Source organism: Streptomyces doebereineriae, from assembly GCF_031845645.1.
GTDB classification, from domain to species: domain Bacteria; phylum Actinomycetota; class Actinomycetes; order Streptomycetales; family Streptomycetaceae; genus Streptomyces; species Streptomyces canus.
Genome location: NZ_JAVREZ010000014.1, coordinates 220528 through 272506 on the forward strand (window position 1 = coordinate 220528; position 51979 = coordinate 272506).

The window sequence follows — 51979 nt, forward strand, 5'->3', positions numbered from 1 at the left end:
GGAGGCGGGCGGCGAGCCGCGGCTCGTGCACACGGTTCGCGGCGTGGGATATGTGCTGCGCCAGGGTGGCGCGGAGTGAAGAGGGTCGTACGGCGTTACCGGTCCCTTCCGATCCGCTCACGGCTGGCGCTGCTCGTGGCGGCGGCGGTGGCGTTCGCGGTGGCGGCGGTGTCGGTGACCTGCTGGTTCATCGTGCAGGGGAAGCTGTACGACCAGCTCGACGAGGATCTGCAAAATGCGGCGCGGCCGCAGCAGGCGCAGGCGGTCGTGGCCACCCTCAGCGAGTGCCCCCAGACACCGGTGGAGACCTTCGGCGATTTCCGCATCAGGGACGAGGTCTACCTCCAGCTGGTGCAGGCGGACGGCAAGGCCTGCGTCTCGTCGAACTCACTGGGCAGGGTCAAGACCACCGACGCCGACGAGAACGTGGTCAAGGACGCGACCAGCAAGAAGGGGATCCTTCGCAACGGCACCGACTCGGACGGCGACGCCGTACGAGTGCTGACGACACCCCTGTACGTCAGCCAGGGCCCGGGCTCACAGCCCCAGCTGTACACCGAGGCCGCGCTCACCGTGGCCGTACCTCTGAAGACCACCCAGTCCACCCTCAACGAACTCGCCCTCATCCTCCTCCTCGTCTCCGGCATCGGAGTCCTCGGCGCCGGTGCCGCAGGCCTCTTCGTGGCCCGCGCCGGCCTCCGCCCCGTCGACGAACTCACCGAGGCCGTCGAGCGGGTGGCACGCACCGAGGACCTGAACATCCGCATCCCCGTCGAGGAGGACGCCGAGGACGAGGTCGCCCGCCTGTCCCGCTCCTTCAACTCGATGACGAGCTCCCTCGCCAGCTCCCGCGAGCTCCAGCAGCAGCTCATCGCGGACGCGGGGCATGAACTCCGCACCCCCCTCACCTCCCTGCGCACCAACATCGAGCTCCTCACCCGCAGCGAGGAGACCGGCCGCCCCCTCCCCGAGGCCGACCGCAAGGCGCTGCTCGCGTCCGTGAAGGCGCAGATGACCGAACTGGCCTCGCTGATCGGCGACTTGCAGGAACTGTCCCGCTCGGAGGGCCAGCGCGGCGAGCGCGTCCAGGTCGTCTCGCTGGAGGACACCGTCGAGTCGGCCCTGCGCAGGGCACGGCTGCGCGGCCCGGAGCTGACCATCGACGCCTCGCTGGAGCCCTGGTACACCCGGGCCGAACCCGCCGCGCTGGAACGCGCCGTGGTCAACATCCTCGACAACGCCGTGAAGTTCAGCCCCGAGGGCGGCACGGTCGAGGTCCGGCTGAACGAGGGAGTCCTCACCGTCCGCGACCACGGCCCCGGCATCCCCGCCGAGGAACTCCCGCACGTCTTCGACCGGTTCTGGCGCTCCCCGTCGGCCCGCGCGCTGCCCGGCTCCGGTCTCGGCCTGTCCATCGTGGCCCGCACGGTCCAGCAGGCCGGCGGCGAGGTCACCCTCGGCCACGCCGGAGGCGGCGGCACCATCGCGACCGTACGACTGCCGGGGGCGCCGACTCCGCCACCGGAGGCTCCGGCCGCCGTACTGTGAACGCCAAGCTGTCGATGTCCTGTCAACCCTCACGCGTTCTCGACCCTACTCACGGGTTCTCTGCCAGCTTCCTGAGTTGTCGAACAGGTGCCCCACGCATCTGTCCCCAGCACTCAGGAGTGAAGAACCCCCCATGCGTTTGTTTCGTACATCGACTCTGAAGAAGAGCGCCCTCGCCGCCGCGTCCGCGGCCCTCGCCGTCACCGGGCTGCTGGCCGGTTCGGGGACCGCTCAGGCGGCCGGTCCCGGCGGGGCCCAGAACGTCCGGGGCGTGGACCCCGGGAACACCGACGTCATGCTGGACCGGCTGTGCGGCCAGGAGACCAGCCTGACCGGGGTCTACGGCGCGCTCAACGTCGACACCGGCGAGTTCAAGACGCAGGACGAGTACCTGCGGGACGTGTTCGGGCTGTGGGTGCCCGCCGGGCCGTGGGAGCTGTTCCGCGGCTGGTGCGGGTACGCGCAGTCCTCGACCTGGTCCGTGAAGGGGGAGCCCGTCCGCACCTCCGAGTGGACCGGCAACCACGGCACGACCGAGGACAAGGTGACCTTCGTCAGCGGCTACAGCACCAAGACGTTCGCCAAGAAGAGCGTCGGCGCCAGCATCAGCCTCTCCCTGGCCAAGAGCATCTTCTCCGGCACCGTGGGCGGCACCGCCGGCTACGAGTGGGGCTGGGAGAAGACCTCGTCCTTCGAGCGGCGCAGCGAGAAGTCCATACCGCCGTGCACCCAGGTGGCGACCACCTGGACGCCGTACCAGCGGGTGGTCCGCGTGAACCCGGTGTTCTACGTCGAGGACTACCAGTGGAACAAGGGCGACGGCGAGGTCACCACGCACACCTGGCGTGGCCGGGACGCGAATTGGAAGACGATCTACTCGTACGGCTACTACATCGACGGCATCTCCGACAAGCTCCTGCCCAACGGCCAGCCCGACGGCCGTGAGGACAAGTGGCAGGAGAACCTCGACCCGAAGTCCTGCGCCCAGTAGGCGCATTCGAGCGGCAACCTTCCGTGCGGGGGCGGCGACTGCACTGCGGTCCATCCCCCGCATGGAACGGAACCGCAGATGAGTGAGACACGCAGCAAGGCCCGCCACCGCAGAAGGAAGACGGCCCTGGCGGTCGGTCTCCCGCTGGCGCTGAGCGCCGCCGGAGTCATCGGCTACGGCGCCCTGCCCGGCGCCCAGACCCAAGCGTCCGCCGCCACCACCGCCGCTCCCGCCTGGGCCACCGCCACCGCGGACGGCTTCGCTTCCGTCAACGCGCTCGGCCAGAACGGCACTTACGGCGGCCGGGACGGCCAGATCGTCACCGTGAAGACGCTCGCCGACCTGGAGAAGTACGCGACGGCGAGCGAGCCGTACGTCATCGTCGTCGCCGCGACCATCACCATGGATCCGGTCGGGAAAGAGATCAAGGTCCAGAGCAACAAGACCATCGTCGGGTCCGGGACCTCCGGGCAGATCGTCGGCGGCGGCTTCTTCCTCGGCTCCGGCGTGCACAACGTGATCATCCGCAACCTCACCATCCGGGACGCCTACCAGGGTGTGTGGAACGACAAGGAACACGACTTCGACGCCATCCAGATGGACGGCGCCCACCACGTGTGGATCGACCACAACGACCTGCGGCACATGGCCGACGGGCTCATCGACGTCCGCAAGGACAGCACCTATGTGACGGTCTCCTGGAACAAACTCAGCCAGGACAACAAGGCGTTCGGCATCGGCTGGACGGAGAACGTCGTCACCGACATCACCATCCACCACAACTGGATCCGCGAGACCGAGCAGCGGAACCCGTCCACGGACAACGCGGCCCACGCGCACCTCTACAACAACTTCCTGGAGGACGTGGCCGGGACGGACATCAACTCCTCCTACGGCAACTACTCGCGCGGCGCGACCAGGATGGTCCTGGAGAACTCCTACTTCCAGGGCTTCAAGAACCCCGTCATCAAGGACAGCACCGCGAGCATCGTCCAGAAGGGCAACACCTTCGTGGGGACGAGCGGGCGCAACGAGAGCGGGGGCACGGCCTTCGACCCGAAGACGTACTACGCCTACACGCTCGACAAGACGGCCGACGTACCGGCGCTTCTCAAGTCCGGCGTGGGACCACGCAGTTCGATCGGTACGACGGCGACCGCCTCGACGAAGGCCGCCGCCGCGACCACGCTCACCGTCGCCAAGGACGGCAGCGGGCAGTACTCGACCGTGCAGGCCGCGGTGAACGCCGTACCGGCGAACAACCCCTCCCGCGTGGTGATCTCGGTGAAGCCGGGGACCTACCGCGAGCTGGTCAAGGTGCCGTCCAACAAGCCGCACGTCACCATCCAGGGGTCGGGCGGCAGCCGTAACGACACGGTGATCGTCTACAACAACGCGTCCGGCACGCCCAAGCCCGACGGCTCGGGCACCTACGGCACCGGCGGCAGCGCCACCGTCGCCGTCGAGGCCGACGACTTCCAGGCCCGCAACCTGACGATCTCCAACGACTTCGACGAGGCCAGTCACCAGGACATCGCGGGCCAGGCGGTCGCCCTGCGCACCGCCGCCGACAAGGTGTTCCTGGACGGGGTCATCGTCAGCGGCGACCAGGACACGCTCCTCGTGGACACCGCGGCCAAGGAGAAGCTGGGCCGGGTCTACATGACCAACTCCTACGTCATCGGCAACGTCGACTTCATCTTCGGGCGGGCCACCGCGGTGATCGACAAGTCCGTCATCACCCTGAAGAAGCGCTGGAACGGCACCTCGGCCGGTTACGTCACCGCGCCCAGCACCGCCGCGGGCCGCAAGGGCATCCTCATCGCCAACTCGACCGTGAACGGGGACGTCTCCTCCGCGAGCTTCTACCTGGGCCGCCCCTGGCACGCCGGCGGTGACGCGAGCCTCGACCCGCAGACCACGGTCCGGAACACGTCGTTGAGCGCCGCGATCAAGTCCACGCCGTGGACCGACATGAGCGGCTTCTCCTGGAAGGACGACCGGTTCGCGGAGTACAAGAACACCGGCGCGGGCTCGGGTGCGGCGAGCAGCAACCGGCCGCAGCTGACCGACGCGCAGGCCGCCGGCCAGGAGGTCGCGGACTGGCTGGGCGACTGGACGCCGAGCAGCTCCTGACCTGGCGTTTCACCGCTTTCCGCTCCAGTGTCAGACCCTCGATCTAGGCTGGTTTCCGTAGATCGAGATGTCGGACGGGGGAGCGGAAAGTGGTACGTATCGAAAGGCATCGGGTCGGCGAGGCGGCCGTTACGGCGGTGCGGAAGGACTTCGCGAACAGGATCGGTTCGCAGGTCCACTCCATGTCCAAGGCCGGCCCGGTGACGGCATGGGAGTGGTGGCTGATCGCCCAGGAGTTCGTCGAGTATCTCGGCGCGCTCTCGGTGGAGGCCCCCGATCTGCACTCCCCCGAGGCGAAGGCGGTCCTGGAGGACGCCGCCGAGGCGGCGGCCGGCGCGGTGGCGTACGCGGCGTACTTCCCCCGCGACCACTTCGAGGTCTTCCTCACCTACCCGAACTGGGGCCTGGTCTACGACCGCGAGCCCGGCGGCACCCCGGAGCCGGTCACGGCCGCCAAGTGGCTGGACGCCTTCTGCCTGGCGGTCCTCGCCGAGAAGACCCAATGGCACGGCGAGGCCTTCCACTTCGCGCGCGAGGCCCCCCAGCGGGACCGCTCCGGCCATCCCGACGCCGAACTGATCAACGGCTTCATGGCGTACGTCATCGGCGACACCGGCGACGACGACGTCACCGGACCGCCCTCCCGCGAGCAGAAGCTCACCGCGCTCGACGCGGCGCTCGACCGGGTCCGGGCCCGGGAGGCGGAGACCGGCGAGCACCTCGCCGACCAGCCGTACGGCATCGGGCTGCGGGCGCTGCGCGCGCTGACCGCGGGTGACCGGGAGGGGTTCGACGAGGCGGTCGTACGACTGCTGCGGCCGCTGACCGGCACTTCCGGGCCCGGAGCGCGTCCGGGCAGTCTTCTCCCTCTCCTGCCGATCGCCCTGACGGCACTGGCGTACCGCGAGGAGGGCTGGCCGCCGGCCGTCGACAGCGACTATCTGCCCGACGCGCTGGTCACCGGTTTCAAGGCCACTCCGCCGCGGGTGGGGCCCTACGGCCGGGACCGCCGCCCGGACGCGGTGGCCGAACTCGCCGCGGGGGTGGTGGAGTTCGGGCGCGCCCTGGAGCCGCGTCCCCTGGACCCGGACAGCGAGGAGCAGTTCGAGCGGTACACCCGGGACGCCATCACCCCGATGCCCGGCAAGTCGCTCACCACCTTCGGTCTGGCCTACGCCGTCACCTACCAGGAGCTCCTCTTCCGGACCCGTGCCTCGCACTCGCCCGACGCGAGCGACGCCCAGCTGGAGAACCTGCGGCTGGCCGCGGAGCTGGGGGCCGCGTTGTTCCGTACGACGCTGGCGGAGCCCGGTACCGACGTGCCGGTGACGATCGACGGCAGGACCGTGACCTACCCCGCCTGCCGGGATGAGGACGCCGGGCCGGGGGCCTGGCACCGGGCGGTGCACCTCGCGCTGGTCACGGGCCGGCGGGAGCATCTGGCGCCGCTGGTCCTTGCGGGGCCGGAGCGCGTCGGCCCCGACCGTTCGGTGCCGGCCTCCTACCGGCGGGCCCTGCACGCCTATCTGCGCGGTGAGGACCCCGGGCCCGCCACGGACGTGGCCCTGCGGGACGCCGGGAAGGCCCGCGACCAGGGTGACCTGCCGCCGCCCGCGGTGCTCTTCTCCCAGCTCGTCGAGGGCGACGAGGAGAGCTTCAACCTGGCCCTCCTGGACGCTCTCACGGCCCACCGCGACCACTACGCCGTCGCCGACCGCCCCACCGACCCCGCCGCCGCGCTGAGCCTCGACATCCTGGCCCTCGTCTGCCACGCCCGGCGGCGGGGCTGGGAGATCGGAGTGCGGTCGCCATATCTGCCGGCCCGGATCGTGGGGGCGGCAAAGCCGTTCTGATGTGTACGGCCTGCGCGTCAGCGCCTGAGGGTCACCGTGTCGTCCGGGAGCTTCCTGAGGATCATCGTGTCCTCCGGGAGCGGGCCCAGCAGGCGGGCGTAGGAGCCTCGGCGGGCCACCAGTTCGGCGTGTGTGCCGGTCTCGACCAGGCGTCCGCCGTCCACCACCAGGATCCGGTCCGCGTCGGGGGCCAGGCTCAGATCGTGGGTGATCATGATGGTGGTACGGCCGGAGATCAGCCGCCGCAGGGGGTGCACGACCTGGCGCGCGGCGACCGAGTCGAGGCCGGCGGTGGGCTCGTCGAGGATCAGGACGGGCGCGGCCCGGAGCATCGCGCGGGCGATGGTGATCCGCTTGAGCTGGCCGCCGGACAGTGCCGCCGTGCCGGGGGCGATCTCGGTGTCGTAGCCCTCGGGGAGCGAGGAGATGAAGTCGTGGGCCGCCGCCGACCGGGCCGCCTGCTCGATCTCCTCGTCGCTGGCGCCCGGCCGGCCCGTCCCGATGTTCTCCCGGATCGTTCCGTTGAGGATCAGGGTCTCCTGCGGGAGCAGTGCGACCTGCTCCCGCAGGAACTCCAGGCCCATGTGGGTGAGGGGGACGCCGTCCAGGGTGATCACGCCCGCGGAGGGGTCGTAGAAACGGGTGAGGAGCTTGGCCAGGGTGGACTTGCCGGCGCCGCTCGGTCCCGTGATGATCACCAGTTCGCCGGGCGCGGCCGCAAAGGACACGTCGGTGAGGGAGTCGCGGCGGGCGGTGGGGTAGCGGAAGTGCACACCGTGGAAGCCGACCCAGCCGCGGACCGGCCAGACGGGGACGGGTTCGGCCGGGTCGGCGACCGACGGTTTCGCGTCCAGGATCTCGTTCAGGCGCTGGGCGCCCGCGGTGGCGGCGGTGAGGGTCAGACCCAACTGGCCGAGGTTGCGGACCGGCGGGTACAGGTAGCCGATGAAGGCGGCGAAGGCGAGGAGCTGACCGAGGGTCATACGGTCGGCCGAGATCTCCCAGACGCCCAGACCGATCACGGCCAGCACACACAGCGTCTCGACGACCTCGACGAACTGCTCGTACATCTCGCTGAGCCGGGCCCCGCGCACGGAGGCCTTCATCCAGGCGCGGGCCTCGCGGTCGAGGCGCCGCTCCTCGTCGCGGCGACGGTTGTAGGCCTGCGTGAGGACCACGTTGCCGAGCGACTCCTCCACCACGGAGGTGATCGCGCCGTCCGCGACCCGTTCGTCCTGCGAGGCCTCCTTGATGCGGCCGGAGAAGCGGCGGGCGGCGAACAGGAACAGGGGCGTGAGGACGAAAGTGGCGAGGGCGAGGTCCCAGCGCAGGTACAGGGCGGCGACCGAATAGAAGACGGCCGAGAAGGCGGCGGCGACGGTGCCGACGACGCCGGACACGACCATCTGCTCGATGGCCTCGACGTCACCGGTGAGGCGTTCGACCAAATCGCCCTGACGGTGCTTCTGGAAGAAGTGCGGGGGCAGGTCCTGGATGTGCCGGAAGACCTTCGCGCGCAGGCGCAGCACGAATCTCTCCGCGGTCCAGGTCGCGAGCGAGTTGCCGAAGTAGCCGACGAGCGCGCCGAGCGCGGCGACACCGAGCCAGGCGCCGGCCGGGCCCCAGAAGGCGGAGAGTGAACCGGCCTTCAGGGCGGTGTCGGTGAGTTCGGCGAACAGCAGGATCGCGGCGGTCTCGGCGAGCGCGGACACCACCACGCACGCGATGATCGCCGCCAGCCATTTGCGGTCGCCGCGGGTCAGCGGCCAGAAACGGCGGAAGGCCTCGCGGACTTCCCTCATGACGACTCCCTTTCGTGTGCGGCGGTCGCGGGTGGCAAAGACGGCCGAGGCGGGGCCCCCGGCGAGACACGCTCGCTGCCGGTGGCCCCGCCTCGCGGCGCGCTCCCTCAGCCCTTGTGGGCGATGGGGCGGCGCTTCGGCGCGTGCTTCTTCGGCGCCTTCTTCTTCGGGGCCGGAACGGGCTTGGCGGTCTTCTTGACGGGGGCGATCTTGTGGAAGCTCATGTCTGCATCCCTCTGCCTATGAATGAATTTGATTTACTTCAGGAATTGCGTTTGTGTCGTTCGCTTTCGACATGGAAAACACTACGGCATTCCTGCCGCCGAAAAAGCCATTCCGCCTTAGACCTCAATAAGATTGAATGTGCGTCACCTTAGAATTGAAAGGCTGACACAGAATTTAAGGGGGGACATCTACGGACCGACCGCCAGTCCGGAGCCCTCGACGCGCACCCTGATGCCGTCCTTCGCCACGCGTACGTCCCGCAGGCGCAGTTCACCGCTCGGCGGCTCGGGCAGCCGGAAGGCGAGGGAGAGGCGGTCGGCGAGGACCGGGCGGGTCAGCTGGGAGAGGGCGTCGAGCAGCGCCGGGTCCAGGCCCAGGCGGTCCAGGAGCTCGGGGTGGGCCAGGGCCAGGTCGAGGAGGTTCAGGCGCATGGCCTGCCGTACGAACTCCGGACGGCCGGTCAGACGGGACAGCGCGGTGTCGGAGCGCTGCGCCTCCCGCACGGTGGCGTCGGGCACGCCCAGCGCACGCACCACGGACGGGACCGCCAGCACGGCACGGGCCTTGCGCGTCTCCCGGGCCAGGGCCGCCGCGGACGCACGGGTCAGATGCAGGCCCTGCGAGGCGCGCGTGCCCGGCCGGTAGGTCGCCAGCTCCCCGATGTCCAGGCGCATCCCGCCGATCCGGGTGTCGACGCCCCGCTCCCCGTCGCGCGCTACACGCACGTCGGCCCGCAGCCGCAGGTCGTGTCCGGCGACCGGAAGAGTGCCGCGCACGGCGACCCGGTCCCGGCCCGCCCCCGTGAACGTCACCTGGGACGCGCCGAGTTCACGGTTCATGTCGGCGAAGGAGAGCAGCACGTCGCCGTCGAGCCTGGGAACTCGCGCCCCGCGCACGGAGGTCGGCCCGTCGCCGTCGAGCCGTACGTTATGGGCCGTCGCCGACACCGCGGCCAGCGTGACCCGGTCGGCCGCCACGTCCGGGACGGTGACCTTGACCGAATCCAGGCGCTTGCCCACGAGTTGCGGCAGGAAGGGGAAGCCGTCGATCTCCACCTCGGGCGCCGCGGTCAGCCGCAGCCGGTCCTTGAGGGTGTCCGCGGCCCTGTGCTCGGCGTACAGGACGGCCCAGCGGTCGGCGAGGGTGAGGAAGGCGGCCAGCACCAGCAGCGAGGCCACCGTCTTCAGCGCGAACGGCAGGCCTGAGAAGAAGTGGCCCCGTCGACGCCTCCGCCCGGTGCGGCGGTGGGTGGTCGGCGGGGCCGGGGTTTCGTCGTACGGGACGTCATACGGGTGGGGATGTGTGGGTATGGGGTGGGGGGAACGCATCGATCCATCCGATCATGCGAACGCCCCCCACCCGCAACCCACTCCGGGCCGGTGCGACTCAGCTCACGATCTACTGAGCGACCGTGATCCGGTTCGCGGCCGGCGGTGCGATCGGGCTGCTCGCCGACGAGTTGGCCGTCAGGTACTCCACGAGAGCGGCGAGGTCGTCGCCGCCGACGAGGTCGTTCGTGCCCTGGCCCAGCGTGGTGAAGCCGTCGCCGCCGCCCGCGAGGAAGCTGTTGGTCGCGACGCGGTAGGTGGCCGTCGGGTCGACGGCCGTGCCGTTCAGCTTCACGGAGCCGAGGACGATCCGGTCCGCGCCGGTCTTCGTCAGGTCGAGCGTGTAGGTGAAGCCGGTGGACGGCAGCAGAATCTTCGGCGAGGCCGCGTTCGACCCGCTCACCTGCTCCTGGAGCACCTTGATCAGCTGGGCCCCGGTGAAGTCCTGGAGGTTCACGGTGTTGGAGAAGGGCTGCACGGTGAAGCCCTCGGCGTACGTCACCACGCCGTCGCCCTCGGTCCCCTTGGCCGCGTAGGTCAGGCCCGCCCGGACACCGCCCGGGTTCATCAGCGCGAGGTCGGTTTCGGGGTCGAGCCCCTTGCCGTAAGCGAGTTGCGCGTCGGCGATCAGGTCACCCATCGGCGACTCGGTGCCGGTGTTCGGGACGTCGGCGGAGATGTAGCCGACCGCGCGGTTGCCGATGGGCGCCGCGAGGGTGTTCCACTTGCTGATCAGCTGGGTCATGTCGGGCGCCTTGGCGACGGTCCGGGTGACCACGTGGTTCGCCGACTTCACGGCCGTACGGGCGATGTCGCCGGTGAACCGGTCGTACGTCAGCGTCGTGTCCGTGTAGAGGCGGCCGAAAGAGGCGGCCGAGGTGACCATGCGGGGCTTGCCCGACGGGTCGGGGATCGTGCAGACGTACGCGGCGTGGGTGTGGCCGGTGACCAGGGCGTCCACGGACGGCGAGATGTTCTTGGCGATGTCGACGATCGGGCCTGAGATGCCGTCACCGGCGCCCGGGGAGTCGCAGTTGTAGTTGTACGAGCCCGAAGCCGGCAGCCCGCCCTCGTGGATGAGGGCCACGATCGACTTGACGCCCTGCTTCTGCAGCACCTTGGCGTACTTGTTGATCGTCTCGACCTCGTCCTTGAACTTCAGGCCCTTGACGCCCTCGGCGGAGACGACACCCGGGGTGTCCTCCAGGGTGACACCGATGAAGCCGACCTTGACGTCCTTCTTCTTCCACACCCAGTACGGCTTGAGGATCGGCCTGCCGGTCTTCTCGTCCAGGACGTTCGCCGCGAGGTAGGGGAAGTCGGCGCCCTCGAACTCCTCGTCGTTGTAGCAGCCGGCGGTGGGGTGACAGCCGCCGTTCTGGAGACGGGCCAGTTCCTTGGCACCCTCGTCGAACTCGTGGTTGCCGACGGACGTGACGTCCAGGTCGAGCTTGTTCAGCGCCTCGATGGTGGGCTCGTCGTGGAAGAGACCCGAGATCAGCGGAGACGCGCCGACCATGTCACCACCGGCGGCGGTGATGGAGTACCCGTTCGCCTTGCGCGCCTCGCGCAGATGGGTGGCGAGGTACTCGACACCACCGGCGTCGATCGTCTTGGTGGTCCCGTCCGCCTGGAGCTCGGTGACCCGGCCGGAGGAGCCGGACGGCGGCTCCAGGTTGCCGTGCAGGTCGTTGAAGGACAGCAGCTGGACGTCCTGGTAGCGGCTCGGCAGCGGCTTGCCGTGCTTGTTGTCGTGCGCGCCCGCGGGCAGTGCGGCGGCGAGGGCGCCGACGGTGGCGAGACCGGCGGCTGCGGCGACCAGACGGTACGTACGACGTCTGCGACGACCGACGTCCGACTGGTGCGGCTGGGATATGGCTGGCATACGCCCCCCTGAGCTTCTGCTGAATCCGGTGAACCCGGTGAATCCGGATGAGGAAGTGCCCCCGTCCCGGCGCAGCCTAGGGTCAACGCGCGTAGCGCGACAGAGGTTTCGTGGTTACATCCTGGTTGCTTCTTTGCCGCCGCTTTGCCCGGACCTCCCCTTACCCTCGTAGCCATGACCAGCGACGACATCGGACGCCCCGGCATCTCCCGCTCCATCGAGACCCTTTCGGCGCTCTCTCCGGAACAGACCGAGGCGGTCCTCGGGCTCCTCGCCGAGGCCGCGCACGACGACGGCCAGCAAGCGGTGTCCGAACAGGGCAGGTTGCAGCTGCGGGGCGGTGCCCGCGAGGGCGTGTCCCATCTGCTGCTGCAGGTCGGTGACGAACTGGTCGGCTACGCCCAGCTGGAGGACACCGACCCGGTGGAGGCCCCGGCGGCGGAGCTGGTCGTCCACCCGGCCCACCGCGGCCACGGCCACGGCCGCGCCCTGGGCTCGGCCCTGCTCGCCGCCTCCGGCAAGCGGCTCCGGGTGTGGGCGCACGGCGGCCACAGCGCCGCCCGCCATCTCGCCCAGGTCCTGGGCCTGACCCTGTTCCGTGAGCTACGGCAGATGCGGCGCCCCCTGACCGGCCTGGAACTGCCCGACCCGGTGCTCCCGGCGGACGTGACGGTCCGTGCCTTCGTCCCCGGCGAGGACGACGCCGCCTGGCTCGCGGTGAACGCCGCCGCCTTCGCCCACCACCCCGAACAGGGCTCCCTCACCCAGCGCGACCTCGACGACCGCAAGGCCCAGCCCTGGTTCGACCCCGAGGGCTTCTTCCTGGCCTTCCGCGACGGCGAACTGGTCGGCTTCCACTGGACCAAGGTGCACGCGGCCGAACAGCTCGGCGAGGTCTACGTCCTGGGCGTCCGCCCCGGCACCCAGGGCGGCGGCCTCGGCAAGGCCCTCACCACGATCGGCCTGCGCCACCTCGCCGCCCAGGGCCTGTCGACGGCGATGCTGTACGTCGACGCCGACAACAAGGCGGCGGTGTCGGTCTACGAACGGCTCGGTTTCACGACGTACGAGACCGACCTGATGTACCGCACGGAGACGTAAGGGCCTGCCGGTCGTGCCCGGCACCCGGGCGGAGTGGTGGCCGTACGGTCAGGGCACCCGGCGTGATCTGAGACCGCGCAGCGGCTCCACCGCGCAGGCCGCTCCCAGCAGGACCGCGCCCACCAGCACCACGGCCCACCGCACATGCGCCGCATCCCAGCCGGGGTCCCCCACCAGGACGAACAGGTCCCAGCGGGTCGGGAGCAGGTGGGGGGCGAGGAGGGCGAGGGTCAGCAGGCCCGCCGCCACCGAGGGGCCGGGCCGGGGTTCGTCGGTGAAGCGGACGGCGACCGCCGCGGCGGCCAGGGCGAGGGCGGCCGTCGCCGCGGCCTCCAGGGTGACCGCGCCGACCGGGGGGCGGGCAGATGCCGGCAGGAGGATCAGTGCGACCGTCCACCACAGCGCGGCGACCGGCACCACCAGCGCGACCCGCAGTCCCGTCCGGACCCAACGCCGGGTGGGGACGGGGGTGGTGAGCTCCCGGGCCGGATCGTCCAGGAGGAAGGTCAGACCCAGGGCGAAGACGAGCGCGGCCGCCCGGATGAGGGCGAGACCGAGCCACGCCTCGAGCGTCCCGGACAGCAGCCGCGGCAGACCGGCCACCAGCAGCCCCACGACCGCCCCGGCACCGACCGCCCGCCACGGCACGGTCCGTGCCACGGCCACCACCAGTGCCGAGCTCACACCTCGCGGGGTCCCCGGCCGGGCACCTCCGTCACTCCTCCGCACAGTCCTTCGCCCCCTTCGGCACCTCGGCACCCAGCACCCGCGCCACCTGGGCCGTCGAGACCCCGGACGCCGTCAGCTCGGTCCAGTGCCGCTTCACGGAAGCCGTCACCTCACCGCGCGGGCGTTCCAGCAACTCCCGCAGGACATCGGTCTGTCCGGCCGTCATGGACAGCCCGCTGGTCGGGGCGAGGACGTACGCCGACCCGGTGACACTGTCGTCGAGGCGGACGTTCGCGAGGTCGGTCATCGGGTGGGAGGCTCCGCCCAGCGCCAACCACATCGTCGTGACCACCCTCCCGTCGCACAGCTCGCCGCCCTTCGACTCGTCACCGGCGACCAGCACGGACGCGACGGCGACCGCGAACTCGGGGACCCGGTTGCCGCCCCAGCGCGTGCCGACGGTCACCTGGCCCGGCGCGGTCAGCGGATCGATCGCCCCGTCGCCGGTCAGTCCGTAACGGGCGTCGACCCGCTGCCGTACGACAAGGGGCTGCCGGGCGGCCGTACCGCCGGCCAGCGACTGGACGCGGTCCACGGCCCCCGCCCAGGTGCCCGCGCGGCCGGTCCACTCGGGGAAGGCGCAGTACGTCGAGCCTCCTCGCTTCACGCAGGTCTGGTCCCGCTGCGGGGACACCGTGGCCTGCTCGCGGGCGGCGGCCAACCCCGGTGACACGCCCCCGGACTGGCCCACCGCGCCGGCCAGCGTCAGCGCGAGCGCACCCGCCGCGCCGGCCTTCAGATACACCGTGCGCCCGCCGCTCGCCAGGACCGCGCAGACGGCCAGGAGCAGGACCAGCCCGGTCAGATACAGGGCGTGCCAGGCCGCGGGACGGCCGATGAGGTCCGACGGGAGGACCGTGTTGCCGCTGTTCTCGCCCACGATCGGGAACAGCCAGCGCGACCACTCCGCGCCGTCGGTGCCCGCGGAGATGAACACGCCGAAGACGAAGAGTCCGACCACGACGACCGGCGCCGCGAACGTGGAGGGGACCAGCCGGGCGAGCAGTACTCCGAACGCGCCGCACAGCAGCACGTACAGGGGGCCGACGGCCAGTTCGGCGAGTGAGCCGTGGCCCACCGCGCCGGACCGCAGGGCCTGCCGGGTGAACTCGCCGAGCACGACCAGCGCGGTGACGGCGGCGAAGGGCATCACCGACAGCACATGCGCGACCGTCCGCCGCCACGGTTCCATGACCAGCACGTCGAACTGCCGGTCGGTACCGCGCCTGCGGGAGCGCAGCGTGCACCGGTTGACGCACACGAACAGGGCGATCCCGAGCAGCAGGGGTCCGCTCTGGGTGTCGCGGTCGGTGTCCTGGAGGGCCGGGAAGGCGTCCATGCCCTCCTTCTCGTGGAACAGCGTCCAGGCGGTGTAGCCGACGTACAGCAGGAGCGTCGCCACGACCGGGATGTACCGCAGCAGGTCGCGTGCCTCGAAGCGGGCGAGGGCGAACACGGCCGCCCAGGAGCGCCGCGAGTCGTCTTGGGGTATGGCGGTGGACTCGGCCACCGTCTCCGTCGTCAGGCTCATGCGGCCGCCACCTGCGCGCCCGCGTCGTCCAGGGTGAGCAGGTAGCCGTCCTCCAGGGTGGGTTCGAGGAGGTCGGCGCCGGCGGGCGGATCACCGACGTTGCGGAAGGAGCCGGTGCCGGTGCGCCAGCCCGCCTTCGCGTCCGGGGCACGTTCCGTGCTGCTCCACACCCGGCCGGCGGCGCGGGCGGTCAGGTCGGCGGGGGTGCCCTCGAAGAGGATGCGGCCGCGGGCCATGACGAGGACGCGGTGGCAGAGCATCGCCACGTCCTCGGTCTGGTGGGTGGACAGGAGCACGGTCCGGCCCTCTCCGGCCTGGGCGATCAACTCCCGGAACCGCATGCGCTGTTCGGGGTCGAGGCCGACGGTCGGTTCGTCGAGGACGAGGAAGCCGGGGTCGCCGACGAGGGCGGCAGCCAGCGCGACCCGCTGCCGCATCCCGCCGGACAGCTTCTTGATGCGCTTGGCGCGTACGTCCCCGAGGTCGACCTCCTCCAGCACGCGTCGCACCTCGCGGTGGCGTGCGGTGCGGTCGGTGAGTTCCTTGAGGATCGCGACGTAGTCGACGAACTCGAAGGCGCTGAAGTCCGGGTGGAACCCCGGGGTCTGCGGCAGGTAGCCGAGCGAGCGGCGGACCTCCTGACGGCCGCGCGAGGTGCCGGGGTCGTGGCCGAGGACCGTGAAGGAGCCCCGGTCGGCGGGCACGGCGGTGGCGAGCACCCTCAACAGGGTGGTCTTTCCCGCCCCGTTGGGGCCGAGCAGCCCGGTCACGCCCGGCGTCAGACGCAGTGACACGTCGTCGAGGGCGTGGGTGCCGCCGTAGCGGAGATGGAGCCCGGAGGCGGAGACGGCGGTGGTCATTCGGCGCTCCCGTTGAAGAGGTCGAAGCGGTCACGGAGAAGGAAGAGCAGCCCGGCGGCGAGCGCGGCGACGGTCCCGGCCACGCCCTGCCCGGCCGCGGTGAAGGGCGCGAGTGGGTCGGCGGCCGTCTGCTGCGCGGCCTGCGCGGCGAGGAGTACGACGACCCAGGCACCGCCCACCAGGGACGGCGCGAGTACCGGGCCGAGCCGCGGGGTGAGCGCGAGGCCGGTCGCGGTGAGGGCGAGCGCGGGCAGCAGCCAGGCGAGGGCACGCAGGCCGTAGCCGGGCAGGGCGAGGGTGGCGAGCCCGTTGAGGCCGAGGCCCGCGACCAGCACGGCGAGCGTGCGGATCATCAGCAGCCGGAAGCCGTGGGTGGGCGCGACGACCGTCATCTCGTAGGTCGGGTCGAGCGCCGGGCCGTAGGACAGGGCCACGCCGACCAGCGGCAGCAGCGGGGCGAGGGCGAGGAACAGGGTCGGCGACTCGGTCGTGCGCACCGCGCCGACGGTCGTCAGCAGCAGGAACACGACGGCCGCCAGCCAGGAGCGCCTGAGTACCGGCGTGGCCGCGAGCAGCCGCGCGGTGTGGTCGGCGATCCCGGCCCGGGTCAGCAGCGACTCGAACCATCCCGGCCGGGGCGCGTCCAGCTCGGCGTCCAGCCGCTCCCACCCGGCGTCCAGCGCCACCGGGTCGGAGACGTCGGCGAGCAGCCCCCGGCACTCGGCGCAGGCCGCCAGGTGGGTGTCGGCGGACCAGAGCAGGGGGGCGGTCAACTCGCCCTGGGCATAAGCCCGCAGATCACCTTCGGCCACATGCCAGCTCACGCCGCCACCTCCTTCACTCGCACCGGCACGGGGCCCTGCACTCCGGCTCCGGTCATCGTCCGTACTCACGTCAGTGCCTCCCTCAGCTGCTTGCGGGCCCGCATCGCGCGGGTCTTGACCGTGCCGGGCGGGATGCCCAGCAGGACAGCGGCCTCGCGGGTGGTCAGGCCGTCGATGACCGTCGCCTGCAGGACCGCCCGCAGCTCCGGTGACAGCCGGACGAGGGCACCCGCGAGGTCCCCGTGCTCCACCCCCGCGAGCACGCGTTCCTCAGCGGACGCCTCGTCCCGGTGCCGCAGGCGGGACAGGGCCTGCCTGAGCCGCCCCCGCGCCCCGTCACCGCGCAGCGCGTCGATCAGCCGGCGCGAGCCGATCCGCCACAGCCACCCGGCTACGTCCCCCTCCTCGCGGTAGCGCGCGGTCCCCCGCCACACCGCGAGGAACGTCTCCTGCACGACGTCGTCGACCAGGGCCGCGTCCGCGCACCGCCCCCGCAGCCGCGCGAGCAGCCAGGGCGCGTACCGCCGGTACAGCTCCTCGAAGGCACGCCGGTCCCCGTCCGCCGCGATGGCCCGCAGCAGATCCCCGTCGCTTTTCGTTTCCCTCACGCCCCTTCATCGGACGACCCCCGCCGACCGGTTCACACCACCACGCTTGACTTTCACGACCACCTTCCACCACCCTTTCACTACTCAATTAGTGAAAGGGTGGTTGTCCGCGTGGTCGAGTACCGCATCGACCGGCGCTCCGGCGTCGCCACCTACGTGCAGATCGTCCAGCAGACCAAGCAGGCCCTACGACTGGGCCTCCTCGAACCCGGCGACAAGCTCCCCACCGCCCGCGAGGTCGTGGAGGCCACCGCCATCAATCCGAACACCGTGCTCAAGGCATACCGCGAACTCGAGCGCGAGGGCTTGGTCGAGGCCCGCCGAGGCCTCGGCACCTTCGTACGCAGGACGCTCGGCGCCCACGCCGCCGACACCCCCCTGCGCGCCGAGCTCGACGACTGGGCGAAGCGCGCCCGGTCCGCGGGCCTCGGCCGCGAGGACGTCGACGCGTTCTTCACCGCCGTACTCGATGAGCACTTCCCGAAGGGGGACCAGTGAGTTCCACCAGCTCCACCCCGGCCGTCGCCCTGGAGGCAACCGGCCTGGGCAAGCGGTACGGCAGGCGGGCCGCCGCCCTCGACGGCTGCTCCTTCCGGCTGCCCACGGGCCGCATCAGCGCGCTGGTCGGCCCCAACGGCGCCGGAAAGTCCACCCTCCTCGCAATAGCCGCCGGTCTGCTGCACCACACCGCCGGCACGCTCACCGTCCTCGGCGGGGCGCCCGGCGAGGCCCGCGACCGGGTCGCCTACCTCGCCCAGAACAAGCCGCTCTACCCCCAGCTGACCGTCGCCGAGACCCTGCGCATGGGCGCCGAGCTCAACCCGGCCCGCTGGGACGCCGCCTGCGCCGCCCGGATCGTAGAGCAGGGCGGCCTGGACCCGAAGTCCCGGATCCGCGGGCTCTCCGGCGGCCAGCGCACCCGGGTCGCGCTCGCCCTCGCGCTCGGCAAGCGGCCCGACCTGATGCTCCTCGACGAGCCGATGGCCGACCTCGACCCGCTCGCCCGGCACGAGCTGATGGGCACCCTCATGGCGGACGCCGCCGAGCGCGGCACCACCGTGCTGATGTCCTCGCACATCGTCGCCGAGCTCGCCGACGCCTGCGACCACCTGCTGCTCCTGGGCGGCGGCCGGGTCCGGCTCGGCGGCGGCATCGACGACCTGCTCGCCGCCCACACCCTGGTCACCGGCCGCGGCACACCCGCCGATCTGGCCCCGCACACCGTGATCGAGTCCCGTACCGCCGGCCGCGGTCTGACCGCCCTGATCCGCCGCGACGGCCCGGTCGGCGAGGGCTGGGCGACCGAGGAGCCCTCGCTGGAGGAACTGTTGCTGGCTCACCTCCGCGCCCCCGAGGCTCCGGCCCTGCTCACCCCGGGCACCACGGCACCCGCGGCGGTGACCGCATGAGCGCCGCCGCCGTCCTCGAAGCGCCCTCCGCTTCGGCGCGCACGCCACGCGGTCTGATCCACACCGTCCTGCGCCTGCACCGCGGCGCCCTGTGGATCTGGCTCGCCTTCGTGACCGCCACCGCGGGCTTCCTGCTCTGGCTCCTCGGCCCCGGCGCCGAGGCCGCACAGCACAAGCTGGCCGTCTACGGGTACGCCGGGCTGATCATGTCCGACGGCCCCGCGATCGAGTACAACGACCTCTTCTACTACCCGGACACCCTGCTCACCATGGCCTCCTTCGCCGTCGCCCTGTTCGCCGGCGGCCCGCTGATCGCCCGCGAACTGGAGAGCGGCACCGCACAGCTCGCCTGGACCCAGTCGGTCTCCCCGGCACGCTGGCTCGCCACCGCGCTCGCCGTCCCCGCGGCCTTCATCGTCCTCGGCACCACTCTGCTGACCGTGCTGTACCACCAGCTGTGGTCCACCCACAGCAACCTGCTCGTCGCCGGCATCGGCCCCCGCTCCCTCTACTTCTCCCTCGGCCCGGCCACCGTCGCCGCACCCCTGCTCGGTCTCGCCCTCGGCGCCCTGATCGGCCTCACCGCCCGCCGCACCCTGCCCGCCCTCGCCTTCAGCGGGGTCGCGTACTTCCTGGTCTATGCCTTCCGCGGCAACCACTGGCCCTTCCAGGGCCGCTACCAGCAGCCCGAGCTCAGCTCGCGCAGCCGGGCGTTCACGTCCGCCGGCACCGAGATCCGCGACCCGGGCTGCTACGACGACAAGGCCTGCCTCGCACAGCACGACGTCGTCCGCTTCACCCGCGAGTACCTGCCGTCCTCCGACTACTGGCCCCGCCAGCTCCTGGAGACCGGCGTCCTGCTCGCCCTCACCGCCGTGGCCGTCGCCCTCGCGTTCGGCCTCCTGCGCAGGCGGGCAGCCATCGGATGAGCGCGCCGACCCTCCACCGGCAGGGGCTCACCCGGACCGTGCTGCGGCTGCACCGCACGGCCCTGGTGGTGTGGGGCGTCTTCGTCCTCGCCTCCGTCGGCTACCTGCTCTGGCTGACCGAGGTCACCGCCGACTCGGTCCACGCGACCCTGGCCGCCTGCCGCGACGACGGCCCGGGCCGGTGCGGTATCGGGGCCTGGCGCGACTACTCCGAGCCCATGGGCTGGATCAGTACGTTCATGTACTACAGCTTCTGGGCCGTGGCCGCCTGGACGGGCGGCGCGCTGATCGGCCGTGAACTGGAGTCGGGCACCGCGCGACTGGCATGGACGCAGTCCTGCACGCCCACCCGCTGGCTGACCGTGAAGCTCGCCGTGCCCGCAGGGCTGATCGTCCTCTCCGGTGCCGTGTTCGTTCCCGTCTACCGCTGGGCCTGGTCGGCGCACCGGGACCTGATGGGCGACGACTGGTCCTTCCCCGATGTGTTCGCCGCTCGCGGCCCGGCCGTGGTGGCGTACGGCCTGTGCGCACTGGCGGTCGGCACGCTCGCCGCGCTGCTGCTACGACGCTCCCTGCCCGCCCTCGCGGTCGCGGTCACCGTGATGATCGTGCTCAACCGGTGTGTCGAGCGGTACCGCGAGGACTTCTGGCCGACGGCGGGCAACGGCGAGGCGTCCGCCGGCCTGTGGCAGACCCGCAGCGGCGGCTATCACCCCCCGTCGCATTTCTGGCCCCTGCACCTCGTCGAGACCGGCATCGTCCTCACCGTCACCGCGCTCGCGACCACCGCCGCCTTCTGGGTACTGCGCCGCCGTACCGCCTGAAAGCTCCCCTGAACCGCACGTCCCCCGGCAGCGGGAAGGACGTGCGGTTCAGGTGTGCGGACGCTCGGGAGCCGTCCCCCGATATCCCGAACGCCATGTCGCCGTAACCGTTGGTTCAGACGGGCTTGCGACCCTCACCGAATGAAGCCCGCCGTGCCAGAGCCTTCGCCGCCGCCCGAGGGATCCGCGGGGAACGGGGACGCCCCGGTCGCCGTCGTGCTCCCGCTCGCCGCCTCCGACGCGCCCGTTTCGCTTCCGGCGCGGAAGAATGGGTCCATGAGCCAGTCGAACACCCAGGCAGAGGTCCAGCACGTGCAGCCCTCCGTGGGCTCCATAGCCGCGCACCGCCCGCACACCGTGTCGGCCACCGTCTCCGATCTGGAGCCAGACCTCGACGCCGATCTCGACGCGTACGAGGAGATCCCGGTCGACGGGGCCGCCCAGCTTCCGCAGGGTCGTTTCCTCGACCGGGAGCGCAGCTGGCTCGCGTTCAACGAACGGGTCCTGGAACTCGCCGAGGACCCGAACACCCCCATGCTGGAGCGCGCGAACTTCCTCGCGATCTTCGCCAGCAACCTGGACGAGTTCTTCATGGTCCGGGTGGCCGGACTGAAGCGCCGTATCGCCACCGGCGTCGCCACCCGCTCCGCCTCCGGCCTCCAGCCGCGCGAGGTCCTGGAGATGATCTGGGCCCGCTCCCGCGAGCTCATGGCCCGGCACGCCGCCTGCTACCACGAGGACGTCGCCCCCGCACTCGCGGAGGAGGGCATCCACCTGGTCCGCTGGAGCGAACTCCAGGAGAAGGAGCAGGCCCGCCTCTTCACCCTGTTCCGGCACCAGATCTTCCCGGTCCTGACCCCCCTCGCGGTCGACCCGGCGCACCCCTTCCCGTACATCTCCGGCCTGTCGCTGAACCTGGCCGTGATCGTGCGCAACCCGGTCAACGGCAAGCGCCACTTCGCCCGGGTCAAGGTCCCGCCGCTGCTGTCCCGCTTCCTGGAGTCCTCCCCCGGCCGCTACGTCCCCATCGAGGACGTCATCGCGGCCCACCTGGAGGAGCTGTTCCCGGGCATGGAGGTGCTGGAGCACCACACCTTCCGGGTCACCCGCAACGAGGACCTGGAGGTCGAGGAGGACGACGCCGAGAACCTCCTCAAGGCCCTGGAGAAGGAGCTCATGCGGCGCCGTTTCGGCCCGCCGGTGCGTCTGGAGGTCGAGGAGTCCATCGATCGCGAGGTCCTCGACCTGCTGGTGCGCGAGCTGAAGATCTCCGAGGCGGAGGTCTACCCGCTCCCCGGCCCCCTCGACCTCACCGGCCTCTTCCGCATCGCGGGCCTCGACCGCCCCGAGCTGAAGTACCGCAAGTTCGTCGCCGGCGTCCACCGCGACCTGGCGGAGGTCGAGTCGGCGTCCGCGCCCGACATCTTCGCTTCCCTGCGCGCCCGCGACGTCCTGCTGCACCACCCGTACGACTCGTTCTCGACGTCGGTGCAGGCGTTCCTCCAGCAGGCGGCCGAGGACGACGACGTCCTCGCCATCAAGCAGACCCTGTACCGGACCTCGGGCGACTCCCCCATCGTCGACGCCCTCATCGACGCCGCCGAGGCCGGCAAGCAGGTACTCGTCCTGGTCGAGATCAAGGCCCGCTTCGACGAGCACGCCAACATCAAGTGGGCGCGCAAGCTGGAGGAGGCGGGCTGCCATGTCGTCTACGGCCTGGTCGGCCTGAAGACCCACTGCAAGCTGTCCCTGGTGGTCCGTCAGGAAGGCGACACGCTACGGCGGTACAGCCACGTCGGCACCGGCAACTACCACCCGAAGACCGCGCGCCTCTACGAGGACCTGGGCCTGCTCACCGCCGACCCGCAGGTGGGCGCGGACCTCTCCGACCTCTTCAACCGGCTGTCCGGCTACTCCCGTCGCGAGACCTACCGCCGCCTCCTCGTGGCGCCCAAGTCCCTTCGCGACGGCCTCATTTCCCGCGTGAACAAGGAAGTCCAGCACCACCGCGCAGGGCGTCCCGCCTTCATCCGCATCAAGGTCAACTCCATGGTGGACGAGGCGCTCATCGACTCGCTCTACCGGGCGTCCCAGGCGGGTGTGCCGGTCGACGTCTGGGTGCGCGGCATCTGCGCGATCCGCCCCGGCGTCGCCGGCATGTCCGAGAACATCCGGGTCCGCTCGATCCTCGGCCGGTTCCTCGAACACTCCCGGGTCTTCGGCTTCGGCAACGGCGGCGAGCCCGAGATGTGGATCGGCAGCGCCGACATGATGCACCGCAACCTCGACCGCCGGATAGAGGCCCTGGTCCGGGTCACCGACCCGGCCCATCGAGCGGCCCTCAACCGGCTGCTGGAGACCGGCATGTCCGACACCACCGCGTCCTGGCATCTCGGCCCGGACGGCGAGTGGACCCGGCACGCCACGGATGCGGACGGCCAGCCCCTGCGCAACGTCCAGGAGATGCTCATAGACGCCCGGAGGCGCCGGCGTGGCACAGCAACACCTTGAACCGACGGATCCCCTGGCCGGGCACGCCGGGAGGATCACCGGGGACGCCCTCGCGGCTTACCTGCGGTCCCAGGCCACGGAGTTCCTCCGCGCCCTGCGCCAGCACCGGGAGAACGGCGGTGCCTCGGCGGCGGGCGCGGAGGACCCCGTCGACGCGGCCCGGGCCCTGCGCCGCTCGGTCCGCCGCATCAGCGCCAGCCTCCACACCTTCCGCCCGCTCCTGGACCCCGGCTGGTCGGAGTCCCTCCGCCCCGAACTGGCCTGGCTGTCGGGAACCCTGGGCATGGAGCACGCGTACGAGTCCCGTCTGGAACGCCTGTTGCTGGCTCTGCACAGACTGTCGGGGGCGGTGTTCCCGACGCAGCCGGCGAGTGCGGCGGTGGGCACCGCCGGCTCCCCCACCCACCCGGTGCCCGCCCCGGACCGCGGCAACCTGACCGTGGGCGCCGCAAAAGCAGGCGCCCTCCTCGACCGCCAGCTCACCCTTGCCCGCACCCGAGCCCACAGCACCGCCCTCCAGGCCCTCGGCTCCTCCCGCTTCCACGCGGTCGCCGACAACATCGCCGTACTGGCGAGCGAAGTCCCCTTGACGAAAACGGCCGTCACCACCGACCTCCACCCCATGGCCACCGCGGCCCAGGAACGCCTCGAGGACGCGGTGACCGCCCTCCCCCTGGTCACCGCGGGTCATCCCTACAACGCCGAGGCCCTCATCCACGGCCTCTCCCCGGACCCCTCCCCCCACCCCCAGGACGCTCCCTGGCACCAGGTCCGCCTCCTCCTTCGCCTGCACAGATACGCGAGGGAAGTCGTCTGCGGCACCAACCCCCCGGTGGAGCTACGGCTCCTGACGGCAGGTGAGGCCCTGGACCGCCACCGGGACGCCTCGGAGGCCGCGGCCGCCTCCGCGGCAGCGGCCCGCACCCCCCGCATCGCCCCGGCCACCGCCTACGCCCTCGGCGTTCTGCACGCCGACCAGCGCCACGAGGTGGAGGCGGCCCGGTTCGCGTTCCAGCAGTGCTGGCAGAAACAGGCCGTCAGCACCTGAAGGAGGCAGCGACTCCAGTGACCGACACCCCGCAAACCCCCGTCCAGGCGGCCGGCTGCGTCCTGTGGCGCCGCTCCCCGATCGACGGCGAGCTGGAGGTCTGCCTGGTCCACAGGCCGAAATACGATGACTGGTCGCACCCCAAGGGCAAGCTGAAGCGGGGCGAGGACGCCCTCACCGGCGCGCTGCGCGAGGTGGAGGAGGAGACCGGGTACCGGGCCGCACCGGGCGCCCCGCTCTCCGCCGCGAAGTACTACGCCAACGGCCGCCCCAAGCAGGTCCGTTACTGGGCGGCCGAGGCCACCACCGGCGCCTTCGCCCCGAACGACGAGGTCGACCGCATCCTCTGGCTCTCCCCGACGGCCGCGAGGAACCGGCTGACCCAGCCCCGGGACAGGACACTCGTCGACGAGCTCCTGGTGCGGGTGCTCGAACACACGTAGGGCCTTGGGCGGGGGCGGATCTCAGACCGGTGCGTGCCCCTCCGCGTCCGCCCGCGCCTGGCTGCGGGCTCTGCGCGCCGGTCCGCGCCAGCCGCAGGTGCACCGGGCCAGGCAGAAGCGGCCTTGTTCGACCATCTGCGTGTGGTGGGCCGGTCGGTCGGAGGGAGGTGGGGGGATCCTGTCCTGCTGCGCCACGCCGACAACGTTACCCACCGCGGGTAAAGGCCTGGTATGCGCGTGACGACCCCCTCCTGCCCGTCGTTAGGCGAAACGACAGGGGGTCCTGACGGACGTATCGGCTGGGGGTAGCGGCGATGACGGAGCGGCAGCAGAGGCAGGCCGGCGGGTCGGTCGTCGTCGCGGCGGTGCTCATGGCGTGCGCCTGCGCCACCGGTTGCTCGGGCAGCGGCGCCACGCTCGACGACGCCCGCGCGGCCGACCCGGTCGGAACCCTGCGCCGGGCCGCCGACGCCCTTGAGGACGCGGGCAGTTCGAAGGCGAGCACGTCGATGGAGATGGCCACCGGCGGCACCCGGGTCACCATCCGCGGCGAGGGCGTGTACGACTTCCGCGAGCGGCTCGGCCGGCTGAAGGTGATGCTGCCGCAGGACCCGGCCGGCACCAGCGAGCACCGGCCGATCACCGAACTCCTCGCCCCCGGTGCCCTGTTCATGAAGAACCGGGGCGCGGGTGTGCCCGCCGACAAGTGGGTGCGCGTCGACACAGCGACCCTCTCCGACGGCAACCTCGTCACCGGCGGGGCCACCGATCCGCTCGCCGCCGCCGAGGTGCTGCGCGGGACCAGGAAGGCGACGTACGTCGGCACGACCGAGCTCGCGGGGACCGAGGTGCGGCACTACCGGGGCACGGCGGACCTCGCCGCCGCGGCGAAAGACGCCTCCGGTGCCAACAAGGGTGTCCTGGCAGCGGCGGCGAAAGGGTTCGCCACGGCCGCGGTGCCCTTCGACGTCTACCTCGACGACCAGGGCCGCATCCGCAAGATCCGCCACCGCTTCAGCTTCGTCAACGGACAGCGGCAGGGCACCGTCGCGGTCGCCTCGACGACCCTCCTGTACGACTTCGGGATCGCCACGGACGTACGTCTGCCGGCCGCCCGTGACATCTACGCCGGGGAGATCGCCGAGGGGTGAGCGGTCGTGACGGGCGTCAAGAACTAGCCCGTCCGTGCCATGCGCGGTGTGTGTGCCGCTCCCTACTCTAGGAAGTCGGTAACGGCAGAGAAGAGGTGATGCGCGTGGCTCCGGTCGGCGGTACGGCGGTTCAGGACCACGTGGCCCTCGCCGAGATCGAACTGTGCGGAGAGCTGATCATCGCGGCGTCGGCCGCGGACGACCGGCTCAGCCTGGAGAGCATCGACGAGGTGCTGAAAGTGGCCGAAGAACGCGCGAGCGCCCCCGGCAAGTGAGCCGGGGGCGCCCGTCCCGTCCTGGGACGCCCTGATCAGGTCCGCAGCAGCCGGCCGATGGCCTTCGTCGCCTCCTCGACCTTCGCGTCGATCTCGGCGCCGCCCTTGACGGCAGCGTCCGCGACGCAGTGCCGCAGGTGTTCCTCCAGGAGCTGCAGGGCGAAGGACTGCAGGGCCTTGGTGGAGGCGGAGACCTGCGTGAGTATGTCGATGCAGTAGACGTCCTCGTCGACCATCCGCTGCAGGCCCCGGATCTGGCCCTCGATCCGGCGCAGGCGCTTGAGGTGTTCGTCCTTCTGCTTGTGGTAGCCGTGCGTGACGTTTTCGGCCACAGGCTCGGAGGGCGCCGTGGCGCCGGTGTCGGTGGTCGTCATCGCGTCCTCCACAACAAGGGGCATTCCTATACCCCACCTGGGTATATCGTACCGAAGTTTCCCGGGTATAGGGCCTGCGGACGGCCCCCGTGCCAACCACTGTGCCTCATGGGCGACACTGGGGGACGGCCCATTAGCCGTGGCCGGATGATGCACTTAGCATCAGCCTGACCGAAACCGATGCACCCCGAGGACCCCTTGTGCGCTTTCGTCTGACCCCCAGGGAGACGAGCTTCTACGACATGTTCGCCGCCTCCGCGGACAACATCGTCACGGGCTCGAAGCTCCTGATGGAACTGCTCGGCGCGGACACCGCCGGCCGGGCCGAGATCGCAGAGCGTATGCGGGCCGCTGAACACGCCGGTGACGACGCCACTCACGCGATCTTCCACCAGTTGAACTCCTCCTTCATCACGCCGTTCGACCGCGAGGACATCTACAACCTGGCGTCCTCCCTCGACGACATCATGGACTTCATGGAAGAGGCCGTCGACCTGGTCGTCCTCTACAACGTCGAGGAGCTCCCCAAGGGCGTCGAGCAGCAGATCGAGGTGCTCGCGCGGGCCGCCGAGCTCACGGCCGAGGCCATGCCGAACCTGCGGACCATGGACAACCTCACCGAGTACTGGATCGAGGTCAACCGGCTGGAGAACCAGGCGGACCAGATCCACCGCAAGCTGCTCGCCATGCTCTTCAACGGCAAGTACGAGGCCATCGAGGTCCTCAAGCTCAAGCAGATCGTGGACGTCCTCGAAGAGGCCGCGGACGCGTTCGAGCATGTGGCGAACACGGTGGAGACCATCGCCGTCAAGGAGTCCTGACCTCTTCCATGGACACCTTCGCTCTGGTCGTGACCATCCTGGTCGCGCTCTTCTTCACGTACACCAACGGCTTCCACGACTCTGCGAACGCCATCGCGACCTCGGTGTCGACGCGGGCGCTGACCCCCCGGGCCGCGCTCGCCATGGCGGCGGTCATGAACCTGGCAGGAGCCTTTCTCGGCTCCGGGGTCGCCAAGACCGTCAGTGAGGGCCTGATCGAGACGCCGCAGGGCTCGAAGGGGATGGGGATCCTCTTCGCGGCACTGGTCGGCGCGATCGTGTGGAACCTCGTCACCTGGTACTTCGGGCTGCCCTCCTCGTCCTCGCACGCGCTGTTCGGGGGCATGGTGGGGGCCGCGCTGGCGGGCGGCACCGAGGTGATCTGGAACGGGGTGCTCGACAAGGTCGTCATCCCGATGTTCATCTCGCCGGTCGTCGGTCTGATCGCCGGTTACCTGGTGATGACCGCGATCATGTGGATCTTCCGGCGGGCCAATCCGCACAAGGCGAAGCGCGGTTTCCGGATCGCGCAGACCGTGTCCGCGGCCGGCATGGCCCTCGGTCACGGCCTCCAGGACGCCCAGAAGACCATGGGTGTCGTGGTGATGGCCCTGGTGATCTCCGGCAACGAGACGTACGGTGACCCGATCCCGGTCTGGGTGAAGATCGCCTGCGCGGTGATGCTGTCGCTGGGCACGTACGCGGGCGGCTGGCGCATCATGCGCACCCTGGGCCGGAAGATCATCGAGCTCGATCCGCCGCAGGGTTTCGCCGCGGAGACGACCGGTGCGGCGATCATGTTCACCACCGCCTACCTGTTCAAGGCGCCGGTCTCGACGACCCACGTCATCACCTCGGCGATCATGGGTGTCGGCGCCACCAAGCGCGTCAACGCGGTCCGCTGGGGCGTCGCCAAGAACATCATCCTCGGCTGGTTCATCACCATGCCGGCGGCGGCGATCGTGGCCGCCTGCGCCTTCTGGATCGTGGACCTGGCGTTTCTGTAGGAACCGTGCACGCAAACGGGCCCGCCCCCGGATTCCGGGGGCGGGCCCTCTGTGTCCTCGCGGTGGCACCGCCATGCAGCACCGCGAGGGGTCGGTGTCGGCTCAGCCGAAGCGGCCGGAGATGTAGTCCTCCGTGGCCTGGACCGAGGGGTTGGAGAAGATGCGCTCCGTCTCGTCGATCTCGATCAGCTTGCCGGGCTGGCCGACGGCGGCCAGGTTGAAGAAGGCCGTGCGGTCGGAGACACGCGCCGCCTGCTGCATGTTGTGCGTCACGATGACGATCGTGAAGCGCTCCTTCAGCTCACCGATCAGGTCCTCGATGGCGAGGGTGGAGATCGGGTCCAGGGCCGAGCAGGGCTCGTCCATGAGGAGGACCTTGGGCTCCACCGCGATCGCGCGGGCGATGCACAGGCGCTGCTGCTGACCACCGGAGAGACCCGAACCCGGCTTGTTCAGACGGTCCTTGACCTCGTTCCAGAGGTTCGCGCCCTTCAGGGACTTCTCGACGACCTCCGACAGCTCGCTCTTCTTGTACGAGCCGTTCAGGCGCAGGCCCGCCGCCACGTTGTCGAAGATCGACATCGTGGGGAACGGGTTCGGGCGCTGGAAGACCATTCCCACCTCACGGCGGACGGACACGGGGTCGATGCCCTGGCCGTACAGGTCCTCGTCGTCGAGGAGCACCTTGCCCTCGACCCGGCCGCCCGAGGTGACCTCGTGCATCCGGTTGAGCGTGCGCAGGAAGGTCGACTTGCCGCAGCCGGAGGGGCCGATGAAGGCCGTCACCGAGCGCGGCTCGACCGTCATCGAGATGTCCTCGATCGCCTTGTGGGAGCCGTAGTAGGCGGTGAGCCCGCTTACGTCGATTCGCTTGGCCATGACTACTTCACTTCCAGATCAGTCGCTGGGGGGTCGCGTCAGCGACCGGTCTTCGGGGCCTTCCAGCGGGCGATGCCGCGAGCCACCAGGTTGAGGATCATCACGAAGGCGATCAGCGTCAGGGACGCCGCCCACGCACGGTCGTACGCCGCACCGGACCCCGCGCTGTTCGCGTACTGCTGATAGATGTACAGCGGCAACGACTGCTGCGCACCCTCGAAGGGGTTGGAGTTGATGAGCGAGTTGCCCCAGACCAGCAGCAGCACCGGCGCGGTCTCACCCGCGATACGGGCGATCGCCAGCATGATGCCGGTGGTGATGCCGCCGAGGGAGGTCGGGATGACCACCTTCAGGATGGTGCGCCACTTCGGGATGCCGAGCGCCAGGGACGCCTCGCGCAGCTCGTTCGGGACGAGCTTGAGCATCTCCTCGGTGGAGCGGACCACGACCGGCATCATCAGGATGGCCAGGGCGAGCGAGCCGGCGAACCCGAAGGGCTGCATGTCGAACATCAGCATGATCGACAGGATGAACAGACCCGCGACGATCGACGGGATGCCCGTCATGACATCGACGAAGAACGTGACGGCCTTGGAAAGCTTCCCGCGCCCGTACTCGACCAGATAGATCGCGGTGAGCACACCGATCGGCGCCGCGATCAAGGTGGCGAGACCGACCTGCTCCAGGCTGCCGAGGATGGCGTGGTAGATACCGCCGCCCGGCTCGGAGTCGGCGACCAGACCCATCGAGTGGGTCAGGAAGTAGAAGTCGAGGACCTTGACCCCGCGCGAGACCGTCGACCACACCAGGGAGACCAGCGGGACGACGGCGAGCAGGAAGGCGACCCAGACCAGCGCGGTCGCGACCCGGTCCTTGGCCTGGCGGCGGCCCTCCACGCGGGCCGCGATGACATAGGTGCCGAGGACGAACAGGAGCCCGGCGATCAGCACCCACTGGATGCTGCTGTCCAGGCCGGCGGCCGCGCTGATACCGAGACCGAGGGCGACGGAGCCGGCGGCGATGGCGTACGGGCTCCACTTGGGAAGGCTGGCGCCGCGCAGGGTGCTGGGGCGCTTCCCGGTGATTGCGGTGCTCATGCGTTGGCCCCCGAGTACTCCTTGCGGCGGGCGATGATCATGCGCGCCGCGCCGTTGACCAGCAGGGTGATGACGAACAGCACCAGGCCGGAGGCGATCAGCGCGTCCCGGCCCGTCTCGCTGGCCTCACCGAACTTGCTGGCGATGTTCTGGGCGAAGGTGCCGCCGCCCGGGTCGAGCAGGCTGGCCTGGATGTCGAAGGTCGGCGAGAGCACGGTGGCCACGGCCATCGTCTCGCCGAGCGCGCGGCCGAGGCCGAGCATCGAGGCGGAGATCACGCCGGAGCGGCCGAAGGGGATCACCGCCATGCGGATGACCTCCCAGCGGGTGGCGCCGAGGGCGAGGGCAGCCTCTTCGATCATCTGCGGCGCCTGGCGGAAGACCTCGCGGCTCACGTTGGTGATGATCGGCAGAATCATGATCGCGAGCAGGATGCCGACGGTGAGCATCGAGCGGGGCGCGCCGCCCTGCCACTTGAAGATGCCGGTCCAGCCGAGGTAGTCGTCGAGCCAGCCATAGAGGCCGTTCATGTGCGGGACGAGGATCAGGGCGCCCCAGAGGCCGTAGACGATGGACGGCACGGCGGCGAGCAGGTCGATCACATAGGCGATGGGACCGCTCAGCCTGCGCGGGGCGTAGTGGGTGAGGAACAGGGCGATGGCGACCGCGATCGGGACCGCGATGGCCATGGCGATGATCGAGGAGACGATCGTGCCGAAGACGAGGACGGCGATGCCGAACTTCGGCGGAATGAGCTGGGTGTTCCACTCGAAGGTGGTGAAGAAGTTGGCGTCGTCCTTGCTGATCGCGATCGACGCGCGGTAGGTGAGGAAGCCGGCAATGGCGGCCATGATCACCAGCAGCAGGATGCCCGACCCACGGGAGAGACCGAGGAAGATCCGGTCACCGGGCCGGGTGGCGCCACGGGCCGCGCGCTTCTGCTCGGCCTCGGTCGGCTGGGGAGTGGGGGGCGGTGCGTCTGTTATCTGTGTGGTGTCCATCGGGTTCTCCGGTCTGCTGAGCCGCACATGTCGTACGGCTCCTGGCGGCGGTGCACCGGACGGTGTGGTCGGCTCAGGCCCTCGATGGTGGTGCGGACCTTGGCGATGATGTCCTCGGGGATCGGGGCGTAGTCGTTGTCCGCGAGGATCTTCTGGCCGTCCTCGGAGGCGGTGTAGCGCAGGAACGCCTTGGTGGCGGCCAGGGTGTCGGACTTGTTGCCCTTGTCGCAGACGATCTCGTACGTGACGAGGACCATCGGGTAGGCGCCGTCGGCCTTGGTCGCGTAGTTGAGCTGCAGCGACAGGTCGGAGCCGGTGCCGACGACCTTGGCGTCCGCGATGGCCTTGGTGGCGTTGTCGACGGTGGGCTCGACCGGGGCCGAGGCGCCGGTGTCGATGCTGACCGCCGTGATGCCGTCCTTGGCGTAGGAGAGCTCGAAGTAGCCGATGGCGCCGTTGGTCTGCTTCACCTGCTGGGCCACACCGGAGGACTGCGCGGCGGACTGGCCGCCCTTGGCCTGCCAGGTCTTGCCGCCGTCGTAGGGCCAGTCGCTCTTGGCGGTGGCGATCAGGTACTTGGTGAAGTTGTCCGTGGTGCCGGAGTCGTCCGAGCGGTGGAACGCCTGGATCTTCAGGTTCGGCAGGTTCACGCCCGGGTTCAGCGCCTTGATGGCCGGGTCGTTCCAGCTGGTGATCTTGGCGTTGAAGATCTTGGCGATGGTGGGAGCGTCCAGCGTGAGCTTGTCGACACCGGAGATGTTGATGCCGAGGGCGATCGGGCCGCCGACCATCGGGAGGTCGATGCCCTGGCCGCCGGAGCAGACCTTCTTGGAGGCCGTGACATCTTCGGGCTTCAGCGCGGAGTCCGAACCGGCGAAAGCGACCTGGCCGTTGGTGAACGCGGTCACACCGGCGCCGGAGCCGCCGCCCTTGTAGTTGATCTGCACACCACAGGCCTGCGTGAACTGCTTGACCCAGGCGTCGATCGCGTTCTTCTGCGCGGAGGAGCCGTCGGCGAGCAGCTGACCCTTGGCGTCGTCGCACTTGATGCTGCTGGCGTTGGCGGTCGAGGACGCGCTGCTGCCACCGCCGTCGCTGGTGTCGTCCGAGCCGCACGCCGTGAGGGCCAGGGCGCCGGAGACGGCGAGAGCACCGAAGGCGAGGGCCCGCCGGTTCTTGCGCTGAAGCTTCACTTGAGTTCCTTCCGGGAGCCGCCGTCCTGAATCCGGCGGCGTGCGCGAAGTCTGGGAGATACGGATGCGCGCTCGTGACGCACCACGCATCGCGTAAGGCCGAAATTAGGCAGATCAGGTGAAGGCGTTGATGGCCGGAAGTGAACTGCGGGTGAACCCCTGCAGAAGGTGCGGTGAGGTCACGGAACGCTTACGTCGAGGGCACAGTGTGATTCCGGAACCCTTCAGGGAACCCTCACCCCCTCAGCCCCGTCTCGTACCACGGAAGCCGACGAGGCGGACGAAAGGCGCGGACACATGGAACGGCGTACGTTCATCGGGGGCGGCGCAGCAGCGATCGCGGCGGTGGCCACGGCAGCGTGCGACGGCGGGGGAAGCGCCGGCGCGGCGCACAGCACCATCGGCCAGTCCCTCTCCTCCCGTACGCCCGCCGCGGCCGCCGCGAACTTGTCGGCCCTCGCCCGCGACCTGGACGGCTCCCTGGTCCGCCCCGGCGACGCCGACTGGGCGACGGCCCGGCAGCTCTACAACACCCGCTTCGACTCGCTGAAGCCCGCGGCCGTCGCGTACGTGGCGAACGCGGACGATATCCGCACTATTGTCGCTTATGCACGCGCCCACGGCATCCGCGTGGCGATCCGCAACGGCGGCCACTCCTACGCCGGCTGGTCCTCGGGAAACAACAGGCTGATCGTCGATGTCTCCCGGCTGAACCGCGTGCGCGCCTCGGGCGGCACCGCGGTGGTCGGCGCCGGCGCCAAGCTGATCGACGTCTACCGGGCCCTCACCGCCAAGGGCGTGACCATCCCGGGGGGCTCGTGCCCGACGGTCGGCGTCTCCGGTCTCACCCTGGGCGGCGGTCACGGTGTGGCCTCCCGGGCCTATGGACTGACCTGCGACAACCTCACCGGGGCGACGCTGATCACGGCCGACGGCAAGGAGCTGACCGCCGACGCGTCCACGAACAAGGACCTTTTCTGGGCGTTGCGCGGCGCGGGCAACGGCAACTTCGGCGTGGTGACCGAACTGCACTTCAGGACCCACCCCGCCCCGCAGGGCGTGACCGCGTACGCGACCTGGCCGTGGTCCAGGGCGGCCGCCGTGGTGAAGGCATGGCAGGAGTGGGGTCCCGCCCAGCCCGACGAGATCTGGTCCTCCTGCCACCTGGAGAACGGCGGCTCGCCCTCCGTGGCGGTCGCGGCGTTCTCCCTGGGCACCTACGGCGAGCTCCAGAACGCGCTCGACCGCCTGGCCGACAGGATCGGCTCACCGGCCCGCAGCGTCACCCTCAGGCGGCACTCCTACGAGAGCGCGATGGAGGCGTACGCGGGCTGCTCGTCCTTCTCCACGGACGCCAGGTGCCACCTGCCCGGCTCCACCCCGGGCCGCAACCCGCAGGGCGCACTCGGCCGCGAGACCTACGCGGCGCACTCGGACTTCTTCGACCGTTCGCTCTCGGCGGCCGGCATCCAGACCCTCCTGAGGCAGATCGCCTCGGTCCGGGGCGGCTCGGGCAGCATCGCCCTGATCGCCCTCGGCGGAGCGGTCAACCGCGTCTCCCCCACCGCGACGGCCTTCGTCCACCGCCGCTCCCGCCTGCTGGCCCAGTACATCGCGTCCTGGAAGGCGGGAACGACGGGCACGACGGCCCGGTCCTGGCTGACGGGAGCCCACGACGCGATGAGGCCGTACGCCTCGGGCGCGGCCTACCAGAACTACACGGACCCGACGCTGAAGGACTGGCGGAAGGCGTACTACGGCGACGCGGCGACCAAGCTGACCAAGGTGAAGAAGCAGTACGACCCGCAGGGGTTCTTCACCTACCCGCAGGCGCTGTAGCCGTCATGCGCTACGCGGCAAGATCCCTCTCGGAGGCCGCGGCCTCCTGCCGGGCCCCGGGAATCACCGAGGTCCCCCGCTCGACCCCTCGTGCGCGAACGATCCACGCCCCCTTCGAGGACCCCTCGACCGCCTTCATCACCGGCGTGAGAAGAGCCATCGCGAGCGGCGACAACAACAGAGTCACCGCCGTCCCGAGCGCGAACCCGCCGATGACATCCGTCGGATAGTGCACCCCCATGTACACCCGGCAGAACCCTTCGAGCAGCGCGAGCGCGATGCCGACGAGCCCGAACTTCCGGTTGGCCACGAACAACCCGGCTGCCATCGCCATGGTGATCGTCGCGTGGTCGCTCACAAAGGAGTAGTCGGTCTTCCCGGAAACCAGGACCTCGAGCCCCTCATGGGTCCGGAACGGCCGGGGCCGCTCGACGAACCCCCTTATGGGCACGTTCACCAGCACAGCCAGCGCGGCGGCGAGCGGCGCCCACACCAACGCGGCCACGGAGGAAGCCGCGTCCTCACCACCGCGCCGGCGGCCCGCCCACCAGCACCACAGGATGAGCAGCACCATCCCGAGCAGGATGCCGTACTCCCCGACGTACTCCATGACCCGGTCGAACCAGTGCGGGGCGTCCTTGGCCAGGCCGTTGATGTCGTAGAGCAGGTCGACGTCGGGGTTCGACCCGGATTCGGCGAGAACAGCCATGGTGCTGCGGCCCCTTCGTCGTCTTTCCCGGCGTACCCATGTGCGCTCGGCTACGCCCTCAGGAACGCATGGCTCCCGTTAATACGTTCCACACTCCACTGAATGATCACGCAGACGTTATCGAAGAGAGACACATCGCCGCAGCTCAGGGGGTGGGTTTCACGCTCGGTCACACCGTCGTGGGCAATGCTTTCGCGCCATCTTCGGTGACCCGGGTGGCACCGAAGTACTCAGAAGTGTCGATCGGGTCGAACCGGATCACAGCACCAGTTCTCGGTGCGTCGATCATGTACCCGCCGCCCACATAAATCCCCACATGGTGGATGGCACGCGAGTTGGTGGGGTCCTTGGAGAAGAACACCAGGTCCCCCGGCAACAGTTCACTTCTGGCCGGATGGGGGCCGGCGTTGTACTGATCGTTCGCGACGCGCGGCAGCGTGATGCCCACGCTCTCGTACGAGGCCTGCGTCAGCCCCGAACAGTCGAAGCGCCCTCCCTGCTCGGTGGTACCGGTCCCGCCCCACAGATAGGGCGTCCCGAGCTTCTTCTGCGCGTAGTAGATGGCCCCGGCGGCCTGCTTGGAGGGATCGACCCGGCTCACCGGCGCCGCGAAGCTCTCCTCCAGGGTCGTGATGGTCTTCACGTAGTTCTGGGTTTCCCTGTACGGCGGCACGCCCCCGTACTTGATGACCGCGTAGGCGCCCGCGTTGTAGGAGGCGAGCATGTTCTCGGTGAGGTTCCCCGGGACGTCCTTCACATAGGACGCGAGCGAGCAGTCGTAGGAAGCCGCCGAGGGAATCGCGTCATTGGGATCCCATACGTCCTTGTCGCCGTCGCCGTCCCCGTCGACCCCGTGCGTGGCCCAGGTCCCCGGAATGAACTGCGCTATTCCCTGCGCCGCCGCGGCGCTCTGGGCCCTCGGATTGAAGCCGCTCTCCTGGTAGAGCTGGGCGGCGAGCAGGGCCGGGTTGATGGCGGGGCAGAGGTTGCCCCACTTCTGCACGAGGTTCTGATAGGCGGCCGGAACAGCGCCCTTGGCCAGGGCTCTGGTGGCTCCGCCCACCCCGCCGGCGAGGTTGCCGGCGACGACGTAGACCCCCACGACGAGCAGCATCACGAAGCTGAGCCCCGTCCCGAGAACGGCGCCCGCCACGAGCCACGCCTTACGCACCGTCAACCGCCCCTCGCCCACTGGGAGTCCGCCCGCGTCAGTCTAGGAGCTTCCCCGCGGGAAACCGGGGTACTCGGCGGGGTCGGCGCGAAGATCAGCAGACCACGTCGCGGTAGAGCGCGGCGGCCTCCGCCCCGAGGACCACGCTGTACGACACGTCGGGCGTCGCCCCGCCCTGCTCGTGCCCGCCGAGCACCCCCACGACCTGCCCGTTCCCGTTCACCCAGGGACTGCCACTGGTCCCGCCGGTGAACTCGGGGCAGTCGATGCGCTGTTGCGTACTGCTGTGCGCGGTCGGCTTGTTGGTGCAGCTGATCGGCAGGTCACGGGAGGAGGGATACCCGGTGACGGTGACCGCGGTGGCCCCGGTGGCGGTGCCGGTCACGAACCGGTTCGCGCCGACGGCGTCCTGGATGTCCCCCTCGACCGTGGCGAAGGCGACATCGCTGTCCTCGTCCTGCGCCTCGGACCACCCGTCGGGCAGGTACCGCTTGAGCACCTTCCACTTCCCGTACGGCGCTCTGCCGTCCCGGTAGCCGGGCACGAACACGAGGTCGTCGTCGCTGTCGTCGAGACAGTGCGCGGCGGTGACGAGGAGGTCCCGGTGCGGGCTGCGGACGACGGAGGCGGTACAGAAGTGCTCCTTGCCAGCGAAGAGGGCCCCCACCCGGGCGTTCTGCGCGGTCGCCGCGGCGACCGCCGTCACCCCGAAGGGCCCCGCCCCGTCGTCGGCGACCGCCTCGGAGGCCGAGGTGACGGTGAGCAGGACGGCGGCGGCGTGGAGAGCGAGACGTGGCGTGCGCTTCACGGAGGGCAGCATTCCGCACGAAGGTGAGAAATACGTCAACGGGCGGGCACGGCCGTGGTCACCGTGTGGATCGCGCGCTCCAGGGCAGCCGGACTTCGACGACCGAACCCGGGAGGCCTGTGTGTTCGACGGTTTCGAGCTGACCCGGTGCGAGGGCGACGACGGGGTCCGGCTGCGGGTGCGGCACGGCGGCAGCGGCCCCGCCGTGCTGCTCCTGCACGGACATCCCCGTACGCACGCCACGTGGCACCGCGTCGCCCCGCTGCTGGCCGCGGCCGGTCACACCGTCGTCTGCCCCGATCTGCGCGGCTACGGCCGGTCCGACAAGCCCGCGACCGATCCGGAACACCGTCCGTACTCCAAGCGCGCCATGGCCGGCGACTGCCTCGCTGTCATGCGCCGCCTCGGGCACGAGCGGTTCGCGGTCGTCGGGCACGACCGGGGCGCGTACGTGGCCACCCGGCTCGCCCTCGACCACCCCGGGGCCGTGTCCGCCGTCAGCGTGCTGGACGCCGTCCCCATCGGGGAGGCCCTGCGCCGCTGCGACGCCGGCTTCGCCGCGAGCTGGTGGCACTGGTTCTTCCTCGGCCAGACGGACAAGCCCGCCGAGCGCGTCATCAACGCCGACCCCGACGCCTGGTACACGGCCACCGCCGAGCAGATGGGCGCCGAGGCGTACGAGGACTACCGGCACGCGATCCACGACCCGGCCACCGTGCACGCCATGTGCGAGGACTACCGGGCCGGCCTCGGTGTCGACCGGGAGCACGACGACGCCGACCGCCGGACCGGCCGGCGGATCAACAGCCCGCTCCAGATCCTGTGGGCCACCCGCGACGACATGAGGGACCTCTACGGCGACGTCCTGGACGTGTGGCGCGACTGGGCGGGCGACCGGCTGGAGGGCGGCCCGATCGACTCCGGACACCACATGGCCGAGGAGGCGCCGCAGGAACTCGCCGGCACGCTGCACGCCTTCTGGGCCAACACCGGGCACCTGACCGGGTCACCCTGAGGTCGGCGGGGCCCCGGGGCGAAGGGCTCAGCCCCGCGTCCCCACACCCTGTGGAAGGCGGCCCGATCGACTCCGGACACCACATGGCCGAGGAGGCGCCCCAGGAACTCGCCGGCACGCTGCACGCCTTCTGGGCGAACGCCGGGCACCTGACCGGGTCACCCTGAGGTCGGCGGGGCCCCGGGCGAATCGGCTCAGCCCCGTGTCCCCACACCCTGTGGATAACGCGTCCCCGTCAGCTCCTCCGACGCCGTCCACAGGCGCCGGGCGACGTCGGCGTCGCTCGCGGCCGTGCTCCGGCCCACCAGGGTCGGTGCGCCCCTCATCTCGCCGAGCCCGTCCGGACCGACATAGCTCGCCCCCGGCAGCTCCTGTGTCGCCGCGTACAGCGTGGGCAGCGCGCCCGCGCGGTCGTCCTGCGCCAGGAACCTGTTGCCGAACTTCATGAACACCCGGGCCGCCGAACTCGCCGCGTGGCTCTGCAGGTTGGTGGCCGAGTAGCCGGGGTGGGCCGCCAGGGCGCGGACCCCGGAGCCCGACTCCGTCAGCCGCCGCTGGAGTTCCAGCACGAACAGCAGGTTCGCCAGCTTCGACTGGCCGTAGACGCCCCTCGGGTCGTAGTCCGACGTCCTGTTCAGGTCGTCGAAGTGGATCCGCTGGTCGCCCCAGCGGTGCGCCCCCGAGGACACCGTCACGACCCGGTCGGTAACGTACGGCAACAGCAGGTTCGTCAGCGCGAAGTGGCCCAGATGGTTCGTGCCGAACTGCATCTCGAAGCCGTCCGCCGTCCGCTGCTGCGGGACCATCATCACGCCCGCGTTGTTGATCAGCAGATCCAGCGGACGGTCCCACCCCGCCGCGAACTCCCGCACCGACGACAGGTCCGCCAGATCCAGCCGCCGGACCTCCGTACTGCCGTTCACGGTCCGCGCCGCCGCCTCACCGCGCTCCGGGTCCCGTACGGCGAACACGACATGCGCGCCCGCCCCGGCCAGGGCCTGCGCGGCCCGGAGTCCGATTCCGCTGTTCGCCCCCGTGACCACCGCCGTGCGGCCGGTCTGGTCGGGGAGGCGGGTCGCGTTCCACTTCTGCTGCTTGTCGGTAGCCATACGCCCGAATGTAGACGCCGCCAACAATGCTGTCAATGACAACAATGCTGGCATCGACTACATCCGGATACGATGGCACCCATGCCAGCCGAGAAGCCCGAGACCCGCCCCTACCACCACGGAGACCTGCGCTCCGCCCTCCTCGCCGCCGCCGAACGCACCCTCCGCGACAAGGGCAGCGCCTCCCTCTCCCTGCGTGAACTCGCCCGCGACCTCGGCGTCAGCCACGCCGCCCCCGGCCGGCACTTCAAGGACAAGCAGGCCCTGCTCAACGCCCTCGCCCTGGTCGGATACGACCGCATGGCCGAGGCACTCGAAGCCGCCGACGAACCGGGGCTCCCCCTCCAGGACCGCCTCACCGTCCTGGCCCGGACCTACCTCGGCTTCGCCATCGACAACGCCGAGCTCCTCGAGCTGATGTACGCCCGCAAGCACGAGCCCGACGCCGCCGAGCAGATGGCCGCAGCGATCGACCGCACGGTCGGCGCCCTGGAGCGGGCCGTCGCCGCCGCCCAGCAGCACGGCGAGATCGTCGACGGCGACCCCGAGCAGCTCACCCTCGTCGTGGGCACCGCCCTCCACGGCCTCGCGTCCCTCGCCGTCACCGGCAAGTTCACCACCGAGGCCGCCATGGCCACCGTGTCGGGACTCGTCCATCACCTGATGTACGGCCTCAAGCCCCGCTGACCGGGAGCCTCGGCCCGCCGTCACGCATCCGGGAGTTGTGTGCGACGCGTGTAGATGGTCAAGCCGTGACCATCCCCCGCCCATCCGCCCGCCATTGATCAGCAATCCCCCAACACCCTTGGGTATGGCGGAAGTCAGGATTCCACCGCCTGTCTTGTTGTCACGTACTCAACAAGGCGATGGTCTACGCGGGTCGCCGCCCCCACCGGGAACCTCACCGGTGGTCCCCCACCGCAGGCCTCTGCAACCACTCTCAGGAGGCTGTACGTTGCGTACTTCCCGTTCCCCCCACACGTCCGGCAGATGGCGTCGGGCCGGCTCCACCGCCGTGGCCACCTCCGCCCTCGTCCTCGCCGGACTCGGCACCGCCGTCCACGCGACCGCGGCCACGCCCGACCACGTGAGCGCCAAAGCCGTCGCCACCGCCGTCGCCAAGGCCCATGTGCAGTACGAGAGCGCGTGTGACGCCACCCCCAAGAAGGGCTACGCCGCCTGCAACGCCCTGCGCGTCACCGGCGGCACCACCGCGTTCATGGAGAAGCAGGCCGCGCTGAAGGGCATGACCGCCAAGACGCTCAAGCCGAACGCCTCCTCCGCGAGCCCGACCGGCTACGGCCCGAGCGACCTCCAGTCGGCGTACGGCCTGACCTCCGCGTCCGCCTCCAACGGCTCCGGCGAGACCATCGCCATCGTCGACGCCTACGACGACCCCAACGCCGCCGCCGACCTGGCCACCTACCGCAGCTACTACGGCCTGCCGGCCTGCACCACCGCCAACGGCTGCTTCAAGAAGGTCTCCCAGACCGGCTCCACGACCTCCCTCCCCACTGCCGACAGCGGCTGGGCCGGTGAGATCTCCCTCGACCTCGACATGGTCTCCGCCATCGCCCCGAACGCCAAGATCCTGCTGGTCGAGGCGAGTTCGTCGAGCATGGCCAACCTGGGCAAGGCCGTGAACGAGGCCGTCACCCTGGGTGCCAAGTTCGTCTCCAACTCCTACGGCGGCTCCGAGTCCTCCTCGGACACCTCCTACGACTCCTCGTACTTCAACCACCCCGGTGTGGCGATCACCGTCTCCGCCGGCGACGAGGGCTACGGCGCCGAATACCCGGCCGCCTCCAAGTACGTCACCGCGGTCGGCGGCACCAAGCTGTCCACCTCCTCCACCTCCCGCGGCTGGACCGAGAGCGTCTGGAAGACCAGCTCCACCGAGGGCACGGGTTCGGGCTGCTCCTCGTACGACGCCAAGCCCTCCTGGCAGACCGACACCGGCTGCACCAAGCGCATGATCGCCGACGTCTCCGCCGTCGCCGACCCTGCCACCGGCGTCTCCGTCTACGACTCCTACGGCTCGGACGGCACGGGCTGGAACACCTACGGCGGCACCAGCGCCTCGTCCCCCATCATCGCGTCGGTGTACGCCCTCGCGGGCACCCCGGGCAGCAGCGACTACCCGGCCCAGTACCCCTACGAGGACACCACCGCCCTCAACGACGTGACCTCCGGCAACAACGGCACCTGCTCCACGAGCTACTTCTGCACCGCCAAGTCGGGCTACGACGGCCCGACCGGCCTGGGTACCCCGGCAGGCCTGGGCGCCTTCACCGGCTGATCCGGTCCATGAGTGTCCCCGTCGGGTCACGGGGGCGCCGCCCTCGAGAGGGGGACGTGGGGTCCCCTCGGCGGCACAACGGCAACGGGTCGCGACATCCGGTCGCGGCCCGTTCGCCGTGTCCACACGAGTCAAGTCACCACCGCCCGCAGTCCATCGAGCGGCCATGCACCAGTAAGCCCGGGACAACTTTCGGTATGGCGAAGGTCAGAATTCCAGCCATTCTCTGTTGTCGCGTACGGATCAAGGTGGACCGTGTCACAGGCCGCCGCCCGCCGCCGGGGAAACCGTACCGACGGCACGCACCCGCACCGCCCCTGTTCCCTCACCATCAGGAGGCTGCACCTTGCGTACCAACTTCCCCCACATACGCCTGAGATGGCACCGCGTCGGCTCCGCCACGGCCGTCACCGCCGCCCTCGTCCTCGCCGGCTTCGGCACCGCGGTCCACGCGGACGCGACGACCTCGTCCAAGGTCACCTGGGCCGCGACTCCCTGCGCCACCCCCAAGAAGACCGGCGAACTCGCCTGCAACTCCCTCCGCGTGACGGGCGGCACCACCGCCTTCCAGAAAGCCCGCGGCATCACCCCGAAGGCCGCCGACGCCGCCACCCCCTCCGGCTACGGCCCGAGCGACCTCCAGTCGGCGTACGGCCTGACCTCCGCGTCCGCCGCCAACGGCTCCGGCGAGACCATCGCCATCGTCGACGCCTACAACGACCCGAACGCCGAGGCGGACCTCGCCAAGTACCGCTCGTACTACGGCCTGCCGGCCTGCACCAGCGCGAGCGGCTGCTTCAAGAAGGTCAGTCAGACCGGCTCCACGACCTCCCTGCCCACCAGCGACGCCGGCTGGTCCGAGGAGATCTCCCTCGACCTCGACATGGTCTCCGCCATCGCCCCGAACGCCAAGATCCTCCTCGTCGAGGCCAAGTCCGCCACCATGGCCAACCTGGGCAAGGCCGTGAACGAGGCCGTCACCCTGGGCGCCAAGTTCGTCTCCAACTCCTACGGCGGCTCCGAGTCCTCCTCGGACACCTCCTACGACTCCTCGTACTTCAACCACCCCGGCGTCGCCATCACCGTCTCCGCCGGCGACGAGGGCTACGGCGCCGAATACCCGGCCGCCTCCAAGTACGTGACGTCGGTGGGCGGCACCGCGCTCTCCACCTCCTCCACCACCCGCGGCTGGACCGAGACCGTCTGGAAGACCAGCTCCACCGAGGGCACCGGTTCAGGCTGCTCGTCCTATGACGCCAAGCCGAGCTGGCAGACCGACACCGGCTGCACCAAGCGCATGATTTCGGACGTCTCCGCCGTCGCCGACCCGGCCACCGGCGTCTCCGTCTACGACTCCTACGGCGTCACCGCCGGCTGGTACACGTTCGGCGGCACCAGCGCCTCGTCCCCCATCATCGCGGCCGTCTACGCCCTCGCGGGCACCCCCGGCAGCAGTGACTACCCGGCGCAGTACCCCTACGCGCACACGTCCTCCCTCAACGACGTGACATCGGGCAACAACGGCAGCTGCTCGACGAGCTACTTCTGCACCGCCACCTCGGGCTACGACGGCCCGACCGGCCTGGGTACCCCCAAGGGAGTGAGCGCCTTCACCGGCTGACTCTCCGTCAACGAACGGGCCGCGGGCTCCCCTACCGCGGCCCGTTCGCCATGCCGGTAGCCCTCCGGGTTAGCCTTCACCCGCAGAACATCGGTGCCAGAAGCGCCGCAGGTCGTAGGAGGGGTCAACGACGGAACCACACGACAGGTTCCGCTCAGGCCTCATTGCCCGGCGTTACCTGCCGTGATACACAGAGTGACCAGACAGTCATTCGTACGAAACCCGCCAACCAATGCCGCCAAGTCGACATACGACGGCAGAATTGTCGGCGACAATGAGGCCTGACCTCTGCGCACACGCAGGGGAAACGGAACTACCCACCAGGGGCGGTGACTTACATGCTCTTTGCGGCCGACAAGGGAGACATCAACACCATCATCGGCGGGATCGCTCCGGACTGGGGCCCCTTCGGGGCGCTGGGGACCGAGGCGAAGACGATGATCCAGGTCGTCATGGCGGTCGCCATCCTGCTCTGCCTCGGCATCGCCATCTGGGGCGCCGCCAAACAGCGCATCGGAGCCACCGCACTGCGGGACACCTTCAGCGCGGAACAGGGCAAGGGCCTCATCATCGCGGGGCTGACGGGAGTCTTCATCATCGGCTCCCTGGGCACGCTCTTCACCATCGTGTACGGCATGGCCGTATAGCCGCCCCGTCCGGTACAGCCCCTCCACCCCACCCGTCCGCAGTGCCCACCGGCTGAGGTTGCGTTCCCTGATGTCGAGTCACCACACCGCACCCGCGCGGGAACCAGCGCGGCTACCGTCGTACTCCTACGCGTTTTCGTACGACGTCGAGGGGACGTGAGCGGCATGAGTCTCGGAGACGACCAAGAGGGCTCCGGCGGCTACGGCGGCACGGGCCAGACCCGCACCCGGTACCCGGAGGGCAGCAGCGACGTCTACGGCGGCGCCCGCCGGGGCAGCCGCTCGTCCTCCAGAAGCCTGGTCACCGTGGTCGGCGTCATCGTCCTCCTGATCGCCGCGATCGCCTTCGCGAACCGTGGGGGAGACGATTCCTCTTCTTCGGCAGAGGGGACGGCGGGACAGCCGAAGGCCTCGTCCACGGCACCGAGCGGAACCAAGCCGGTGCAGTCCACCCCGGGCGTCATCCCGACGGGGTACGCGCATGACGCACAGGGGGCACAGAGCGCGGCGGCGAACTATGCGACGGTCTTGGTCTCCGCCGATATCCTGAAGCCGGCCCGGAGAGCCGAGCTCGTCCAGCAGGTCTTCGTGACGGACAAGCAGGCCGCCCTGACCGCCAAGCTTGACAAGGCATACTCCGCGGAGTTCCTGAGCAAGCTCGGCCTCGACCAGAACGGTGACGCGGCCGCAGGCGATACCTATGTCTCTCGCACTGTCCCGATCGGCACCAAGGTCACGAGCGCATCGGCCACCTCAGCGGCCGTCGAGGTCTGGTGCACCGGCTTGTACGGCACGGCTGGCGCCGACTCGACCGACCCGGTGACAACCGACTGGTTCACCATGATCCTCCAAATGCGCTGGGCTGACAGCGACTGGAAGGTCGACAGCTTCTCCCAGAAGGACGGTCCCGCTCCCGTTCCTGGGGATGACAAGGCGTCGAGCGCTGACGAAATGGCAAAGGCCGTCCAGGAGTACGGAGGCTTCACTTATGCCCGGTAGCCAGCGCCTCGCACTCAAGGTCACCGCCGCAGTCGCCACCGTACAGACCGCCGTCGTGCTGCTCGCCGCCCGCGCCGCAGCCGCACCTACACCCACGCCGACCCCCACCGAGTCCGCCGACAACTGCAGCCTCCTGTCGGGCCAGGCCAAGCAGATCTGCGAAGGTGACTCCTCGGGCGGATCCTCCGGCGGATCCCCCTCCCTGGACCCCACCTCCACCCTCGACCCCATGTCCTCCCTGGCCAACAGCTGCGCAAAGGCCGCCGCCTGGACCATCGACAAGCTCAGCGAGGCCGTCAAGAACACCGCGAACGTCGACTTCACCAACCAGAAGTTCCTCCAGCAGTACGCGGTCGTCTTCGCGGCATCGACCATCCTCACCCTTCTCCTGTGGCTGCTGGCCGTAGCCAAGCGCGCGGTGCGAGGCGTCCCCCTCACCACCGCCATCAGCGAGGCGATCGGGTTCCTGTGGCTGACCGTGCTCGCGTCCGCCTTCACCCCCCTCATCCTCTACACCGTCGTCTCGGCCACCGACGGCGTCTCAGAGGTCCTCGCGAAGGCCACCGGCGACCAGACCGACACCTTCTTCGGCACCTTCTCCGGCGCCCTGGAGAAGGGCAACGACATCGGCGGCGGCCCCATCATGCTGATCGTCGTCTCCCTGGTCAGCATCCTCGCCGCCGGCGTCCTGTGGCTGGAGCTCGTCATCAGAGCCGCCCTCCTCTACGTCGGCGCCCTCCTCGGCACCGTCGTCTACGCCGGCCTCGTCGACAAGAACCTCTGGGGCCACGTCCGCCGCTGGGCCGGCATCATGATCGCCGTCATCCTGGTCAAACCGGTGATCGTCATCGTCCTCGGCCTCGCCGGCGCGCTCTCCTCCGACGACGGCCCCGACGCCTTCTCCGCCGTCGTCTCCGGCCTCGCCATCATCCTGCTCGCCATCTTCGCCAGCGCGATGATCTACCGTTTCGTCCCCGGCTTCGGCGACGAGATCGCCGGCTCCCGCAACAACCGCATCATGCAGAACGCCGAGGGCAAGGCCGCCGCGGTGATCAGCTCCCCGGCCACCCTGGTCGCCCAGGGCATCAAGACCCACAGCTCCCGGGCCGACAACAACGGTCAGGCCTCCGGAGGTTCGGGCGCCCGCCCGAGCAACCCGGCGTCCGGCGGAGTCGCCGCCCACAGCTCGCGCACCCCGAACGGAGGCGGCGGATCTGTCCCCTCCGCCGCTCCCGCTCCCCGCGCGGGCAACGCGGTGAACACCCCGCACGCCGGCAACCGCAACGCAGGCAGCAACAGCACAGGAGGTGACGGGCGTTGACGACCGAGTCCCACGTGTCGCATACGGTCACGCCCCGCCGTACATATCTGATCGGCCGCGCCCGGCCGAACGCGATCGTCGGCCGCAATCGCGAGACGGGCGAGATCGCGCTCATCATCGTGGGCGCGTTCCTCGGCATGATGTGCGGGCTCCTCGTCCCGGTGCTCTCCCTGCGCATCGTGCTGCTGATGGGCTTCCCGCTCGTCGCGCTCGCCGCGGTCTACGTTCCGTACAAGCGCCGCACGTTCTACAAGTGGTTCGAGATCAACCGCAGTTACAAGCGGAGCCTGCGCCAGGGCACGGCCTACCGCTCCTCCGTGATGGAGGCCGGCACCCACGTCGACGGCCGCGAGGTCGAGGTCGGCCCGCCCCCCGGCATCGGCCGGATCAACTGGCTCGCCGCCCCGTTCGGCCCCGACGAAATCGCCGTACTGCTCCACGCGGACCGCCGCACGGTGACGGCCGCGATCGAGATCGAGGGCCCCGGCGTCGGCCTGCGCGACTCCGAGGACCAGGAAGCCCTCGTCGACCGCTTCGGCACCCTCCTCAAGCACGTGGCCAACGGCGACGGCTTCGTCACCCGCATCCAGATGCTCGCCCGCACTCTCCCCGCCGACCCCGACGCCCACGCCAAGGACGTCGCGATGCGCGGGGACGACAGGGCACTGCCGTGGCTGCAGACGTCGTACGACCAACTCCAGTCGATGGTGTCGACCAGCAGCGAGCAGCACCGCGCGTACCTCGTCGCCTGCATGCACTTCAACCGCGAACTCGCCGCCGAGGCCCAGGCGATGGCCCGCGCGGCCCGCCCCCAGTCCGGCCGCAGGCTCGACCGGGACGCAGGGCTCGCCGTCGTCATGGCGCGTGAGCTGACCGACATCTGCTCCCGCCTCCAGGAGGCCGACATCCGCGTGCGCCAGCCGCTCGGCCAGGGCCGGCTGGCCTCACTGATCCACTCCATGTACGACCCCGACCACCCCATCGACCACATCCAGGCGATGACCAAGCGCAACGCCTGGCCGGCCGAACTCGACGCCATGGAACCGACGTTCCTCCAGGCGAAGACCCGGGAGTCCAGCACCCGCGCGCCCTGGTGCCACGCCACGGCCTGGGTGAAGGAGTGGCCGATGACCCCGGTGGGCGTCAACTTCCTGGCACCCCTGCTCGTCCACACCCCGGACGTCATCCGAACGGTCGCCGTGACGATGGATCTCGAGCCCACCGAGGTAGCCATCGAACGCATGTTGACCGAAAAGACCAACGACGAGGCCGAGGCCTCCCGCGCCGCCAAGATGAACCGCACCGTCGACCCCCGCGACGTCGCCTCCCACAACCGCCTGGACCAGCGCGGCGAGGACCTCGCGAGCGGCGCGGCCGGCGTCAACCTGGTCGGCTACATCACCGTCTCCTCCCGTAACCCCGAGGCCCTGGCCCGCGACAAGCGGACCATCCGGGCGTCGGCCGGAAAGTCGTACCTGAAACTGGAGTGGTGCGACCGCGAGCACCATCGCGCCTTCGTGAACACCCTTCCGTTCGCCACCGGCATTCGAAGGTAGGGGCTGCCGCATGCGGGATCCGATGTCCATCCTCACCGACGCCTTCACGTCCTTCCTTTTCGGAAAGGTCGAGACGACCCGCCTGCCGGTCCGCACCTCCACCGGCCAGGCGCAGGCGGTCTACCTCCCGACCGCAGCGCCGGGCCTCGGCGACTCGGGCGTGATCATCGGCCGCGAGGTCTACTCCGGAAAGGGCTACATCTACGACCCCTTCCAGCTCTACGGCCAGCAGCTCCCGGCACCTCACTGGCTGGTCCTGGGCGAGTCCGGCAACGGCAAGTCGGCGCTCGAGAAGACGTATGTCCTACGGCAGCTGCGCTTCCGTGACCGCCAGGTCGTCGTCCTGGACGCCCAGGGCGAGGACGGCGTCGGTGAATGGAACCTGATCGCGCAGGAGTTGGGGATAACTCCCATCCGCCTGGACCCGATGGCCGCCCTGGACATGGGGATCCGACTCAACCCGCTCGACCCCGCGATCACGACGACCGGCCAGCTCGCCCTGCTCCGGACCATCATCGAGGTCGCGATGGGCCACGGCCTCGACGAGCGCTCCGGCTTCGCGCTGAAGGTCGCGCACGCCTACGTCAACGAGACGATCGTCGACCGCCAGCCGATCCTCACGGACATCGTGGAGCAGCTACGGCACCCCGAGCCCGAGTCGGCCGAGGCGATGAACGTCGACATAGAGGACGTCCGCGCGTGGGGGCTCGATGTCGCCCTGGTCATCGACCGCCTGGTCGACGGTGACCTGCGGGGCATGTTCGACGGCCCGACAACGGTCGGCATCGACCTGGACGCGCCGCTGATCGTCTTCGATTTGTCCCACATCGACCGCAACTCCATCGCCATGCCCATCCTCATGGCGATCGTCGGAGTTTGGCTGGAACACACCTGGATCCGCCCCGACCGCAAGAAGCGCATCTTCCTGGTCGAGGAGGCCTGGCACATCATCGCCAGCCCCTTCGTGGCCCAGCTCTTCCAGCGGCTGCTGAAGTTCGGCCGGCGGCTCGGCCTGTCCTTCGTCGCGGTCGTCCACCACCTGTCCGACGTCGTGGACGGAGCGGCGGCGAAGGAGGCCGCGGCGATCCTGAAGATGGCGTCGACGAGGACGATCTACGCCCAGAAGGCGGACGAGGCGCGTGCGACGGGCCGAGTCCTGGGCCTGCCCCGTTGGGCGGTCGAGATCATCCCCTCCCTCACCCCCGGCATCGCCGTCTGGGACGTCAACGGCAATGTCCAGGTGGTCAAACACCTGGTCACCGAGACCGAACGCCCCCTGGTCTTCACCGACCGCGCGATGACGGAGTCCTCCAGCGACCTGACCGACGACGCCCTGCGCGCGGCGGAGTTGGAGGCGGAGGAGCGGGCGGCGGCCTTCGTGGAGCAGCACCTGGGCGACTCCGAGTCGACAGTGGCGTAGGAGGGGCGGGCAAGTGGTGAGACCTGACGACCGCCGACAAGGCGGTCAGGGAGGCCAGGGAGGCGTCCCGGACGGGCTGTTGGTCGGCATACTCGCCTTCCTCCTCGGCATGACCCTGCTGATCTGGACGGCGACGGGCCTCGCGGGCCTGTTCGCCCACGGCGACTGGCCCAAGAGCGTCACCTTCACCCGCACCCCCCAGGCCATGCGCCATCTCATCGGCCACCCCCAGGACATGTCCGGCGCCTGGCCCGACACCCCCGCCGGCGGGCTCTCCGGCTACGGCCTGGTCTGGGGCCTGTTCATCGGCCAGCTGCTGATCCTGGTCGTCCTGACGATCTTCGTGATGGGCACACTGGCCCGCTGGAGGGCGGTACGGGCGAGGACGAGAGCGGAGAAACTGGCCGCCCGGGAACGACGTTCGCAACCCGAACCGGTCCACGAGGTACCGATCCCGAGGCCGGCGCCAGAGCCGCAGCCACAACCGCAACCGGCCACGGCTCCCCTCCCCACCGAGCCACTCAAGATGCCCATTTCCCTGTCCCAGGGTGAACCGGCGGCCGGGTGGGAGACACCCCGCCCCGAAGGCGCGGTGCTCTACGCCCCGAGAGAATCCCGCCACCCCACCGCGACCCAGGCCATCAGGGACGCGGAAGGCCCCACCCTCGTCGTCACTTCGAACCCCGCGATCTGGCAGGACACCAAGGACGCCAAAGCCAAACTGGGCCCGGTCCACGTCTACGACCCCACCCACCTCTGCGACACCCCGGCCCGCCTCCACTGGTCCCCCACCACAGGCTGCGAGACCAAGGAAACAGCCAAGGCAAGGGCACAGGCCCTCCTCGCCCCCGTCCGCCCCACCGCAAGGATCGACCAGGCCGTGGCCGACGTGGCCGAAACACTCCTGCGCAGCTACCTCCACGCCGCGGCGATAGAAGCCCGCACCATCCGCCACGTCCACCGCTGGTGCCAGGGCGCCCAGATCCAGGACGCCGTGAGAACCCTCCGCACCAACCCCAAGGCGGCCCCAGGCTCCGCCGGCGAACTCGAAGCGGCCCTCACCGCGCACCCCGAACGCCGCGACATCGCCCAGGAGTTGACCAGCCGGGCCCTCTCCGCCCTCTTCACGGTCAACATCCGCGAGGCATGCACTCCCAACCGAAATGATGCCCTCGCCTTGGATTCCTTCGTCGACGAAGGGGGCACGCTTTATGTGGTGGGTGAATCCATCGAGGACCCCAGGACCAATCCGGGCGCGATGCCCCTTCTGACGGCCCTCATCTCAAGCGTGGTCGAGCGTGGCCGGCGCATGGCCGAACGGTCATCCTCCGGTCGCCTCGACCCACCACTGACGCTCGTCCTGGACGACGTCGCAGCCGTGGCTCCGCTTCCCCAGCTCCCGGAGCTGCTGGCCGCCGGAGCGGACCGGGGGCTACCGACCCTGGCCCTGCTCCGGTCCCGCGAACAGGCCCGCACCCGCTGGCCGGACGCGGACCTCCCGGCATAGAGCTCAGAAGTCGTACGCAGCCCAGTCGACGACCGGAACGTACCCGAGGCGCCGATAGAGGGCGTTGCTGGTGGGGTTGGCCGCGTCCGTGAACAGCACGACATCCTCGGCGCCCCCGGCCAGCGCGGCCCGGCTCACCTCGGCCGTCACCGCACCCGCGTATCCGCGACCGCGCAGAGGGGCCGGGGTGTACACGGGGTCCACCTGGACCAGCCCGGCGACCATGGGGTTCGCCCCCGCCATGGAGACGGGCGTACCGTCCGGAGCCTCCCAGAACGTGTAGCGCTTGTCCGCGAAGCGGGTGCCGGCCCAGGAGTCGGCGTCGATGGTGACGGCTTCCCCCACGTCCGCGGCGAACCCGCGGCACAGCCTCATGAGTTGCTCGAGGTCCTGCTCCCCCACGGCCCGGCCCCGTCCCGCCGGGAACGGCTCCGGCGGGACGAGCGTCCCGAGGCGGTGCAGACAGAGCCGGATGCGCACGCTCGGCGTCGCCCCGGTGTGCCGCTGCCAGGCCTCGGCGAAAGCGGCGGCGGTGGCGGCATCCGCGCTGACGGACGGAACGGAGTGCCCGAGGCCGACCAGACGGGCGGCGAGGGCGTCGGCCTGCTCAGCGGTGAGAGGAGTGAGGCTCAGGCCACGGCTGGGCGACAGGCGGTAGAAGGCGCCGTGCACCTCACCGGCCCGCTCCAACCAAGCGAAGACGGCGGCTTCGGCACCGTACGCGGCCGCCCCGCGCGCACGAAGTCTCGCGGTCCACGTCAGCGGCATGATGTGCGGGACAGGACGTGAGCGCAGGAACTCCCCGGCCCGAGCGAGAAAGTCGTCGATGTCTTCGGTGAGGTGCCAGTCGTCCGGGCGCATGCTTCATGATCCCTGATGAACGCACCTCAGTCGCGCTCCAGCACGAACTCCAGCTCTGACTCCCCCGCAACCTGCGGCAACGACACCCGTATCCCGCTCGGCACGAACCCCACCTTGCGATAGAGGCCCTGCGCCCGCCCGTTGTCCTCGTGCACGATGAGCCGCACCCGCTCGGCCCCGGCCCCCCAGGCCCACTCCAGACCCGCCGCGAACAGCGCCCTGGTCAGCTCGCCCCCACGCGCCTCGGGCTGTATGTACACCCCGACGATGTGCCCCTGCCGCCGTTCGACCGGAAACCCGGCCCAGTCCGTGGTCCCCGCCTCCTCCAGCAGTACGACCAACTGCCCGAGCCACCGACCGTCAGACCCCTCGGCGACGAAGTGCTGCGCCCCGGTCTCCCCTTCGGCGGCCCCGGCCGCCCTGTCCTCCCAGAAGGAGTCCGGGCGGGCGACGGCTTCTTCGTAGGTCTCCAGAAAGGCCAGGTGCGCCACCGGATCCCGCAGCGAGTCGAGCCTGAGCTCCTTCACCGCGGGCCACTCATCGGCCCGTATGGACCGGATCACGTAACCCATGCCGGCCACAGTAGTACCTGAAATGCAGAAAGGCCCACACCATAAGGTGTGGGCCTTTCTGTCTAAAAGGAGTTCGGCGGTGTCCTACTCTCCCACAGGGTCCCCCCTGCAGTACCATCGGCGCTGTAAGGCTTAGCTTCCG

47 protein-coding genes and 1 rRNA gene (1 of these 48 cut by a window edge) are annotated in these 51979 nt (G+C 70.2%); 28 read left to right on the forward strand and 20 right to left on the reverse strand.

Annotated features, from left to right (window positions below):
* The 5 genes from RNB18_RS34260 to RNB18_RS34280 form a co-directional block, all read left to right on the forward strand.
* Positions 1 to 79, forward strand: partial view of a response regulator transcription factor gene (locus tag RNB18_RS34260; RefSeq protein WP_057608761.1) — the end only. It extends 659 nt beyond the left edge of the window; only the last 79 of its 738 coding nucleotides appear in the window; its start codon lies beyond the left edge, outside the window; the stop codon is at positions 77 to 79.
* Positions 76 to 1548: a sensor histidine kinase gene (locus tag RNB18_RS34265; RefSeq protein WP_311717978.1), complete on the forward strand. Its 1473-nt coding sequence runs from the start codon at positions 76 to 78 to the stop codon at positions 1546 to 1548. The genes RNB18_RS34260 and RNB18_RS34265 overlap by 4 nt, the downstream gene beginning before the upstream one ends.
* 133 nt (positions 1549 to 1681) lie before the next feature.
* A complete protein-coding gene (locus RNB18_RS34270) occupies positions 1682 to 2539 on the forward strand; it encodes a hypothetical protein (protein ID WP_311717979.1) in 858 nt (285 codons plus the stop codon).
* A 78-nt stretch (positions 2540 to 2617) separates the two neighbouring features.
* Entirely contained in the window at positions 2618 to 4675 is a 2058-nt protein-coding gene (locus tag RNB18_RS34275) for a pectinesterase family protein (RefSeq protein WP_311717980.1), read from the forward strand.
* An 89-nt stretch (positions 4676 to 4764) separates the two neighbouring features.
* Positions 4765 to 6528 carry an immunity 49 family protein gene (locus RNB18_RS34280; protein ID WP_311717981.1) on the forward strand — a complete coding sequence of 588 codons (1764 nt, stop codon included), beginning with the start codon at positions 4765 to 4767 and terminating at the stop codon, positions 6526 to 6528.
* A 17-nt stretch (positions 6529 to 6545) separates the two neighbouring features.
* On the opposite strand, the gene RNB18_RS34285 is transcribed toward RNB18_RS34280, so the two are convergent.
* The 3 genes from RNB18_RS34285 to RNB18_RS34295 all read right to left on the reverse strand — a co-directional run bounded on the left by RNB18_RS34285 (position 6546) and on the right by RNB18_RS34295 (position 11768).
* Entirely contained in the window at positions 6546 to 8330 is a 1785-nt protein-coding gene (locus RNB18_RS34285) for an ABC transporter ATP-binding protein (protein ID WP_311717982.1), read from the reverse strand.
* Positions 8331 to 8743: 413 nt separating this feature from the next.
* Complete coding sequence (locus RNB18_RS34290; protein WP_311717983.1) at positions 8744 to 9883, reverse strand: LmeA family phospholipid-binding protein; 1140 nt, start codon at positions 9881 to 9883, stop codon at positions 8744 to 8746.
* Between the two features lie 70 nt (positions 9884 to 9953).
* Complete coding sequence (locus RNB18_RS34295; protein ID WP_311717984.1) at positions 9954 to 11768, reverse strand: bifunctional metallophosphatase/5'-nucleotidase; 1815 nt, start codon at positions 11766 to 11768, stop codon at positions 9954 to 9956.
* 174 nt (positions 11769 to 11942) lie between these two features.
* Here RNB18_RS34295 and mshD point away from each other — a divergent pair, with 174 nt between their 5' ends.
* Entirely contained in the window at positions 11943 to 12869 is a 927-nt protein-coding gene (gene mshD, locus RNB18_RS34300) for a mycothiol synthase (protein ID WP_311717985.1), read from the forward strand.
* Positions 12870 to 12917: 48 nt separating this feature from the next.
* Here the strand turns inward: mshD and RNB18_RS34305 are convergent, their stop codons facing one another.
* The 5 genes from RNB18_RS34305 to RNB18_RS34325 all read right to left on the reverse strand — a co-directional run bounded on the left by RNB18_RS34305 (position 12918) and on the right by RNB18_RS34325 (position 17421).
* A complete protein-coding gene (locus RNB18_RS34305; RefSeq protein ID WP_394817716.1) occupies positions 12918 to 13598 on the reverse strand; it encodes an ABC transporter in 681 nt (226 codons plus the stop codon).
* On the reverse strand, positions 13585 to 15129 hold the full coding sequence (locus RNB18_RS34310; protein WP_311717987.1) for an ABC transporter permease: 1545 nt from the start codon (positions 15127 to 15129) through the stop codon (positions 13585 to 13587). Before RNB18_RS34310 ends, RNB18_RS34305 begins: the two co-directional genes overlap by 14 nt.
* A complete protein-coding gene (locus RNB18_RS34315; RefSeq protein ID WP_311717988.1) occupies positions 15126 to 15989 on the reverse strand; it encodes an ABC transporter ATP-binding protein in 864 nt (287 codons plus the stop codon). Before RNB18_RS34315 ends, RNB18_RS34310 begins: the two co-directional genes overlap by 4 nt.
* Entirely contained in the window at positions 15986 to 16813 is an 828-nt protein-coding gene (locus RNB18_RS34320) for a cupin domain-containing protein (RefSeq protein ID WP_311717989.1), read from the reverse strand. Before RNB18_RS34320 ends, RNB18_RS34315 begins: the two co-directional genes overlap by 4 nt.
* A gap of 65 nt (positions 16814 to 16878) precedes the next feature.
* Positions 16879 to 17421 (reverse strand): RNA polymerase sigma factor, encoded by a 543-nt coding sequence (locus RNB18_RS34325; RefSeq protein ID WP_057608779.1) that lies wholly within the window; start codon positions 17419 to 17421, stop codon positions 16879 to 16881.
* Positions 17422 to 17532: 111 nt separating this feature from the next.
* Between RNB18_RS34325 and RNB18_RS34330 the strand changes: the two genes are divergently transcribed.
* From RNB18_RS34330 to RNB18_RS34370, 9 genes are all read left to right on the forward strand, one after another.
* Positions 17533 to 17919, forward strand: a complete 387-nt coding sequence (locus tag RNB18_RS34330) for a GntR family transcriptional regulator (protein WP_311717990.1) — start codon at positions 17533 to 17535, stop codon at positions 17917 to 17919.
* Positions 17916 to 18830 carry an ABC transporter ATP-binding protein gene (locus RNB18_RS34335; protein WP_311717991.1) on the forward strand — a complete coding sequence of 305 codons (915 nt, stop codon included), beginning with the start codon at positions 17916 to 17918 and terminating at the stop codon, positions 18828 to 18830. Before RNB18_RS34330 ends, RNB18_RS34335 begins: the two co-directional genes overlap by 4 nt.
* Positions 18827 to 19759, forward strand: a complete 933-nt coding sequence (locus RNB18_RS34340) for a hypothetical protein (protein WP_311717992.1) — start codon at positions 18827 to 18829, stop codon at positions 19757 to 19759. Before RNB18_RS34335 ends, RNB18_RS34340 begins: the two co-directional genes overlap by 4 nt.
* On the forward strand, positions 19756 to 20583 hold the full coding sequence (locus RNB18_RS34345; RefSeq protein WP_311717993.1) for a hypothetical protein: 828 nt from the start codon (positions 19756 to 19758) through the stop codon (positions 20581 to 20583). Before RNB18_RS34340 ends, RNB18_RS34345 begins: the two co-directional genes overlap by 4 nt.
* Before the next feature lie 141 nt (positions 20584 to 20724).
* Entirely contained in the window at positions 20725 to 23094 is a 2370-nt protein-coding gene (locus RNB18_RS34350; RefSeq protein ID WP_394817717.1) for an RNA degradosome polyphosphate kinase, read from the forward strand.
* Complete coding sequence (locus RNB18_RS34355; protein ID WP_311717994.1) at positions 23075 to 24142, forward strand: CHAD domain-containing protein; 1068 nt, start codon at positions 23075 to 23077, stop codon at positions 24140 to 24142. Before RNB18_RS34350 ends, RNB18_RS34355 begins: the two co-directional genes overlap by 20 nt.
* 17 nt (positions 24143 to 24159) lie before the next feature.
* Positions 24160 to 24585 carry an NUDIX hydrolase gene (locus RNB18_RS34360; protein ID WP_311717995.1) on the forward strand — a complete coding sequence of 142 codons (426 nt, stop codon included), beginning with the start codon at positions 24160 to 24162 and terminating at the stop codon, positions 24583 to 24585.
* Positions 24586 to 24899: 314 nt separating this feature from the next.
* A complete protein-coding gene (locus RNB18_RS34365) occupies positions 24900 to 25736 on the forward strand; it encodes a hypothetical protein (RefSeq protein ID WP_311717996.1) in 837 nt (278 codons plus the stop codon).
* A gap of 98 nt (positions 25737 to 25834) precedes the next feature.
* The gene (locus RNB18_RS34370; RefSeq protein WP_167363066.1) at positions 25835 to 26011 is read left to right on the forward strand and encodes a hypothetical protein; all 177 of its coding nucleotides are present in this window, start codon (positions 25835 to 25837) and stop codon (positions 26009 to 26011) included.
* Between the two features lie 35 nt (positions 26012 to 26046).
* On the opposite strand, the gene RNB18_RS34375 is transcribed toward RNB18_RS34370, so the two are convergent.
* The gene (locus RNB18_RS34375) at positions 26047 to 26385 is read right to left on the reverse strand and encodes a metal-sensitive transcriptional regulator (protein WP_057608844.1); all 339 of its coding nucleotides are present in this window, start codon (positions 26383 to 26385) and stop codon (positions 26047 to 26049) included.
* A gap of 200 nt (positions 26386 to 26585) precedes the next feature.
* On the opposite strand from RNB18_RS34375, the gene RNB18_RS34380 reads away from it, so the two are divergent.
* Positions 26586 to 27206: a DUF47 domain-containing protein gene (locus RNB18_RS34380; RefSeq protein ID WP_030043659.1), complete on the forward strand. Its 621-nt coding sequence runs from the start codon at positions 26586 to 26588 to the stop codon at positions 27204 to 27206.
* Between the two features lie 8 nt (positions 27207 to 27214).
* Positions 27215 to 28213, forward strand: a complete 999-nt coding sequence (locus tag RNB18_RS34385; RefSeq protein WP_311717997.1) for an inorganic phosphate transporter — start codon at positions 27215 to 27217, stop codon at positions 28211 to 28213.
* Positions 28214 to 28315: 102 nt separating this feature from the next.
* Here the strand turns inward: RNB18_RS34385 and pstB are convergent, their stop codons facing one another.
* From pstB to pstS, 4 genes are read right to left on the reverse strand one after another with little or no spacing between them, the layout of a single operon-like run.
* Positions 28316 to 29092, reverse strand: a complete 777-nt coding sequence (gene pstB, locus RNB18_RS34390; protein WP_059206825.1) for a phosphate ABC transporter ATP-binding protein PstB — start codon at positions 29090 to 29092, stop codon at positions 28316 to 28318.
* Positions 29093 to 29130: 38 nt separating this feature from the next.
* Positions 29131 to 30189 (reverse strand): phosphate ABC transporter permease PstA, encoded by a 1059-nt coding sequence (pstA, locus tag RNB18_RS34395; protein WP_311717998.1) that lies wholly within the window; start codon positions 30187 to 30189, stop codon positions 29131 to 29133.
* Positions 30186 to 31190, reverse strand: coding sequence for a phosphate ABC transporter permease subunit PstC (gene pstC / locus RNB18_RS34400; RefSeq protein ID WP_311717999.1), 1005 nt, complete (start codon positions 31188 to 31190; stop codon positions 30186 to 30188). The genes pstA and pstC overlap by 4 nt, the downstream gene beginning before the upstream one ends.
* Positions 31172 to 32383 carry a phosphate ABC transporter substrate-binding protein PstS gene (gene pstS / locus RNB18_RS34405; protein ID WP_311718000.1) on the reverse strand — a complete coding sequence of 404 codons (1212 nt, stop codon included), beginning with the start codon at positions 32381 to 32383 and terminating at the stop codon, positions 31172 to 31174. Before pstS ends, pstC begins: the two co-directional genes overlap by 19 nt.
* 297 nt (positions 32384 to 32680) lie before the next feature.
* On the opposite strand from pstS, the gene RNB18_RS34410 reads away from it, so the two are divergent.
* A complete protein-coding gene (locus tag RNB18_RS34410) occupies positions 32681 to 34222 on the forward strand; it encodes an FAD-binding oxidoreductase (RefSeq protein ID WP_311718001.1) in 1542 nt (513 codons plus the stop codon).
* Between the two features lie 10 nt (positions 34223 to 34232).
* Here the strand turns inward: RNB18_RS34410 and RNB18_RS34415 are convergent, their stop codons facing one another.
* The 3 genes from RNB18_RS34415 to RNB18_RS34425 all read right to left on the reverse strand — a co-directional run bounded on the left by RNB18_RS34415 (position 34233) and on the right by RNB18_RS34425 (position 36910).
* Positions 34233 to 34931: a phosphatase PAP2 family protein gene (locus RNB18_RS34415; protein ID WP_311718002.1), complete on the reverse strand. Its 699-nt coding sequence runs from the start codon at positions 34929 to 34931 to the stop codon at positions 34233 to 34235.
* A gap of 169 nt (positions 34932 to 35100) precedes the next feature.
* A complete protein-coding gene (locus tag RNB18_RS34420) occupies positions 35101 to 36108 on the reverse strand; it encodes a C40 family peptidase (RefSeq protein ID WP_311718003.1) in 1008 nt (335 codons plus the stop codon).
* A gap of 88 nt (positions 36109 to 36196) precedes the next feature.
* Positions 36197 to 36910, reverse strand: coding sequence for a trypsin-like serine peptidase (locus RNB18_RS34425; protein ID WP_394817718.1), 714 nt, complete (start codon positions 36908 to 36910; stop codon positions 36197 to 36199).
* A 121-nt stretch (positions 36911 to 37031) separates the two neighbouring features.
* On the opposite strand from RNB18_RS34425, the gene RNB18_RS34430 reads away from it, so the two are divergent.
* Entirely contained in the window at positions 37032 to 37925 is an 894-nt protein-coding gene (locus RNB18_RS34430) for an alpha/beta fold hydrolase (RefSeq protein WP_311718005.1), read from the forward strand.
* Between the two features lie 194 nt (positions 37926 to 38119).
* Here the strand turns inward: RNB18_RS34430 and RNB18_RS34435 are convergent, their stop codons facing one another.
* Positions 38120 to 39034, reverse strand: coding sequence for an oxidoreductase (locus tag RNB18_RS34435; protein ID WP_057608798.1), 915 nt, complete (start codon positions 39032 to 39034; stop codon positions 38120 to 38122).
* Positions 39035 to 39106: 72 nt separating this feature from the next.
* Between RNB18_RS34435 and RNB18_RS34440 the strand changes: the two genes are divergently transcribed.
* The 9 genes from RNB18_RS34440 to RNB18_RS34480 all read left to right on the forward strand — a co-directional run bounded on the left by RNB18_RS34440 (position 39107) and on the right by RNB18_RS34480 (position 50404).
* Entirely contained in the window at positions 39107 to 39721 is a 615-nt protein-coding gene (locus RNB18_RS34440) for a TetR/AcrR family transcriptional regulator (RefSeq protein ID WP_311718006.1), read from the forward strand.
* A gap of 268 nt (positions 39722 to 39989) precedes the next feature.
* Positions 39990 to 41333 (forward strand): S53 family peptidase, encoded by a 1344-nt coding sequence (locus tag RNB18_RS34445; protein ID WP_311718007.1) that lies wholly within the window; start codon positions 39990 to 39992, stop codon positions 41331 to 41333.
* A gap of 346 nt (positions 41334 to 41679) precedes the next feature.
* On the forward strand, positions 41680 to 42954 hold the full coding sequence (locus RNB18_RS34450; RefSeq protein ID WP_311718008.1) for a S53 family peptidase: 1275 nt from the start codon (positions 41680 to 41682) through the stop codon (positions 42952 to 42954).
* Positions 42955 to 43292: 338 nt separating this feature from the next.
* Positions 43293 to 43601: a hypothetical protein gene (locus RNB18_RS34455; protein WP_007383036.1), complete on the forward strand. Its 309-nt coding sequence runs from the start codon at positions 43293 to 43295 to the stop codon at positions 43599 to 43601.
* A gap of 165 nt (positions 43602 to 43766) precedes the next feature.
* The gene (locus tag RNB18_RS34460) at positions 43767 to 44600 is read left to right on the forward strand and encodes a hypothetical protein (RefSeq protein WP_311718009.1); all 834 of its coding nucleotides are present in this window, start codon (positions 43767 to 43769) and stop codon (positions 44598 to 44600) included.
* Positions 44590 to 45921 carry a hypothetical protein gene (locus RNB18_RS34465; protein ID WP_311718010.1) on the forward strand — a complete coding sequence of 444 codons (1332 nt, stop codon included), beginning with the start codon at positions 44590 to 44592 and terminating at the stop codon, positions 45919 to 45921. Before RNB18_RS34460 ends, RNB18_RS34465 begins: the two co-directional genes overlap by 11 nt.
* On the forward strand, positions 45918 to 47477 hold the full coding sequence (locus RNB18_RS34470) for an SCO6880 family protein (RefSeq protein WP_311718011.1): 1560 nt from the start codon (positions 45918 to 45920) through the stop codon (positions 47475 to 47477). Before RNB18_RS34465 ends, RNB18_RS34470 begins: the two co-directional genes overlap by 4 nt.
* Positions 47478 to 47487: 10 nt before the next feature.
* Positions 47488 to 48897 (forward strand): ATP-binding protein, encoded by a 1410-nt coding sequence (locus RNB18_RS34475; RefSeq protein WP_280858589.1) that lies wholly within the window; start codon positions 47488 to 47490, stop codon positions 48895 to 48897.
* Between the two features lie 16 nt (positions 48898 to 48913).
* The gene (locus RNB18_RS34480) at positions 48914 to 50404 is read left to right on the forward strand and encodes a type IV secretory system conjugative DNA transfer family protein (RefSeq protein ID WP_311718018.1); all 1491 of its coding nucleotides are present in this window, start codon (positions 48914 to 48916) and stop codon (positions 50402 to 50404) included.
* 3 nt (positions 50405 to 50407) lie between these two features.
* Here RNB18_RS34480 and RNB18_RS34485 read toward each other — a convergent pair whose 3' ends face one another.
* The 3 genes from RNB18_RS34485 to rrf form a co-directional block, all read right to left on the reverse strand.
* On the reverse strand, positions 50408 to 51265 hold the full coding sequence (locus RNB18_RS34485) for a GNAT family N-acetyltransferase (RefSeq protein ID WP_311718012.1): 858 nt from the start codon (positions 51263 to 51265) through the stop codon (positions 50408 to 50410).
* Positions 51266 to 51291: 26 nt separating this feature from the next.
* Positions 51292 to 51837, reverse strand: a complete 546-nt coding sequence (locus tag RNB18_RS34490; protein ID WP_311718013.1) for a GNAT family N-acetyltransferase — start codon at positions 51835 to 51837, stop codon at positions 51292 to 51294.
* A gap of 71 nt (positions 51838 to 51908) precedes the next feature.
* Positions 51909 to 51979, reverse strand: a 5S ribosomal RNA gene (gene rrf, locus RNB18_RS54175); the annotation flags it as partial.

What these genes read in the sequence shown, in the direction of transcription:
- RNB18_RS34270 (WP_311717979.1), top strand. Translation starts at nt 1,682, where the DNA reads ATGCGTTTGTTTCGTACATCGACTCTGAAGAAGAGCGCCCTCGCCGCC.
- RNB18_RS34275 (WP_311717980.1), top strand. Translation starts at nt 2,618, where the DNA reads ATGAGTGAGACACGCAGCAAGGCCCGCCACCGCAGAAGGAAGACGGCC.
- RNB18_RS34285 (WP_311717982.1), bottom strand. Translation starts at nt 8,330, where the DNA reads ATGAGGGAAGTCCGCGAGGCCTTCCGCCGTTTCTGGCCGCTGACCCGC.
- RNB18_RS34290 (WP_311717983.1), bottom strand. Translation starts at nt 9,883, where the DNA reads ATGCGTTCCCCCCACCCCATACCCACACATCCCCACCCGTATGACGTC.
- RNB18_RS34295 (WP_311717984.1), bottom strand. Translation starts at nt 11,768, where the DNA reads ATGCCAGCCATATCCCAGCCGCACCAGTCGGACGTCGGTCGTCGCAGA.
- mshD (WP_311717985.1), top strand. Translation starts at nt 11,943, where the DNA reads ATGACCAGCGACGACATCGGACGCCCCGGCATCTCCCGCTCCATCGAG.
- RNB18_RS34310 (WP_311717987.1), bottom strand. Translation starts at nt 15,129, where the DNA reads ATGAGCCTGACGACGGAGACGGTGGCCGAGTCCACCGCCATACCCCAA.
- RNB18_RS34315 (WP_311717988.1), bottom strand. Translation starts at nt 15,989, where the DNA reads ATGACCACCGCCGTCTCCGCCTCCGGGCTCCATCTCCGCTACGGCGGC.
- RNB18_RS34340 (WP_311717992.1), top strand. Translation starts at nt 18,827, where the DNA reads ATGAGCGCCGCCGCCGTCCTCGAAGCGCCCTCCGCTTCGGCGCGCACG.
- RNB18_RS34345 (WP_311717993.1), top strand. Translation starts at nt 19,756, where the DNA reads ATGAGCGCGCCGACCCTCCACCGGCAGGGGCTCACCCGGACCGTGCTG.
- RNB18_RS34350 (WP_394817717.1), top strand. Translation starts at nt 20,725, where the DNA reads ATGAAGCCCGCCGTGCCAGAGCCTTCGCCGCCGCCCGAGGGATCCGCG.
- RNB18_RS34365 (WP_311717996.1), top strand. Translation starts at nt 24,900, where the DNA reads ATGACGGAGCGGCAGCAGAGGCAGGCCGGCGGGTCGGTCGTCGTCGCG.
- RNB18_RS34370 (WP_167363066.1), top strand. Translation starts at nt 25,835, where the DNA reads ATGCGCGTGGCTCCGGTCGGCGGTACGGCGGTTCAGGACCACGTGGCC.
- RNB18_RS34375 (WP_057608844.1), bottom strand. Translation starts at nt 26,385, where the DNA reads ATGACGACCACCGACACCGGCGCCACGGCGCCCTCCGAGCCTGTGGCC.
- RNB18_RS34385 (WP_311717997.1), top strand. Translation starts at nt 27,215, where the DNA reads ATGGACACCTTCGCTCTGGTCGTGACCATCCTGGTCGCGCTCTTCTTC.
- pstB (WP_059206825.1), bottom strand. Translation starts at nt 29,092, where the DNA reads ATGGCCAAGCGAATCGACGTAAGCGGGCTCACCGCCTACTACGGCTCC.
- pstA (WP_311717998.1), bottom strand. Translation starts at nt 30,189, where the DNA reads ATGAGCACCGCAATCACCGGGAAGCGCCCCAGCACCCTGCGCGGCGCC.
- pstC (WP_311717999.1), bottom strand. Translation starts at nt 31,190, where the DNA reads ATGGACACCACACAGATAACAGACGCACCGCCCCCCACTCCCCAGCCG.
- RNB18_RS34410 (WP_311718001.1), top strand. Translation starts at nt 32,681, where the DNA reads ATGGAACGGCGTACGTTCATCGGGGGCGGCGCAGCAGCGATCGCGGCG.
- RNB18_RS34415 (WP_311718002.1), bottom strand. Translation starts at nt 34,931, where the DNA reads ATGGCTGTTCTCGCCGAATCCGGGTCGAACCCCGACGTCGACCTGCTC.
- RNB18_RS34435 (WP_057608798.1), bottom strand. Translation starts at nt 39,034, where the DNA reads ATGGCTACCGACAAGCAGCAGAAGTGGAACGCGACCCGCCTCCCCGAC.
- RNB18_RS34440 (WP_311718006.1), top strand. Translation starts at nt 39,107, where the DNA reads ATGGCACCCATGCCAGCCGAGAAGCCCGAGACCCGCCCCTACCACCAC.
- RNB18_RS34455 (WP_007383036.1), top strand. Translation starts at nt 43,293, where the DNA reads ATGCTCTTTGCGGCCGACAAGGGAGACATCAACACCATCATCGGCGGG.
- RNB18_RS34460 (WP_311718009.1), top strand. Translation starts at nt 43,767, where the DNA reads ATGAGTCTCGGAGACGACCAAGAGGGCTCCGGCGGCTACGGCGGCACG.
- RNB18_RS34465 (WP_311718010.1), top strand. Translation starts at nt 44,590, where the DNA reads ATGCCCGGTAGCCAGCGCCTCGCACTCAAGGTCACCGCCGCAGTCGCC.
- RNB18_RS34475 (WP_280858589.1), top strand. Translation starts at nt 47,488, where the DNA reads ATGCGGGATCCGATGTCCATCCTCACCGACGCCTTCACGTCCTTCCTT.
- RNB18_RS34485 (WP_311718012.1), bottom strand. Translation starts at nt 51,265, where the DNA reads ATGCGCCCGGACGACTGGCACCTCACCGAAGACATCGACGACTTTCTC.
- RNB18_RS34490 (WP_311718013.1), bottom strand. Translation starts at nt 51,837, where the DNA reads ATGGGTTACGTGATCCGGTCCATACGGGCCGATGAGTGGCCCGCGGTG.